The following is a 57,671-nucleotide window of genomic DNA, read 5'->3' on the forward strand; positions in this document are numbered from 1 at the left end:
CTTCGGCCGTGAATTTGCTTCTAGGCATAGTAAAATCCCCTTAGAGTTGATAGACGAAATTATAGTTTTTCATCTGTCAACCTTAAGGGGACTATAGCATAGCGCCGTTTGGCTGACCCTAAAGGGGGATTAAATTTAGTTCGGATGGTGGTCGTGTTCGTGGTCATCCAATGGTGGCTCGTCCGAAGGCGTGGCCGGCTTGATGCCCGCCGGTAGTTCGGACTTCGCAATTTTTTCGACCTTATCGGTTTCTTCTTCGGCCACCGCTAACAGTTCCGGATCACGTAAAATTGGTAACTGGAAGCGGAAAATCGAACCCTGACCAACGACCGATTCCACGCTAATCTTGCCGTGGTAACCTTCAATTAACCGTTGGGCGATCGATAACCCCAACCCGTTACCACCCTTGTCGCGGCTCCGGGCTTTATCAACGCGGTAAAAGCGGTTGAAGACCCGGTCGAGGTTATCGGTGGCGATACCTTCACCAAAGTCTTGAACCGCCACCTCAACGTTACGGCGGTCAGTTGATAACGACAGGTGAATTTCCTTGCGACGCGTCGAGTACTTGACCGCGTTATCCAGCAAGATGATCAGCACCTGTTCTAGGTGGTTACGATAGATCTGCGCGTAAACCGGCTTTTTAACGTCGTCGTCAAAGGTAAAGCGGAAGTCCGGATGAATCATCCGAAAATCGTTGAACGCTTGGCTGACCTGTTTTTGAACGTCGGTCGTCTCACGGCTAAAGTTGATTTCCAACTGTTCCGCACGTGATAGGTCCAACATTTCCTGAACCAGACTTTGCATCCGCTTGGTTTCGGCCAAGCTGGCCGCTAACGACTCGGATAACACTTGTGGGTCATCCTTTCCCCAACGGTTCAAAAGCTCCATGTGGCCCTGAATAATTGCCACTGGCGTCCGTAATTCGTGAGAAACGTCCTCAACGAACTGCTGTTGCTGATTGATGTAGCGCTGCATTTGGTCCAACATGTCGTTGAATAACCGCGCGATATCGGATAACTCGTCATTTTGCTTCAACTCCGGTACCCGTGAATCGGTCTGCGGGTCCGCCTTAGCAGCATTAATGGTTTTCGTAATGTGGCGCATCGGTCGCAACAGGAACGCGGCTAAGAAGTACCCTAACAACGCCGCCCCAAAAATCGCAATCATTGTCATCACGACAAAGATCCAGATCAGATTGTGGGTCGTATTATGATAATCACTTAAATTATTCGTGACCTGCGCGTAACCGATTAGCTTATGATTTTTAGCCGCGCGAATCGGTGCCCGACCAACTAATTCGGTCGCCGACCCCCGGCCGACGCGGGCCACTTTACGGTTGGCATCCTTCTTAAATTCGTGACTATCCTTACGCGATAAATATAAGGTCGTCCCGTGCGGATCGTAGACGGTCACGGCTAAGTTGGTCCGTGACAGGGCAGTCAATTCAGAATCGGAAAAAATCGTGGTTTGTAACGCGCCGGTGCGGCGTTCATACATGCCGGTCGCCGGCTCAACGTTGGCTTCCGGTTGCAGTTTAGCGGCGACCGACTTAATCGTCAGCCCCGTTGATTCACTTTTCAACGACTGTTGGACGGTGGAAATCGCACTAATCACGTCGCGCTGTTCCTGGCGTAACAAGAGGTTCGTGAAGCTCTTATAAACCAGGGCTGAAAAGCAAATAAAAATGAGCGCGGTCCCAATTGCGGTCCCGAGCGCCCACTTCCATTTCAACGACCAGCGGCGACGCTGATTTTGCGCCACGTCGTTTTGAACCCGGTCAGTCATTAGGACCGAATCACGTATCCAGTCCCACGAACAGTTTGAATGTAACTCTTTTCACCCGGTCGGTCGATCTTATTACGGAGGTACCGAATGTAAACATCCACCACGTTGGTTTCAACTTCCGATTCGTAACCCCAGACTTTATTCAGTAACACGTCGCGTGCGAGCACCACGTTGATGTTTTCCATCAGCGTCAGCAGTAATTCGTATTCGCGCTTGGTCAAGTTAATGACTTCGTCCCCGCGTTTGACCACTAAGTTTTCCTTTTCAATCGTCAAGTCTTTATACGTGACGGTCGTTTGTTTCGTACTTTGTTGTTCACTTTCCAAATCAATTCGACGAAGCAGTGCCCGCAAGCGTGCAAGCAATTCTTCAATCGCAAACGGCTTGACGATGTAATCGTCGGCCCCGTGATCCAGACCAGAAACCCGGTCGATCACTGAATCGCGCGCCGTCATCATGATGATCGGCGTATTCTTAACTTCCCGGACCCGCCGGCAAACTTCCAAACCGTTTAGTTCTGGCAACATTAAGTCCAACAGGATGGCATCAAAATCTTCGGCTAAAGCGGCGTCCAGCCCCTTACGACCGTTATATTCAACTTGAATATCGTAGCCTTCGTGCTTTAATTCAAGTTCAACAAAGCGGGCCAGATTTTTTTCATCCTCAATAATTAATATACGACTCATTTACTTTTAGTCACTCCTAATGTTTACTTATCTAAGAACCGTGCCAAACCGGTTTGCTGGTACGGTCTCCGGTATCCTTATTATACAACATGTTATTTTAACATGAATATGGTAAATTTCATACCGCAGAATTTAACGCCACTCTTAACATTAAATTAATTTTATCAGGAAAGCGCCCTTATTTAGTTATTGATTATCATTTTCATTATCAAAAGCTTGATCATCATGGGTGCGGTGCCAGTACTTAATGGCCGCCAACCGCCGGCGCCAAGTTTGTTCCTGACCTTGATCAGTCGGCTGGTAATAAGTGTGGCCCACTAGTTCGTCCGGCATCGTCTGCATATCAGTTAATTTATCAGCCGTGTCGTGCGCATATTGATAATGGTCACCATAACCTAACGTTTTCATTAACTTGGTCGGCGCGTTGCGAATCTGTAACGGCACCGGTAAATTTCCGGTTGCTTTCACGTCGGCCTGAGCCTTGGCCTGGGCAACGTACAGGGCGTTCGACTTAGGCGCCAATGCTAAGTAGGTGACCGCCTCCGTCAAATTAACGTTGCATTCGGGCATCCCAATTAACTGGCAGGCTTGGTAAGCTGCCACCGTCAGCGGTAACGCCTGCCGGTCCGCCAAGCCGACGTCTTCACTGGCGAAGCGAATCAACCGCCGTGCAATGTACAGCGGGTCTTCACCACCGTTCAACATCCGCATCAACCAATAAATGGCCGCGTCGACGTCACTATTGCGCATCGACTTATGCAACGCCGAAATAATGTTATAGTGTTCCTCACCGTTCTTGTCATAACGTAACGACTTAGTATTGATCAACTGTGAGAGACCGGCCTTAGTGACCGTCACCTGCTGGCCATCCCGTTCACCGTTTAAAACCGCCATTTCCAGCGTGTTGAGCGCCATCCGACCATCGCCGTTAGCGAAAGCGGCGATCAGGTCAAGCGCGTCCGGTTGGAGGGTCACTTTTAAATTTGGAAAACCGTTGGGGTTAGCCAACGCCGCCTTTAAAATCGCTACCAGTGCCGTTTCCGACAGTTCCTTTAGTACCAGCACTTTACAGCGGGATAACAGGGCCGCGTTAATTTCAAACGACGGGTTTTCGGTCGTTGCACCGATTAACGTGATACTACCGCGTTCCACGTACGGCAAAAAGGCGTCCTGTTGCGCCTTATTGAACCGGTGGATTTCATCAATAAAGACGATCGTCTTTTCGCCAAAATCACGGTTGGCTTCCGCCTCGTCCATAATTCGCCGAATTTCCTTAATGCCGCTAGTCACCGCGCTAAAGGTGATGAAGTGCGACTTAGTTTGTTGGGCAATGATTTCCGCCAACGTAGTCTTCCCCACCCCCGGCGGTCCCCAAAAAATCAGGGATGGTAGCTGGTCTTCGGCAATTAGTTGCCGCAATAACTTACCACGGCCGAGCAGGTGCTCCTACCCCTTAAACCCATCCAAATTGGTTGGTCGCACCCGGTACGCCAGCGGACTACTGGTCGTGGCGTGCTGATTAAATAACGACTCCTGGCGCATGCAACCCCTTCTTTCTCGTATAATCTACTAAGTCTAGTTTATCACGAACGTACGTTCTGAACAATTTTTACTCCCACTAAAAAACAGCCCGTCCAGGCTGAGTGCCAGACGGGCTGCTACATTGTTCAAATTTAGCTTAAAATTATTGTTCTTCGTACCAAGTGTAATGGAAGTTACCTTCACGGTCGGTCCGTTCGTAGGTGTGCGCACCAAAGTAGTCCCGTTGGGCTTGTAACAAGTTAGCAGGTAAAACTTCGGCCCGGAATGAATCGTAGTACGAAATGGCGGCACTAAAGGCTGGCATCGGTACTCCGGCTTGGATGGCTAAGCTTAAGACGTCACGCGTTGCTTGTTGGTACTTAGCGGCGATATTGGCAAAGTAGTCGTCCATCAATAAGTTGTTTAAGTCCGGTTTCTTATCAAAGGCATCGGTAATGTTTTGTAAGAATTGGGCCCGGATAATGCAACCGGCCCGCCAGATTTGGGCTAATTCACCAAACTTCAAGTCCCAGTCGTAGTGCTTAGAAGCAAAACGTAGTTGTTCAAAGCCCTGGGCGTAACTCATAATCTTACTGAAGTAGAGCGCTTGCCGGATTTTTTCAACCAATTCTTCCTTGGCTGGTAATTGTAAGTCGTTCTTAGGACCCGCTAACTTCTTGGAAGCAGCGACCCGTTCGTTCTTCATCATGGAGATGTAACGGGCGTAAACGGCTTCGGTGATCACGGATTGTGGCACTTGGACGTTCAATGCGTCTTCGGAACTCCACTTACCAGTCCCCTTGTTGTTCCCACGGTCTAAAATCATGTCAACGATTGGTTTCGTCTTATCATCGCCTAAATCGTCCTTGCGTGATAAAATGTCGGCCGTAATTTCAACCAGGTAACTGCTGAGTTCACCCTTATTCCAGTCGGTAAAGATTTCGGACATTTCGTCGACCGACAAGCCGGCAACGTTACGCATCACATTGTAGCTTTCATCAATCAACTCTTCGTCACCATATTCGATCCCGTTGTGGACCATCTTTACGTAGTGGCCGGCACCGTTTGGTCCAATATAAGTGACACAAGGAGCACCGTCTTGGGGCGCCTTAGCCGCAATTTTTTCCAAAATTGGGGCAACTAGGTCGTAAGCTTCCTTTTGACCACCAGGCATCAACGATGGGCCTTGTAAGGCACCCAGTTCACCACCGGAAACCCCCATACCGATAAAGTTGATCCCAGACTTATCAAGCCGGGCGTTACGGGCCATCGTGTCGTTGAAATTCGTGTTCCCACCATCGATCAAGACGTCACCCTTATCTAACAGTGGTAATAATTCATCGATCACCATGTCGGTTGGCTTACCAGCCTTAACCATCATAATGATCCGCCGTGGCGTTTCTAGTGACGCCACGAAGTCTTCGATCTTATAACTTGGGACTAATTGCTTGTCAGCGTGGTCCTGCATCACCTTTTCGGTCTTGGAACCCGTCCGGTTAAAAATGGCGACCTTGTAGCCGCGGCTTTCAATGTTCAACGCCAGGTTTTTACCCATGACGGCCATTCCGATAACACCAATTTGTGGTTTTTCGTTACTCATTAGCTTAGAACCTCCCAATTTTTATTACGAACCTATCGTACCAAAAAAAGAACGCTTATTAAAGTAAACCGCTGTGAATTATAAAATTAATTTCATAAAAATAGTTGCACACCGAAAGTTTTTTTCATAAAAGTATCCCCACAATTGGGCGACTTTCAGTGTCCGATGACAGAAAAAGAAGTCGTGATTGCTCACGACTTCTTCCTAGGATAATCTTTAACGTTGAAAGTCCGGTTCCCAGAAACCGACCGTGTCCGCCTGGGTCGCACTGGCCACCTGGTCAAGCTCGGCCATTTCGGTCGCTGATAACGCGGTAGCCGCAACTTGCGCGGCTTGATCCACTTGGGCGACCTTGGTGACCCCAATAATTGGTAAGGTGCCCTTAGCAACCGCCCAGGCCATCGCCGTCTGGGCCGCACTCAGCTGATGCGCGCGCCCAATTGTCGCTAGCTTGGCGACTAACTTAGTCAGTTGGGGCAGTTGGTGATTGTAAACCTTGGCACGTGAGCTAGTTGCTGGAAACGGGTGGTCAACGGTATACTTGCCGGTTAACGTGCCCTGTTCTAGGACCATGTAAGCGAAAAAGGTCAGCCCATTTTGATGACAATAATCCAACACGCCTTCACGCGCGGACGTCTGGTCCAATAAACTAAAGTGGTTCTGAACCCCCGACAACTTAAAGCCGGCCGCACCTAAAATTTCTTGGACCCGCTTAATTTCTGGCAACGTGTGATTCGACACGCCAACGTGCTTGACTAACCCCTGCTGGAGTAAGGAAATCAGTTGCGGCGTCCAAGTTTCAACGTCATCATCGTGATGGATCCAGTAATAGTCAACGTAGTCCGTGTGCAGCCGCTCCCGGCTACCCGCAAACATCGTCGCGACCGGATCAACCGTCTTTGGTGCCATCCGTGGGGTAAACTTGGTTGAAATCATAATTTGATCCCGCGGCGTTTTGGCACTGACCCGTCCTAAAATCTTCTCCGCGTTCCCGCGACTGTACGCGTAGGCGGTATCAAAAAAGTTCAGCCCATCCTTTAACGCTTCATCGTAGACCGCTTGAAAGTGCGCCGGGTCGTCGTGATTGCCAAAGTAATTATCAGTATCACCCCACGCCCAAGTACCTAACACAACGTTTGGTGTTGTCTTCATGTCAAATTCCTCCATTATTATACCCGATTAACTGGTCATGACCAGCTACACCCTCAGTGTAGGGCACCAGCTACCGCGACACCATTTAGCCGGTTTATTCGGAAAGTTAGCATTAACGGGGGAAGTCGAAAAAAGGGTATTAAAAAAACCCGCCTAAGCGAGTTTTTTAAGATCGTTTTGTTGTAAAGAAAAGTGCCATGCGCCATGGCCGCAATGGCGTTTTTCATCAACTAATCGGAATTAGTTGTTTACTTTAACGACTTGCTTGCCGTTGTAGAAACCACAACTTGGGCAAACACGGTGTGATACACGTAATTCACCACAATTTGGGCATGGTGCCAAATTAGGAGTAGCCAATTTAATATGACCACGACGGTTGCGTTTACGAGTCTTAGATGTTCTTCTTGCTGGTACAGCCATCAACCTACACCTCCTTCAAAGGGATTCACAATAATGTGAGTTTTGATGCGTCGGGCTAAACTAATCCTTATCTTCCTGATCAGGGAACAAGTCTTTTAATTTAGCTAAACGCGGATCAACAGTTTTAAGTTCTGCAGCTTGGTCAGCGAGGTCGTCTTCACTTAAGACTTCCCAACCCTTACCAGTCGGCATGGGTTCGCCATTCAACTCAGCTTCAGAAAGAATCTGCATGGGGATGTGAATTAAAATGTTATCCTCTACAGCGACGTCAAAATCCAAAATATCGTCTTCCGGTAAGATGATCACCGTATCGACTTCTTCGTCGAAACGGCTGAGATCAGTCCCCTGCGGAACGTAGTATTCTGTCATTTGAAAGGCCAGCGGAACGTCCACCGGCGTCAACGACCGACTAGAAGGCAACGTCAAGGTTGCTTCAACGGCCGCTGAAATTAAGACGCTATCCTTATCATAACTAGCGATTCCCTTAACGTGAACCGTCTTAACGTCCATGATTTCAGAATAACGCGTCATCAGGGGATGTTTTAAATCCAACGCTTCATCAAACTGAAGTGGTGTCTCACGGGTGCTTTTCAGCTGTGAAAGTGACCATTTCATTTAAAAACCTCCTAATGCAACGTGATAAATTATACCTGTGTGAAAATCCTTTGTCAATGTTTTTTCCTTGACAGTCTAAAATGCGTTAACTCCACCACTTTAACAAGAAAGTCGGCTGCGGTCAACCATTGCGCTAAAAACGCCACGGCCGTCGGTATAAATCTTGCGATTGACCGTTAACCAATTCGTAGACCCGCCCCGCCCGGTAGTCCAGGTTCATGGCGTGCTGGCGTAGGTCCTTGTTAATCTTCGTGTATAGTGGCCATTCTAACTGCTTTTTGACCTGATGTAAATAAGTCTGTCCGGTCGCGTTAAACCCTAGCACCCGAATGTACGGCTGCGCCTGCGCGGCCTGCACTTCGGCCTGCGTCAGTTGCAACAGCGCCGCGGTCGCGACCCGTTGCAGGCGGGTGTAAGTGTAACGTTTTGACTTGACCTGGTGAATAAAGTCATCAAAATCGGTGGCGGTCTGTGCTTTTTCCCGCATCCGGTACTCCAACCCTTCCGCCATCTGGTCATACTGACCGCTTTGCGCGACGCCGACCGTCAGTAGCTGGTACTGTAAAAACGGCCAGAAGTCCGCCCAGCGCTGCAGCCGTTGCCGTTGTAACTGGTCAAACGTATCTGCCGGAACAACCGGTTGAATCGTCGTCCACTGCCGAGCAAACGCGGCCTCACGAATCGCCGTGCCACTGGCAAAGTGGCGGTCGTCAATCGTCGTGTCGGCGTGATCCGCCCGTTGGCGTTGAATCGGTAATAATGTCATCGGCCGTGGCAACTGCTGATTCGCCACGTAATAACAAAAACTTAGCATGTCATTAGCGTGGGTCAGGGTCACCCCGGTAGCCGCCTGCAAAGCCGCATTGAACTGGGTGGCAAAGGTCGCGTTATACGCCGAAAAGTCGGCCCGTTGTTCAGCCAGCGTTCGGGCTAGGCGCGCAAAGTCCAGTTGCGGGTGTTCGGCCCCGAAGACCAGGTGGCGGACCCCCAGCGCGCTCAACAACGTCACGCCGCCGCGCGCAAATAAGTGCGCCGGCTGGGTGGCAAAGTAGACCGGCAATTCAATTACGAGGTCGGCCCCGTTTTGGAGCGCAAGCTTGGCGCGGGTCCACTTATCTAAAATCGCCGGTTCACCGCGTTGTAACCAGTTGCCACTCATCACCACGACCGTGCAGTCGGCCCCAGTCAGCTGTTTAGCCGTCTGGATATGGTAACGGTGCCCGTTATGCAGTGGGTTATATTCAGTTATCAGTCCAACCGCGCGCATCCGGCTCACTCCCTATTTTAACGGTGGCATTCAAAAAACCAGCGGGTCGTCTGTTCATCGGGTTGTTGCTGGCCAAAATCAGCCGTGACCGTGACGCGGCTGAACCCGGCAGTGGCTAACGCCTGCCGGTATTCCGCCAGTTCGTAAGTCCGTTCCCGGTGCAGTTCGCTGACTTCATCAAACGCTTCTTTTTGATCATTATAGATGAAGAAACTTAAATCGTGTTCGGCACTGTGGCCGTGTTCACCGGCGTAACTGGTCCACATAAACGCTCGCGATTCATCGCGATAATTATACATGTAACCGGGATACACCGTATCGGTCTGGTACGGCGTAATCACGTCAAACAGGAACGTACCGTCCGCCGTTAAGTGTTGCGCTACCTGCGTAAAAGCTTGTTGGACGGTCGCTAGGTCCGGTAAGTAACAAAACGAATCGGCAAAGCAGGTCACCGCGTCAAACGTCCCGATTTCGCTGAGATCCAACATGTCGCCCTCAATTAGCGGTAAGGTCACCCCGGCCGTTTCGGCGTGCTCCTGGGCCAGGGCCAGCATATTCGACGATAGATCCAACCCGGTGACGTGGTAGCCGGCCTCAGCTAATAAAACGCCTAAGCGCCCGGTCCCACATGCGAGTTCCAGTAATTGGCCGTCCTTGGCCGGTAGTTGACGACGCACAAAATCCAGCCACTGTGCGTACAGGGCTGGATTGAAAAGTTCGTCGTAAAGTTCGGCAAACGTTTGGTAGATCATCTAGGCGTTTACCCACTGTTGGACGTCAACTAACGGCGCATCCGACCACAACTTTTCCAAGTTATAATGTGCCCGGGCATCCTTTTGGAAGACGTGGACGATCACGTCACCGGCGTCGATCAGGACCCAGTCGCCAGTGGCGCGGCCTTCAACGCTCTTAACGTCGGAGCCGGCTTTACGAATGAACTCCACCACGTTATCGGCGATGGCTTGGACTTGCCGCTTAGAATCGGCAGATACGATCATGAAGTAATCCGCCATCAGACTAACCTTCGCCACGTCCAACGCGACAATGTCTTCACCGCGTTTGTCATCGGCACCTTCAACGGCTAATTGTAATAGTTCTTTGCTTTCCATGTAATTCTCCCTTTTATTCGTGATAAAGTGCGGGGACCTTGCCAACCCACGCGTTATAAGTTGCTAACGTTTGGGGGTAGACCGGGGCCCCTTTTTGAACCAGGTAAGCCAAGGTATGCTGGATTTGGTAACGCACACCGTCGGCTAAGGACTGCTTGGTCAACTTGCGGGCCACGTCGACCCCCAGAAAATCGCGGGCCGGTTCAATGAAGTCCGCCATAAAAATAATTTGTGCCAACTTCGACATGACCGGGGCCCCGACCGTGTGTTGCCGGACTGCGGTTAAGATGTCTTCGTTGGTAATTTTTAATTCATCTTTAATGAGTTCCGCACCCACAACCCCATGCCAGACCCCGTTGCCATAAGAAACTAGGTTAGGATCCAAACCGCGGCTTTTAATTAATTTGATAAACGTCTTATCCGACCGTTGCTTCGCATAGTCGTGTAATAAACCGGCAATCCCTGCCAGTTCAACGTCCACGTCGTTGGCCGCAGCTAGTTTCCGGGCCGTCGCTTCGACCCGCAGACAATGCTGGTAACGCTTATCCGTTAATTGGGCGGCCACTTTGGCCATTAATTCTTCGTGGGTGTACGGCACAATGTTTTCCTGATAGTTAATCTTGTTGCTCATAAAGATGATGCTCCTCAATATAAGCGGCCACCGCGTCGGGAACTAAGTACCGCACCGTGTGACCGTGACTAATTTTTTTGCGAATCTGGGTGGAACTAATATCAATCAGTGGCGCGTCGACCCAGATGACCGGGTACTGACTGGTCGTCGGGTAACCGGTCCGTTTGATGCCAACAAAGGTCACCAACTTTAACAGGTCGTCAATGCGGTACCAAGTGTGCAAGTAGTCGACCATGTCACCACCGATAATAAAGTAATACTGGGTATCCGGGTGAGCGGCTTTGAGCACCTTCATCGTGTCAAAGGTGTAGCTTTTACCGCCACGCTTGATTTCCGCCGTTTCTAAACGGAACAACGGGTTATCAACGATGGCGGCTTGCACCATGTTCACCCGGTCACTGGCCGCAATTGCGGTCTTCTCATCGACGTGCGGTGGCTGAGCGTCCGGCATAAAACGGACCTCATCTAATCCCAACTGATCACCCACCTGTTGGCCCATAATTAAATGGCCCAAGTGTGGCGGGTTGAACGTCCCACCTAAAATACCGACGCGGCGGTGCGGATAATCCGTCACCGTTTCCGCGACGACTTCCGTCGCTGTCTGACTAACCGTGTGCACCCGTAATTCCTCCCTACATCTTTTCGACTTCTAAAGAATAGTGCCGATCGTCTTCGTGACTGGCCGGCAAGTACAACACTAACACCCGCCCGATCGTTTGCACGACCGTGATCGGGGTGTGACTTTCAACGGCGGCCTTAACGTCCGCCGTTGTCACGTCCGCGTTTTGTAAAATATTAATTTTGATGAGTTCGCGCTTATCGAGCGCCCCCACTAGTTGACTTAACCATTCGTCGGTCAACCCATTTTTACCAACCGCAAATAGCGGCCGCATGTTATGGGCTTCAGCCCGTAGGTAGCGCTTTTGTTTTCTACGTAAATTTTGCATACTTGATTCGGTCTCCTATTTCTTGTTAATCATTGCTGGCCGCGTAACGACGTCCACGCCCCGTGGTGCCCAGCCGGCAACCCGGGTATCAGCACCGACCGTCACCCAACCGAGTCCTTCGAAGACGATGTCGGTCACGGCGGTCGTCTTGAACTCGTGCCGGACTAACGGTGGAAAATCTTTGACCGCGTCGCCAGTTGGTGGCGTGATCAGCTCGCCGACGTGCTTAGCGTAAAAGTTTTCGGCGTTTTCCGTCTTGGTCCGGTGAAGCGGTAAATTATTATCCACGTAGACCGTCCCAGTCGGCTTTAGCGCGTCAATAATGTCTAACCGTGCCACGCCCCCGAGGAACAACGTTTGACCGTTGCCGAGTTGGTAACCCTTGGGCCGGATCTCTCTTTGTGGTGAGACGAGTTTTAAGTCGTCACCACTGAGGACGTGGGCCATTTGTTCCGGATGAATGATCCCCGGCGTGTCAACCATTTTCTGACCGTCATCCAGTGGGATCTCGATCTTATCCAAGGTGGTCCCTGGGAACCGCGACGTCGTAATCAGGTCTTTTAAGCCGGTGTTATTTGCGATAATCCGGTTAATTAACGTTGATTTCCCAACGTTGGTCACCCCAACCACGTAAACGTCGCGACCGCGGCGGTACTTTTCAATCAGCGCTAACAGGTCGTCGATCGAATGACCCTTCTTGGCACTAGTCAACGCGACGTCGACCGGCTTAATGCCCTGAGCCCGAACTTGTTGGTTCATCCATTCACGGACCTTGGTTCGGCGGATTTGCCGTGGTAAGACGTCTTCCTTATTACCGACCAACAGGACCGGATTGTCACCAACGAACCGTTGGAGTCCCGGAATGATACTCCCGTTTAAATCAAAAATATCGACCACGTAAACGACTAACGCGGTTGCATCACGAATCGCCGCCAGTAAGTGGCGGAAATCATCGTCGGTCAGACCGACCGGCACGATTTCGTTGTAGTGGCGTAAACGGAAGCAGCGTTGACAATATAAGTCACGGGTATCCGTCGCCAGCGCCTTTTTTAGCGCACTTGCCGGCGTATAACCAGCCGCTTGCGGTGCGGTCGTTTGAATCGCCGCCCCACAACCAATACAGTATAAAGTTTCCTGAGTTGATTCACTCACTATTTAAGTTCCTCCTGAAAATGCATCTCTGGGTACAAATGTGCCAACCGAACTTTAATGAAGCGTTCAAAGAATCGGTTAATACGGGTATTCCAAGCATCGGTCGTCACCAGTGGCCGGACTAAAATACTGCGCACCCCGGCTAAGTGCGAGGCCCACATGTCCGTAATGTATTGGTCGCCGACCATCACCACTTCTTCGCGTCGCAGTCCTAACTGCTTACGGGCTTTACCGATACCAAGTGGTAATGGCTTCAACGCCCGCGAAACGAACGGTAAATCTAACTTTTCCAAAGCCTTGGCGATCCGAGGTTCCGAATTATTCGAAACGACCACCAACGGAATTCCCGCGTCTTGCAAGCCGTGCATCCATTTCTTTAGCTCCGGGGTCCCGTCCGGATTATTCCAAGCAATCAGCGTGTTGTCCAGGTCGGCAAACACGGCCTTGATCCCCCGTGCGCGTAACTGCGCCGGTGTGACGTTATAAATTGCTGGTATCATCCAGGTTGGTTTAAATTGCTTAATCATTACGATCCCCTTTACTTCTCACTAAATTATTGCCGCGGCAGTAGTACTCTTTCCCATTTTAGCATATCCGGTCCGCAAATACCGTGTGCCGCTCGCACCCGTTAATCAAAATTGTGTCATCATTATATATTAATTTGTTTTCTAAAAATTAGCAACTGTAATCATTAGCCGGATCCAGCCAACGCCGACCGCCACGCGCACCACTTTTATCGTATAATTGGGATAAATTATCAATCACGGAGGTATCCCCATGAAAATTAGCAGCGTTCAAAATCGCCCCGCCGCGTTAATCAGCCAACTATTAGCCGTCTGGGAAAGCTCGGTTCAAGCCAGCCACCATTTCTTATCTGCAGGTAAAATTGCAAGCATCAAAACAATCGTTCCACAAGCGCTTAAAGAAGTGCCGCAATTAATTACTATTGAAAATGATCAGCACGTACCGGTCGGCTTTATGGGCATCGCCGAACACCACCTTGAGATGCTCTTCATTGCCGCTAATGAACGCGGCCACGGCGCCGGAAAAGCGTTACTTCAAGCCGGCATCGAGCAATACGGCGTGACCGACCTAGCCGTCAATGAACAAAATCCGCTGGCACGGGGCTTCTACGAACACATGGGGTTCACCGTTTATCGAAGAAGTGCCCGTGACGAGCAGGGCAACCCCTACCCAATATTATATATGAAGCGAACTTAACGCCGGTTCGCCAATCAAAAAGGGCCGCCACCCGAAGATGACGACCACCAGTTGACCCAACTTACCGTGTCGTGTTGAACGAGCGACGTTAAATCGGAATTATTTCAAGTTAATTAAGCAAGTGCCTTTTTCGCCGTGTCAGCTAATGCCTTGAAAGCATCGGCATCGTTAACGGCTAAGTCAGCTAACATCTTACGGTTCATGTCAACGTTAGCAACCTTTAAACCGTGCATTAATTGGCTGTAGCTAATGTCATTCATCCGGGCTGCGGCGTTGATCCGGGCAATCCAGAGACGACGGAAGTCACTCTTACGCTTCTTCCGGTCGCGGAATGCGTATTCGTATGACTTCATTACTTGGTCCTTAGCAACCTTAAATTGGATGTGCTTAGCACCACGGTAACCCTTAGCTAATTTTAAAATGCGTTTGCGACGCTTACGTGTTACAGTTCCACCTTTTACTCGAGCCATCTTATTTCCTCCTAGATTTAACTAAAACGTTGTGAATTATTTTTGTAATAACTTGTGGTAAGTTTTAACCATTGGCTTTTCAATGATAGCCGTACCACGTAATTGGCGACGTTGTTTCTTAGTCTTACCATGGAAACGGTGACTAGTGAAAGCGTTGGCGCTCTTAATTTTACCCTTAGCGGTTACTTTGAAGCGCTTAGCAGCGGCGCGGTTTGTCTTTTGTTTTGGCATAATCAATAATCCTCCTAAAAATTACTTATCAGTTTTTGGTGCAAGGACAAGGAACATGCTGCGGCCGTCCATCTTAGGATAGGCTTCCACGGATGCGTATTCCTTTGTCGCTGCGATCATTCGGTTCAGCACTTCACGCCCAATTTCTTTATGGGTAATCGCGCGACCCTTAAACCGGATGGAAACGCGAACTTTGTCACCCTTCGACAAGAACTTTTCAGCGTGTTTCAGCTTCGTGTTAAAGTCGTTAGTGTCAATCGCTGGGCTCAAGCGGACTTCCTTGACGCTGACCACTTTTTGCTTCTTACGCGCTTCACGTTGCTTCTTTTGTTGTTCGAAGCGATACTTCCCATAATCCATAATTCTGGCAACGGGTGGTTTCGCTTTCGGAGCAACCAGTACCAGGTCTAAGCTGGCTTGTTCAGCAATCTTCATTGCGTCCTGTCGTGACTTGACACCTAATTGTTCACCATCACTGGCGATCAAACGCACTTCGCGAGCACGGATGCCGTCATTAACCATTGAATCTTTAGCTATGGTAATTCACCTCCGTAAAATTTTAGAGAAATCCACAAAAAGAGCGGGCGCATAAAACGCCCGCTCAACCCCGTTAATGGGAATTAATTCATCGTTCATCTGCCCGATGACACTGGTCACCAAGGCGAGAAGCGGGTGCTTCTGCTTTTTTTCTCAACTTCAATACTATAACAGCATTAACCATCACTGTCAACTAAGTTTTAGAATTACTTGCTGGCACCGCGGCTGTAGTGTTGAATTTCTTGGGTAATGGCGCCGATAAACATGTCGACCCCTTCAGACTCAGTCCGTTCTTCACCGTACTTGCGGACCGAAACGCTACCGTTGGCAACTTCTTGATCCCCAACGACTAATAAGTAAGGCACTTTCTTAGTTTGTGATTCGCGGATCTTGTAGCCCATCTTTTCGTTACGGTCATTGATGCTGACACGTACGCCGGCAGTTGCTAAGCGGCGACGAATCGTTTCAGCATAGGCACCGTGAGCGCCGTTATTAACCGGAATGATTGTCACTTGCTTAGGTGCTAACCAAGTTGGGAAGGCTCCTTTGTACATTTCAGTTAAGTAGGCCACGAACCGTTCCATCGTTGACACTAAGCCACGGTGGATCATCACTGGCCGGTGTTCTTCACCATCGGCACCCACGTACTTCAAGTCGAAACGTTCTGGTAACAAGAAGTCCAACTGGATGGTCGATAAGGTTTCTTCACCACCGAGGGCCGTCTTGGTTTGAACGTCCAACTTAGGACCGTAGAACGCGGCTTCCCCTTCAGCTTCGAAGTAATCTAAGCCCATGTCATCCATGGCGGACTTCAGCATCTTTTGGCTCCGTTCCCACATAGCGTCGTCATCGAAGTACTTTTCCTTGTTTTCAGGATCACGGTAGCTTAACCGGAAGCGGTAGTCGGAAATATCGAAGTCTTCGTATACTTCAACCATCAACTTCAAGATCTTCTTGAATTCGTCTTCGATTTGATCCAAAGCAACGAACGTGTGGCCGTCGTTCAAGGTCATTTCACGAACCCGTGATAACCCGGTCAAGGCACCTGATTTTTCGTAACGGTGCATCATCCCAAGTTCGGCGATCCGCAATGGTAATTCACGGTATGAGCGGATGTGGTGGTTATAAATTTGAATATGGGATGGGCAGTTCATTGGCCGTAATTCAAGTTGTTCGCCATCACCCATGTCCATTGGTGGGAACATGTCTTCACGGTAGTGGTCCCAGTGACCAGACTGCTTGTAAACGTCCAAGTTTGCTAAGACTGGCGTGTAAACGTGTTGGTAACCATTAGCAACTTCCTTATCGATAATGTAACGTTCGATTTGGCGACGAATCGTGGCACCGTTTGGCATCCAGTAAGGTAACCCGTTCCCAACCTTCGGATCAACAAAGAATAAGTCGAGTTCGTTACCGATAACCCGGTGATCACGTTCGCGGGCTTCTTGGCGCCGCTTTAAGTCGGCGTCCAAGTCCTTTTGCTTTAAGAAGGCCGTCCCGTAAATCCGTTGTAACATTGGGTTACTGGACTTGCCTTGCCAGTAAGCGCCGGCAACGGACAATAACTTGAAGACTCTGACTTTACCGGTAGAAGCTAATTGCGCCCCGTCGGATAAGTCAACGAAGTCACCCTGCTTGTAAACGACCACTTCGCCGTTGTTGGCGTCGGCACGTTCGTTAACCAAGTCTTGTTGGTAAGGATCGTCACCAACCAAGGCTAAGGCGTCGGCCTTAGATAAGACTTCGCGGCTGATCGGTAAGTTTTGCTTGATAATTTCGTTCATCTTCAAGCTGATGGCTTCTAGGTCATCCTTGCTAATCTGCTTGCCGTCTTCGGCGGGGTTATCCGTATCGAAGAAGAACCCGTCAGCATTACCTTCACCACTGCCAAAGTGGATGTTTGGGAAAAGTTGCTTAATCGCGTTTGCCAAGACTTGAGCAGCGGTTTGCCGTAAAACGTTCAGACCGTCTTCACTGTCGCCCGCAATAATTTCAATAGAACCATCAGTGGTTAAAGGTTGACGATAATCGACGATCTGGTCATTGAACTTACCCGCAACTGACCGCTTAGCCAATGAAATACTGATTGACTTAGCAATCTCTTCCGTCGTTACGCCGGCATCAAATTGCTTTTCAGCACCATCTGGGAACTTAACATTAATACTTGCCATAAATTTGACACACTCCTTAAAAATTTACCCACTCACCAAAACACCGCGCCGGGACGACAAAAAAGTCCCTAATACCAGCATAAACTAGTATTAGGGACGTCAATGACGTGGTTCCACCCGATTTTTCGGCCCGTTAAACGGACCGACTCATTAGCGCTAATAACGGACGCGTTCCGGCTCATTTGAGCATCTTCACAAAAGTGGTATCTTCGTAAACCTGGTTTTCGGCTTCCAGAACTAGGCCGAAATCTCTGCAATCACAAGTAAACAAAGCGTGTCTTTTGCATCTGTTTTCATTAAACCACTTTTCATTGAAAAGTCAACTAGTAGCCGTAAAACTTTTTCACGCCCACTTAGCCGTCCGGATTGAGCCGCCGGTTACGACCGACCATCTCAATTTCCGTCGCCAGGAAGCGAATCCTTTGCATGATTCGTTGAGCCTTGACCGGTTCTTCGTCACCCTTTTGTGACAGCGTCAAGTAACCGTCCTGCAGTTCCTGCATCGAGAAGTTCGATGAAAAGCAGGTCGGCAACTCTTCTTGCATCCGGTACTCTAACATGACGCCTAAAACGTCGTCACGAATCCAGGCTGACGAGGCATCGGCGCCAATGTCATCGATCATCAATAACGGTGACCGCTTGATCGCATCGACCTTATCCGCCGTCGTATTATTACTGATTGACCGTTTCATCTCGGTCGCAAAGCTTGGAAAGTGAATCAGGGTCGTTTGAAAGCCCTTGGTTGCCAGCTCGTTAGCCATGGCCCCCAGTAAGTAGGTTTTACCGACCCCGAACGAACCGTAGAGGTACAGTCCTTGATGGAACTGCTTTGGTGCCTGGGTATACGCGTCAATAAAGTCCAGTGCCCCCATTAATGCCGTCGCCCGGTCACCGTCCTGATCATAGGTCGACAACTTGGCGTGTTGAATACTCTTCGGCATACTGATCGACCGTACCCGTTGTTGCAGCTCGCGGGCAGCCTGCGCTTCTTGCAGCTGGGGGGTCGGTTGGTACGCGATATCGATCAGGTGGTTACTCATCACCAGTTCCGGTTGGTACCCCGGTGCCTGGGTCGGTTCGTGGCGGGCAATTTTGCGCTTTTCTTCGCAAAACTCATAGAGCTTCGCTGCGGACCGTTCCAACGCGTCTTTTGACAAGTCCTGCTGGTGGGCGGCCAAAAATTGCCGGACGTCCGGATCTTGATAGACCGCATCCATCAAGGCTTCGTAGCGATGATTTAAGTTACGCCGATTCATCAGCGTTTTTAACGTATCGGATACATTCTCCATCCTTAGTCCTCCTGACCTGAATTTGATTCAAGCTTGGCGATTCGGTCCGCCAACTGCTTGCGTTGTGCTTCCGTCAACTGTTTAGCGGCCGCCTTAGATTTCGGCGCCGCCCCCGCTTGTTTTTGAGCCCACTTCGGCAATACTTCCTTACGCACCGGTCGCCCGTTGCGCCGCGGCGTCCGTGGCTTTTTCGGTTGCTGGCGTTTCTTAATGTAAGTCAGCGCGTCCTCGGGGGTCGTCATGCCCTGTTGTTGCCAATCGTTAGCGACCGTTTCCAATAAGTTCCGGTTCAAAGCGGCCAAGCCCCGATTTTGCAACAGGTAATAAATCAAAATGTTGATCACGGCGTTCGATAAAACACCCCGGCCAACTAAGTCGTGTAATAAGCGCTGTTCGCCAGAAGTGACAAAACCGTGCTTTTCCGCCTTTAACGCGTTCAAAAAGTCATTCGGCGCGGTCGCCCTGGCAAGGTTGACTAACTGTTGTTCAGCCGGCGACAACTGCCCATCGCGAGCCGGGGCCGGGGTCTGTGGCGCAGTTGTCGTATCCGGCGTCGTTACCGGCGCACTCGGTCGTTCGTAGCGGCGGGCAATCAACAGCTTTAACTGGTTTTCGTCAAATTGACCGGTCGTTAAACTAGCAACTTCCGAAATTAACTTAGCCATCTCGATCTCACTGATACCGTAGACCCGGCTCTCCGTGATAATCAGTTGCCGCAAACCGGCAATTTGCTTTAAGTCAACGTAATTTTGTTTGAGCACCTGGCCCAGCAGTTGCCAGTCAAACGCGTCCTCACTAATCGTCGTCGGCGCACGCGTTGCCGGGGCGTTAGCTGCTAACTGGGCCCGCGCTGATTGCACGGCGAGCGGTGACTCGGTCACCTTTTGACCATCCAAATGAAAGACGTCTAGTAAGTTAGCCGTCACCCGCTGCGCCTTGGACAAGCCGATTGCCGGCGGGGTGAACTCGTCGACTAACTGCTGGTAGCGGTGTTCACCGACCGTGTCCAATAACAGGACGCTGAGTAAATCATCCGCAAAAAATTGGATTGCGGGCAGCGGCGCCTGTAATTGATAAATATAAACGGCGCCAATCTGGTCTTCTTGAAAGTAACTTTGAAGCAGTCCGGTTGCTTCCAGCTTACGGCGCGCCGTCAACACGGTGGGGAGATCGACCCCCAGCACACTAAGCAACGCCGTATGGCTGCGCCGGTTACTCAACTCATTTTCAGTTGTTTGTAACGACCGCAACGCGGCGTACAGGCTATAAGCCAGCGGCCCGATCAATGGTAAATAAAGCTTGGCTAAGGCCGCTTGTTGCGCAGCGCTTAACGCGGGGGCCGCCGCAACGACCAGCCCGGTTTTCGGCGTTAATTCTGGTTCCTCGTTCATTGCCATCGCCTACACCATTCTTTAATCTTTTTTTGGTTTAGGGGCGTGACCGTCCTTCGCCGACTTTGCCAGCTTGACCTTGTCACGCGCCATCATATCTTGGAGTTCATTTAAGAAGACGTGCATGTCCTTAAATTGCCGGTAAACACTGGCGAAACGAATATAAGAAATTTCATCGATATCCGCTAATTTTTCCATGACGTATTCACCGATAACCTGACTGGAAATTTCGTTTTCGCCAAGCGCACGAACCTTATTTTCCACGTCGTCGACGATTCCCGTCATGGTTTCCATGCTAACCGGACGCTTTTCCGCGGAACGAATAATGCCCCGCAAAACTTTTTCACGGTTAAATTCTTCACGCGCACCATTTTTCTTGATCACTAATAACGGGGTGGCTTCGACCCGTTCGAACGTGGTAAATCGAAAGCCACAGTTTTCACATTCACGGCGCCGCCGAATCACGCGACCGTCGTCGGTCGGCCGACTATCGACGACCCGCGACCCGTTATGATGACAGTGTGGACATTGCATAGACTTCTCACCTCAATTTGCTAGTAACGATAAGTTTTAATTTAACAATTAATAGTTTTTAGCCATTTTAACACGGCACTTCTAGTTTTTTCAATATCCGCGCCGTTGTCAATGACGACGTCCGCTTGGCGGACCTTGTCCGCCAACGGTATCTGGCTAGCCATCCGGGCCAACGCATCGGCTTCGTTCAAGCCGTTACGCGCCATTAACCGCTGCAAAATCACGGCGTGCGGCGCGGTCACGACGACCACCTGATCACAAACGTTTGGCCAGCCGCTTTCAAAGAGCAACGGCACGTCTAAAATAACCGCTGCCGGGTGGGCCTTGCCCGCCGCAACAATTGCTTCAAACATCGCGTACTGGATTGGCAAACTAGTCATTGCCGTTAACGCCGCGAGCGCCTGTTGATCGTCAAACACGTGCTTGCCTAACCAGGCGCGGTTTAGCGAACCATCGGCAAGTAAGGCTTGCGGCCCAAAGTACCGGGCAATTTTCGCCGTCGTTGGCTGCCCCAGGCCTTCGACCTGCCAGGCAATCTTATCCGCATCAACGACGGGCAACCCGGCCGCCGCCATCATTGCCGACACCGTTGACTTTCCACTGGCGATGCCGCCAGTCAACCCAACAATTTTTGTCATTTGATCACCTATAATTGTTGTTCGTGGGGACAAAAATGGGTCCCACGCTGAGCAACCTTAATCTTTTCGATGATGGTGCCGCACCGTTCGCAAGGTTCACCCTCACGACCATAAACGTGCAAATGATTTTGAAACTGACCGGCTTCACCAAAAGCAGTTGAGAATGAGTGAACGGTCGTCCCGTGCCCCTTAATGGCCATCGCCATTTCATCAATAATGTTCTGCCGTAACGTCTCAATTTCATCTTCAGTCAGCGAGTTAGCCGGACGCATCGGGTGAATCTTACTCATCCATAAGGTTTCGTCCGCATAAATATTGCCGATACCGGCAATTTTACTTTGATCTAACAGCAACGGTTTGATCATCTTCTTCGACTTACCGAAGATTTCCGTCATGTAGGCGGTCGTCAGCTGATCAGCAACCGGCTCCGGTCCCATCGTTTTCAACCCGCCGACCGTATTTTCCTCACCAGTTGGTACCAACGTCATCCGCCCAAATTTCCGGGTATCGTTATAGAGCAAGTCGCGGTCGTCAGTAAGGTGAAAGACGACGTGGGTGTGCTTAGTCTGCTCCTGACCACGCGGCACCACGTTATACTTACCTTCCATCCGTAAGTGCGAAACCATCGTCAGGCCGTTACCGAACCGGAACAGCAGGTACTTCCCCCGCCGGTCGATTTTTTCAATCGTTTGGTTTGCCAACCGTTGCTTAAAACTATCGATATCGTTATTAATAATTTTTGGCCAATAAACGTCAATGCTTGCAATCGTCGCACCCTTAACGAGCCGGTTAAGCCCGCGGCGGACCGTTTCAACTTCTGGTAATTCAGGCATTCTGGTTCCCCCTACTTTGCATCGTACCAAGTATCGCCAAAGTGACTTTCGACTTTCAGCGGCACATCCAGCTTAACCGCTGAATCCATCACGCTTGGCACTAACTTTTCTAACACCGGAATTTCTTCCTTCGGTGCTTCAAAGATCAATTCATCGTGGACCTGTAACAACATCGTGGCCTTTAAGCCCTCCGCCTTTAAACGGTCCTGCATTTTGATCATCGCAATCTTGATAATATCGGCCGCACTCCCTTGAATTGGGGTGTTCATCGCGGTCCGTTCCGCAAACGAGCGCTGGTTAAAGCCCTTCGCTTTGATATCTGGTAAGTAGCGCCGCCGGTGGGCAATCGTTTCAACGTAGCCCTGCTCGCGCGCCGTCTTCACAATATTTTCCATGTAAGTCTTCACGCCGGGATATTCACGGAAATAAGCGTCAATAAAGCTCTTAGCCTGTTTCCGGGTAATGCCGATATTTTGCGACAACCCGTAATCACTGATTCCGTAGACGATCCCGAAGTTGACCGCCTTAGCTTGACGCCGAATATTCGGAGTCACGTCCGCGGCTGACGGTAAGTTGAAGATGCGCATGGCCGTGGCCGCGTGAATATCCTCACCGTCCTTGAAGGCCTGCTGCAAATTATGGTCACCGGTAATGTGCGCCAGCACCCGTAATTCAATCTGCGAGTAGTCGGACGAGAAAATCTGCCAACCCGCGTGACTCGGCACGAAAGCCTGACGAATTTTACGCCCTTCTTCCAAGCGGACCGGAATGTTTTGTAAGTTCGGGTCAACGGAAGACAGCCGGCCAGTTTGCGTCAAAGTCTGTAAGTAGCGGGTATGCACTTTCTGGTCGGACGAATGAATGGCCTCCAGTAGGCCTTCCACGTAAGTCGAATTGATTTTGGAAATTTGACGGTACTGCAAAATATTGGCGACGATTGGCGCTTGCGGCGCTAACTTTTCGAGCACGTCGACCGCCGTGGAATAACCGGTCTTGGTCTTCTTAATAACCGGCAACTTCATTTCTTCAAACAAAATGTGACCGAGTTGCTTTGGTGAATTAATATTAAATTCTTCACCGGCTTCCTGGTAAATCGTCTGTTCGATTTCACTCAGTCGTTCCTTAAACTGACTGCCCATTGCTTTCAGCGTCCCGCTGTCAACGGAGACCCCGGCCATTTCCATCTGAGCGAGAACGGTCGCCATCGGCTTTTCAATGTCGTCGTAGAGGCCGGCCATTTCGTTTTCGGTCAATTCTTTCAAGAGTTTCGGCTTCAGGGCGGCAATTGCCGCCAATTTATGGGCTAAATGGCTAAAGAAGACCTGGTCGTCATCCGGAATCGCCCGTTTGACCCCCTTACCGTAAACGGTTTCGTCGCTTTGAAGTTCGGTGTAATCGTGTTGTTCGGCCAAACTACCGAGATCATTACTATTATCGTTGGTATCCAGCAAGTACGACACTAGTAGCAAGTCGAAGTCGACCGCCCCCAGCTTGATTCCGAGTCGGTTCAACCCGACCATCGTCCGCTTCATGTCAAACACATCTTTTTTTACCGTTTGACTACTTAAAAGCGCCTGGACGTTTTCAGCCAGCAACAATTCGACGTCCCTGCTAATGAACCACTGACCGTCCGCACCGATTGCAAAGCCGGCAAACGCCGAGGTGTGGTAATTTGGTGTTGGCATTTCTAAATAAAAGTCTAACTGCTTGCCATCCTTAAACTGATCTAACTGGGTCAAATTATCACGGGTTAAAACGGTGTAATCAATTGGTTTAGCCGGTTCATCAGTCGCCACGTGCAGTTTTTTTAAAAACGACTGAAAGCCCATTTCGGTGTAAAAATCGGTTAATTGGTCAACGTCCGGACCAGAGTAGTTCAAATCTGCTAACCCGACCGTCAACGGCGCATCGCGTTTGATTGTCGCTAAGACCTTTGCGCGCGTCGCCAAGTCGTGATCCTCAATCAGGTGTTCCTTCATCTTGCTCTTTTTCATGCCGTCGACGTTCTCGTAGACACCCTCAATCGAACCGTAGGCCTTTAACAACTTAATGGCGGTCTTTTCACCAACCTTAGTGACCCCCGGATAATTATCCGAAGTATCACCGGTCAGTCCCTTCATGTCGATAATTTGGGTCGGCGTTAGTCCCAACTTTTCCTGGACGTGTTCCGGGGTATAGCGTTCAACCTCGGTCACCCCTTTAACCGTCACCGCAACGGTCGTCTGGTCGGTCGTTAACTGGGTCAAATCCCGATCCCCAGTCACCACGGTGGTCGTGTAACCGGCCGCGTCGGCCTGACCCGCTAACGTCCCGATAATATCATCGGCCTCGTAATCCTTTAATTCGTAATGTTGAATGCCGTAAGCGTCCAATAACTTTTTAATGTAAGGCATTTGTTCAGAAAATTCACCGGGGGTCTTCGCGCGACCACCCTTGTAATCATCAAACATTTTAGTTCGAAACGTCGTTTTACCGGCGTCAAACGCCACCAACATATCGGTCGGCTCAACGGCTTTGATCATCCGGTCCAGCATCGTGTTGAACCCGTAGATGGCGTTAGTGTGCAGGCCGTCCGCATTCGTAAACCGCTCTAGCTGATTATGCAACGCAAAGAACGCCCGAAACGCCACGCTGTTACCATCGATCAATAAAAGTTTTTTTGCCATGTGAATTGCTCCCCGTCTTTCTGTTATCGCGTTAGTTTGATTTACTGGTTCGCTTACTTTTTTTGGGTGGCTGCTACTCGCTTGAAAACCGGGCGCAGTCAGCCATCATACATACTTAATTGTACCAAACTATCCGTGAAAACGGGAGCCCCGCCCCCGACTTCACGAGCAACTTTTACCGGTTAGTACCGGATCCTCCCACTAGCCGTTTTCAGTGGCGCAAGCTCGCCATTGCCCCGCAAAAAAACGACCAGCCCGTGAAAGCTGATCGTCAAAATAACGTCATTCAATTTGCTTAGTCGCGACTTGAACCTGCAAAGATTTGCACGAAATACAAGAACAAGTTCACGAAGTCCAGGTAAAGTTGCAAGGCCCCGGTAACGGCTAACCCGGTCGAAGAAACCTGGTCACCGTACTGCAAGTACATCCGGCGCATGTTATTGCTGTCCCACATGGATAAGCCGGCAAAGATAACCACCCCAATGTAGGAAAAGATGTAGGTAATCATGGCGCTACCTAAGAACATGTTGACGATTTGCGCAACTAATAACCCGATCAAAGCAGCGAACAAGTGGGTACCCAGGCTGGAAATATCGCGCTTAGTCGTATTCCCAATGACCGCCATCGTTCCGAAAACGGCCGCGGCGGCAACGAAGGCCCCACCTAAGGTTGCTTGGGTGTACAGGCTCAGGGTAATTGACATTTCAACCCCGAAAATCACGGCAAACAGCATTAACAAGGTAAAGCTCATCGCCGGGTTGCGCGTGGCGTTGCGTTGGATGCCCCCGATCATCACGAACATGCTAATGATAAAAATCAACAACGCCCAGATTGGGTGTGCACCAAACGCGGCTTGAATTTGCGCCGCAAAAACGGTCATTGATACGTAAGCCGTAGCGGCCGAAACCAGTACGGCTAACGCCATGAACCCGTACATCTTGGATAAGAACGACCGCAGCCCAACTTGGGTATTGATCGTCCGTGGTTGTGGATCATTCTGGAAATTATTCATACGTCTCCCTCTTTCACCTAAAATTTAACTATTAAATAACTGAGTCCGAGTTAAGAACCCGTTGAGCGGTCGCGGACCGCGCGTGGAACGGCGACTAACTAGCAACCATCCCGCTCCCGTTAGGGCAATTTTTCAATTAAGCGCAACCATCCGTGCATCTCAACGTGTCACCTCAACTTTCTTGCTATCTAGTTTAGCAGATTAGTCAGGGAAGGTAAAACAGTTTGTACGTGAGAATAAGATAAGATTTTCTTATGGTTTGCCTGCTAGTTGCGAACTGAAAAGATAAAAACAGCTGGCGGTTGGCCAGCTGTTAACTGTACACACACCGATTAACTCAGTATGGTACTTGATATTTGTGAAGGCTAATCCTTCATTTGTTCTTCATAGCGCTTTTCATACTTCTGAATATCGCCGGCACCCATAAAGACCACCACGGCGTCGTGGTAAGCTTCAAGTGCGGTCATGTCGTCCATCGTAATGATTTCACCACCGTTTGGCAACTTCGCCGCGAGGTCCTTGGACGACACGTCGCCAGACTTTTCGCGGGCCGAACTAAAGATGTTGGTCAAGAAGACGTGGTCGGCCATACTCAAACTCTTGGCAAAACCGTCCATTAAGGCCTTAGTCCGTGAATAAGTGTGTGGTTGGAAGACGGCCAGAATCTGCTTGTCCGGATACTTTTGCCGGGCAGCGTCTAAGGTCGCCTTAATTTCGGACGGATGGTGGGCGTAGTCGTCAATCAACATCATCCCGTGACCAACCTGGTGTTCAGAGAAACGGCGCTTAACGCCACTAAAGTTCAGCAGTTCACGCCGGATTTCATCCAAGTTGACCTTTTCAAAGTAGGCCACGGCGATAACGGCCGTACTGTTTAAGACGTTGTGTTCCCCAAACAGCGGAATTTCGAAAGTCCCGAGTGATTCGTCGTGGTACTTGACCTCGAATGAAGAACCACGGGTCGTCCGTTGCACGTTGACCGCTTGGAAATCGTCACGATCCTTAGTCCCGTAATAGTAAATCGGCGTCTTCACGTCCAAGTGACGTAAGCTCTCGTCGTCACCCCAAGCGAAGATGCCCTTCTTAACTTGGCTGCCGAACTGTTCAAAGGCCGACTGGACGTCCGCCAAATCCTTGTAGTAATCCGGGTGGTCAAAATCAACGTTGGTCATAATGGCGTAATCCGGATGGTAAGCCACAAAGTGCCGCCGGTATTCATCGGCTTCAAAGACGAAGAAGCGCGCGTCCAGCGTCCCCTTCCCAGTCCCATCACCGATTAAGTAACTAGTTGGGGCAATGTGACTGAGGACGTGGGAAAGTAACCCGGTCGTCGACGTCTTACCGTGCGTCCCGGCAACCCCGATACTGGTATAACCTTCCATCAACTTACCCAAAAATTCGTGGTACCGGTAAACCGGCAGGCCCATCGCCCGCGCCTTTTTGATTTCTGGGTGGTCATCCGTAAAGGAGTTCCCGGCAATCACCGTTAACCCCTCGTGAATATTATCCGCGGAGAAAGGCAACATTTTGATGCCAGCAGCCGCCAAGCCCTTCTGGGTAAAGGTGTACTGTTCAATGTCTGAGCCTTCCACTTGAAAGCCCTTATCGTGCAAAATCAACGCGAGGGAGCTCATCCCCGAACCCTTGATCCCAACAAAATAATAAACCGTTGCTTTATCCATTATTATCTTAATCTCCCATGTTCACAATTCATCAATCAAACGGTGAATCGGTCTTATTTGTAGTTATGAATTGGCTTGTAACTGAGTTAAATCATCCGCTGTAAAGTAGACGTCGCGCGGTTTTGAGCCCTTGGCCGCCGAAACGTAGTGCCGGTGTTCCAAGTCGTCAATAATATTAGCCGCCCGGTTATAACCGATCGAGAAACTACGTTGCAACTTCGAGGTTGAAACGGTGTCTTCTTCGGCAATGTAGGCCAACACTTCCGGCATCAAATCGTCCTCATTTTTAGCCGCCTCTTCGTGTTTCAACAGGCTATCCGGTTGGAATTCGTACTTAGGGGCCGCCTGGTCACGCACAAACTGCGTAATGGCGTCGATTTCTGAATCCACAAAGGTCCCCTGTAGACGAATCGGGTTACTCTGACCGTTGCCTAAGTACAGCATATCACCGCGCCCTAATAATTGCTCAGCTCCGCTCGTATCTAGGACGGTTCGTGAGTCAACTTGACTTGACGTCATGAACGCGACCCGCGTCGGGATGTTGTTCTTGATCACCCCGGTCACAACGTCAACGCTTGGCCGTTGGGTCGCAACTAGTAAATGAATCCCAGCGGCCCGTGCCTTGGCGGTAATCCGAGCAATGTAATCTTGGAACTCGCTGGACGCGACCATCATCAAGTCGGCTAACTCGTCGATCACGATGACGATGTACGGCATTTTCAGTCCTGGTTCATTATGTTCATCGGCTAAGCGGTTAAACTGCTCGATGTTGCGGGCACCGCCGGCCGCGAGCCGGTCGTAGCGGTTATCCATTTCATCGACCGCCCACTTCAAGGCAGCCGACGCCGCTTTCGGATCGGAAATAACTGGCGATAGCAAGTGCGGAATATTATTGTACGGCGCAAGTTCAACCGCCTTCGGGTCAATTAGCAACAACTTAACCTGTTGCGGATTTGCCCGGTACAACAGTGAGACTAGAATACTATTGATGAAAACCGACTTCCCGGAACCGGTCGAACCGGCAATCAGGCCGTGCGGCATCTTCCGCAGATCAGTCACTTGGGGTTGTCCGAATAAGTCGACCCCTAACGCAACCGTTAACGGTGACTGGCTTTCCTTAAATTTCTTCGAGTTTAAAACTTCTGATAACATGACCGGGCGCGACTTTTCGTTCGGAATTTCGATCCCGACCGTGTTGCGACCCGGAATTGGTGCTTCAATTCGGAGCTGCTTAGCTTCAAGCGCCATCTTAATGTCGTCTTCGAGGTTGGTGATCTTGCTGACTTTGACCCCAAGATCCAATTTAACTTGGAATTGGGTGATCGTCGGTCCGACCGTCCAATCAACAACACTACCGTTAACTTTAAAGGCGTCGAGCGTTTCTTCCAACGCGTTTTCTTTCTGCTCGATCCAGTCGTCCATTTCCGATTCGTCTAAAACGACCGGCGGCTTCAAAAGCGACATCGGCGGGAAGTGGTAAGCGGCTAGTTCCTTATCGGTCAGGACCGGTGCCGCGGAACCGCCGGTATGCATTGGTGTTTCGGAAGCCGGTGCACTAACTTGACTCGTTGGGGCACTCGACACCGTAGCTGGAGCGGGTTGCGGTGCAACTGGTTGATCAACCACTGCCGTTGAGCCCGCCGCCTGGGTGGTTTCTCGTTCAGCAGAAGCTACTGCCGAAACTGGTTGGCTGGCTGAAGTTTCAGTCGCCGCGTGGCTGTTCGGATGCATACCCACCGGTTGGTAAAGCTCCTCTTCCGCAACTGCGGGAGCGCTGGAGGCCGCTGGACGCTGGTCTGAAGTTGGCGCAGACGTGACCGTACTGTTAGCTGGTACGTCCGTGACGGCCGCACTTTCAGCCGCAGCCGACGCCGGTTGATCCTTAAATAATGCCAAGTCCGACTGGGCGTCGTGTTCGGCGGTCATAATATCGCCAAGTGAAATACCCAGGCCGTGGCTTGGACGGGCGGGTTGACTAGTTGCTTCGGCATTCGTTGCTGAAGCCGCTTCGGCTGATGCAGCCGACTGCGGCGCAGCGCTGGTTGAATCAGCTGATTGGCTGTCTCCCCCACCCACTGCCGACTCAGCTGCACTGGCTTGTGAAGCTGATGCAACGGGTGCCGGACGATCAGTCGCTGAATCAATCGAACTAGTTGGTTGTAGCGCCTGGGTCGGCTCAAAGACAATCGTTGGGCCGGCGTCGGAACTAGCAGGTCGCGCCATGACCGGTTTGGTCGGCTCGAACACTTCGGTTGGCGCGCTAGATTGGGCACTTGCGCCACCACTGCTTGCTGACGACTCATTAGCCACTGCTTCACTGGCCGCCGGTACTTCGCTGTTTGCCGACGTCTCACTAACCGTTGGTGCTTCACTAGTTGCTGACGTTTCATTAACTGCCGGTACTTCACTCGTTACTGACGCAGCGGGAGTAACTTCATCCGCCGCCCCCGTACTCGTCGCGTTAATGTCCGCACGAACGACCGGTGCCTGTAAATCAACCACCGGTTCGTTGCTATCCAGGTCACTTGCAAATAGCAAGTAACTGTCAGGCTGCTTATGCAAACTCGCTTCGATTTCGAGATAATTAGTTGTATCACGAACAATGGCGGGACCAATCGCTTGACGGTGCGCCAACTGTGACGGGACGTGCGACGGGTGAAAACTCCCGTGGGTGCCACCGCTAAACAGTTCGCGCGCCGATTCAGGTTTGGCCGGCGCGGGTTGGCGCCGTTTCTTGGGCTGCGGGCTGGGCGTCACGTGCGGCTGAACCGCTGGCTTGGCCGCCGTGGCCGACCGTTCCGCAGCAGAAGGTGCAGGAGTTGATTGACTGGCCGCTGCGGAATGATTCACTTTTGGTGTTTTAATATGGTACTTCCGGAAAAAAGCCGGGCCATCATAATGGTTCATTTTCAATCATCCTAAATTTATTGAGATCGTACGGTTAAGCCGTAAATAACGTCTGGGCACGGTCAAAATCGAAGGCCGCCCCCACGGGTTGATAATTTTCAGGTAAAATCAGGGCACCCGGCCGTTGCGGTGCGTTCGGTAAGTGGAGTTCACGGCCAGAAACGATCATGCCGTCGCTTTCGACGCCCCGTAATTCGCCCGGCCAAATAATTAGACCATCGGGCATCATTGCACCGACCTTGGCTACAACAACTAAAATGTCGGCTTGCATGTTGGGCGAGCCGCTGACAATTTGTAACGGTTTATCGAGGCCGACCTGTGTCTTGGTCACTTGCAAGTGATCGGACTTCGGGTGGGCTTCCGCCGACTCAACGTACCCGACGACGAATTTCGGGTCCGTATCAAGGACTAGTTCCGGTTCAAAATCGTTGGCTTTTAATAAATCATTTAATTGGTCGACTTGGGCCTGCGTCAAGTGAACCTGGCCGTTAGCGTCCAATTGGCCGAGCGTCTTCGAAACATCAAAGAAATTATAGCCGAGGGTCTGGTCGTTAGCCGCATCACTGATGCGCGTCACAGTGGCGTGCGTTTCGATCTTCTGATCCGCGCTATCCGGACGTAAAATTGCGATCAACGTATCGCCCAATTCGGTTGGATTATAACTTGTAATTAACATAGGAAACCCCTTTACTCTCGTTTTAAGCGTTCAATATATAATTATAACGTATTTCTCCTAAATCTTACTGATTAATTATGACTTTTCTTTGTATTGTCGTCAATCATTGGTATACTAAATTTGAATAAAAGCTAATTTTTAAAAAAAGTTGGTCGAAAGGAGTACGCAACATGACTAAACAATTACAATATGGCGGCTTATTGGCAGTTGGCATGGCTGGCATCGCCGGGGGCTTTTCCGTTGGCGGCCTGCTCAAGCGGTTGCGCCGACCAACCCCCAACCAAATTTTGAACCAGGTCAAACGGGCCTTTCTCAAGGAAGCCCCCATTGAAGGTTCTTGGATTGAAATGACCAAGGCACCCTTACAAAAATTCGCGGTGCGCACCGACGTCTACCATGGCGGGATTACCCGTTACGAAGACGGCACCTTGGTTCAATACGAGTTCTTAGCGGACGCCAATACGGGCAGTATCTTAGATATTTACCGCCTTTAATCGTAAAGCGCGTTCCAACTATTATCGTTCGAAAACGACAAAACGGCTGTGACCAACGTCACGGCCGTTTTTTTATGCAGTTTGATATTCTGGTGCGTCTTGCGGTAAGTACCAGTCCCGGATTTGACGGGCGGTTTTACTGTCAATAAAGCGGGCTTCCACCGACTTATTGTCATTACCGGCACGTACTTCCAGCGTCAGGTGAACCAGATCACGCCGTGCCATCCAGACACTCTGATTGATTTCTAGTGATTGAACGCAGCGTCGTGGAATCAGGTACTGTTCGCGGCTAAACCACGCCCCATGCTGAACGCACACCACCGCGGGCGTTGCTAACGCCACCCCCGTCTGGCGGGCCGCGTAGTTCCCCTGCGCTACGGCTAGCGGCAACCATAGGAGCCAACTGGCGAGGTAAATCGGTAACCCCTTAGGTAACTGCCACCAAATAAAGCCGCCGGCCACCAGGAGCGCACCCAGCCAAACTAGGACGCAGTTCCGAATAAACAACCAGCGGGCGGCCGATCGCACCCGCTTAATCGTTGGTAACCGGTCTGGCAGCCAATCGATAAAACCACTCACGGTCGGCACCATCGCCGAACGCCGTAAAACCGGTAGCAAGACCAGGTTATGGTCACTCTCGGATTTTCCCGCTTGATCCGCGGTTAAAACCTGGGCCGTTACTAGCCGGGCCCACTGCCGAATCAACGTCTGCTTAAAGTGCACCGCCTGAATCCGCTGCTGATCGACACTAACGCGGCTGCGTTGGAAATAGCCGCGCGCCATCGTCAGGGTGCTGCGCTTCTTCGTCAGCGTAAAGCGGTAATAGCGCTGGATAATCGTCAAATAAGACGTTAGCAGGCTTAGGACTAACACTGCCACCATTAACGCAATTTGCCACCCAATTTGAATCACGTTCAGGTGTTTAAGCGCATCGTCAACGACTTCATCAGAAAAGATCGTGGTTAGCTTGTCGTACAGCCAGAAAAAGGCCAGTAAAATCGGCACGATGCCCATCGAGGTCAGCGCGTATAAACGCAAGTCGTGGCGGTTGATTTGAAACTGCCGCTCGCCGGGTCGCGCCGTCGTCGTAGTGGGCTGGTCAGTCGCAACCGTGGGATTCGTTGGCGCCCGCCGATATCGGTCAATTTGCTGGCCAACCGTGACTGGTACGACCGGTAACTCCCCTTCCGGCTCATCATCGGTCTTCCCGGCCGTCTCAATGGTCAGCCGTTCTAAACCGAACGGCCGTAGGAAAAACCACTGTTGGCGTTGAACCGTCTGAATCTTGGCGTAGGGAATGTGCACGACTTTACGTTCGAACAGTCCCCGGTTAATGGTGATACCCGCCGGTGTAACGGCGTAGGTAAAGCGCACGTAGCGAATGACGGCCGCCACAATGGTTGCAACCACCACGACCCCCGCTGCCAAGAATCCCCAGAAAGCGGCTTCACCGGTTAGGCTGCGCCAGCTAAAAAAGACTAGGATCACTAACACCAGACTAACCAACTGGCGTACGGCCCGCGCCACAAAAACGAACAACGCCGGCCACGCTAAGTGTTTATGCGTCATCGCGGGCCTCCCTTGCAAGCTGTAGGATTTGATCACGCAACCGTTCCGCGACCGGGACGGTTACCCCGTTGATCGAATAACGGGTCGCCGCGGTATCGACGGCGACCTCCCGCAATTGCTTGAATTGCAGCAACGGACCGGCCGCCAAGGTCACGTTTTGAATCCGGTTAATCGGCACCGCAATCTCGTGCTTGAAAAAGACGCCGGTGCGGACATAGACCGCTGTTTCCGTGATCCGGTAACGCGAAAACGCGTAGCGGTAAGGAATCACGGCTAATTCCACGATGACGTCTAACAAGCTTAGACCGACCGCCGCTAACGGCAACCAGAACCACCAGTTCAAATAAACGTGGGTCAACCATAGCGCGACGCTGATCAACAACCCAACGCCACCGGAAATCAGCGCTGAGTAGGTCCACACCGCCTTAATTTGCGACGGTAACTGTTCAGTTTGCATTCATTTCACTCCAAAATTAATTTACTCTTAGTCTACCATAGGTAAAATAACGCTCAAAGATTGCTTTCCCCTTAACTACAAAAACGGCCCGGCTTACGCCGAACCGCCCGCGCCACTATAATTTACGCATTATTTTAGCCACCAAAAATCAAAATTTCAATATTGGCAACTCAAAAAGCGACCCAGCTCCTGCCAGGTCGCTCATTACGCTACTTTTCAGCTGCTGGAAAAGTCGCAATAATTTTATAAATCGGGCCCTTCGCACTGAATTTTTGTTCGTACTCGGTTTCCACGTTCTCTTCGGGGGTGACGACCGCGTGTAAGTCCAACCAGACCTGTTCAAAGTGAAGCCCGTAGTTATTCATGCTGGTTAAGGAGAATTCAAACAGGCCGCGATTATCGGTCTTAAATTCAATCTGCCCGTTCGGCTTCAAAACTTCTTGGTACGCTTGCAGGAAGGTCTTGTACGTCAAGCGCCGTTTTTCGTGCCGAGACTTTGGCCACGGGTCCGAGAAGTTTAAGTATAACCGGTCGACTTCGTGCGGTTCGAAAAACGCGGTGACGGCCTGCCCGTCCGCGTGCGCTAATTGTAAGTTCGGTAACGGCTCAGCGACCAACTTCTTCAAGATGACCGCAATCACCGACGTTTGAATCTCAATTGCCACGTAGTTGATTTCGGGGTGGCGCTTCGCCATTTCAATAATGAACTGGCCCTTACCACTGCCGACTTCAATTTGTAACGGCTGCGTCTTTTCGAAGCGGCTTTGCCACTGCCCCTTCAACTGGGTCGGGTCTTCCGTAATTAATTCGGGATGGGCCGCAATCAGTTTTGGCGCCCACGGTTTGTTTCTAACACGCATATTGGTATAAACTCCTTATGATTTCAATAAAAGGGCCGCGAATTCCGACGGGGACTCGCGGCGCTCGGTAACTGTTTTCGATTAAACTTCGTACTGTGACAATTCTTCTAAGAAGATGATCTCATGGTTCATTTGGTGGTACTGATTACGATAATAATTGTCTTTAATATTAAGTAGTAAATTAACCTTGGCGTACCAGACCACGCGGGTGCGCATGGCGGCCGTCATCGTTTCGCCATAAGCTTGGAACCAGCCCTGCCAGTCCTTAAGCGGTACGTATTCGCACAATAACAGACTAATATCGGAAGCGGGGTCCGCAAAGCGCGCGGAATCCCAGTCGACCAAGTAAAGTTGCCGGTGATCAGATAGTAGCCAGTTCTTATGGTTCAAATCACCGTGGCAAACTCGGTAATCAGCCACTGGTAACTTGGGTAGGTGCCCTTTTAGGGCCGTTAACGTCTTCGCCATCAGCGGGTGGCGCCGTAAATCATCGGGCAGATCTTGTAAATACTGACCGATAAATTCTTGCGGGCGGACGACCTGGCCGCCAACCTTGGTTAACATACGATGAAGCAACTTGGAATTGTGCACACGTGCCAATAAATGCGCCACTTCAGGCAGCCGCATTTGTTGCTTGGTTAAAGTTTGACCATTCAGCCATTCTTGGGCCGTCAACGTATCCCCACTGGAGATGCGTTTCGTCCAAATCAATCGCGGGGTAATTTCTTCCATCGACAGCGCCGCTAAAAACGGCGAAGCGTTTCGTTTTAAGAACAACCGTTGGTGATTTTTTTTGCCCATGAACGCCTTGTTCGTATTACCATAAATCGGATATATGTCCCAGCCGTCATCAAGTTCGAAATCCATCAACCCCACTCCTTCCAAATAAATTTACCGTTCATAATTGACTTAACAATCACATTTTAAAGACCAAAACGGCTCGCGTCAAGTCCTTTTTAAACGTTGTGGTATCGGCGTTTTAAGCCAATCTGACCTTCGCATATAAAGCAACTAAGAGATAGATTTCAAACGCGTTGATCAACGTCAAAATGCCGACCTCAACTAACGATGCGTTGCTTGCCCAGAAGGCAATTAAAAAGATAATTGCCGTGACGCTCAACACGACCGTTAGTAACCGTTGAAAGTTCGCTAACCGCCGTTTTAACGCCACCGGATAAATGTGCGTAAAAACTATATTATCGTAACGCTTGTAAAACGGCAACAATTGGAACCCAATTAAGTAAATAAATAGCACGTCTAAGGCCATTGCTAACCAGCCGTGACCGCTAAAATAGAGCAGTACGGCGCCGATGACGGTCAAGCGGGCAACTAAGTTACTGAATTCGGTGCCACGGGCCATCCCGCGGCTAAATAGGTACCCGAACGCGTGCCGTTGGTCAGCGGGCAACCAGCGGTAAACCCAGTCTAAGTACCGGCGGCGTTTAACGGTTCCCTGCACCATCGGCACGTCGGTGAAGAGGTTAAAGAAACGGTAAATCCCGAGCATCCGGTTAGCCTCTAGCTTAACGTCCGCCCGCCAAGCAACCGTAATGCGCGGTTGCAACCAGCGGAACCAGAAGCGGAACCCAATTGCCAAAACTAGGCTACCTGAGAGCCCCTCCCACGGTCCGGCAAATAGGGTCAACCCAACGCCTAGTAGACTGACGACCCAGGTCATCCAACTACTCCAAGGCGCCGACCATGAGGACTTAAATAACTGCCGGGTCGCCGCGGTGGTATCGTACAGTCTGATCATGCTAACCGTCAGTTGGAAATCTTTTAGTAACACCTGGGTTAGAACCACCATCACGAGGTCAAGCCCCGAAAAGTGGTCAACCAGCACTAGCAGTGGCATTGTTAGAACAACCAACGCCACCTGCACGAGCTGTGCCAGCCACCAGCTGTAACGCCACGCGTGGCCAAGGTACTCTTGAAAATCCCGTTCCCGCGGTAACAAGAAGACCGGGTCGGCCGGTTCGATCAGGGTCGCGATCCGTCCGATCCGTAACCCCAGCCACAAAAAGGCACCGATAACGAATAAAATCCAAGTATCGCGCGGACCAACCGTCTTCAACCAGTTTGAGTAAGCCAGCCCCAAGCCACCGACAAAGAACATCAGGGCAATGACGAAGTGGTCGTTAAAGACTAGCCGTAAGTATTTCAGCATTTGCCGTAAGTGGCGTTGCAAGCGCCGTTGATAAAGCTCATTCATCGCGGGTCACCCCAGTCAAGCTCAGATAAATGTCGTTTAGTGAGTCCCCCGCATCCGGATAGTTCGCTTTAATTTCAGTGAAGGTTCCCTGGGTCTTGACTTCACCGGAATGCAACAGCACGAAGCGGTCACAAGCCTTTTCGGCGGTATCGAGCACGTGAGTCGACATTAGGACGGCGGCACCGCGTTTTTTGACCGTGGCAATCAGGTGCAACAAGTCGTGCACGGCAAGCGGATCAAGCCCTAAAAACGGCTCGTCAATGATGAACAACTTTGCGTTGGTCATGAAGGCGCAGACGATCATGACTTTCTGTTTCATCCCCTTGGAAAAGTTCGCTGGGAACCAGTCCAATTTATTGGCTAAGCGGAACGTTTTTAATAATTCAGTCGCACGTTCCCAGGCCGCTGCGTGGTCTAACCCGTAGGCTAAAATCGTCATTTCTAAATGTTCTTTTAACGTTAATTCTTCATATAATACGGGCGTTTCTGGAATGTAGGCAATCTGAGCCTTATACGCCTGTGGATCTTGGGCCAGCGTCACGTCGTTGAGCGTGATGGTCCCCTTCATCGGCGTTAATAACCCAATAATGTGGTTAATGGTCGTTGATTTCCCCGCGCCGTTTAAGCCAATCAAGCCAACCAGTTCACCGGGTTGGACGTCAAAACTAATATCTTTTAGTACCGGAATTTGTGAATAGCCACCAACTAAGTGGCTGATTGTTAATACCATCGGACTAACCTCTTTCTGTTTCATTTCAGTGCGTCTATTATAGCATAGGGCTAGCGGAGAGGTCCGCAACCGCTACCAGTTGCTTTTGATTGCGCTACCGTGATTAGTGTATAATGGTCACAACGTAATTAATGACCTAAATCTAAACTAGAAGGTGTTCTGCAATGACAGCTTTTGAACCGAATTTTGATGACGATTGTATTTTTTGCAAAATAATCAAGGGGGATATCCCGAGCTACACGGTCTACGAAGACGACATCGTTAAGGCCTTCCTGGACATTTCACAAGGCACGCCCGGGCACACCTTAGTGATCCCGAAGACCCACGTCGCGGACATTTTCGGTTACGACCGTGACCTCGCCAGCCTAGTCTTCGCCCGGATTCCTGAAATCGCGCGGGCTATTAAGGCGGCCGACGACCGCATTATCGGCATGAACATCGTGAATAACAACGGTGCCGTGGCCTACCAGTCGGTCTTCCATTCCCATTTCCACTTAGTGCCACGTTACAGTGACAAGGACGACTTCCGGATGATCTTCAAGGATAACGCTAAGAAGTACGATGAAACCGACTACGCCCGCCTTCAAAACGCCATTAAGGCGGCGCTGTAACTAAGGAGGAAGCGGTATGGCTAAATTCATTCGTAACGGTCTGATTGGGATCGGCCTGAGCGCCGGCGCTTACATGCTGATCAACCATAAAACTCCGGCCGCATTGTACCGGGATATTAAGAGCTACGTTCAAGACGTGCTAGACGCCGCTGACGAGGTGCAGTCGGCCCGCGAGTCACTCAGTGATAATTCGAACAACGTTTCGCTAGAGTTTGCGCACGCCGCCGAGGTATTCGACGATATTCAAACTGAAATCGATAAATTTCAATTTCAAATCGAACCACACCTCAAATTGTTAAAGCAGCACAGCGATCATTTACAGGCGACCCTCGATCACCTCGGTCAACCCAAGCAATAAATAATCACGCCCCCAATCAGCTTTCGGTGGTTGGGGGTTCGTTATTGCCCCCATTCTCTTTACAATGTAAATATCTAGCAAGCGAATTCAGCGGTCAAAGCCGCGCACGGACTTGTAAATAATACTAAAATGATGTCAAACCAGCTATACTTTATGAAGGCGTTGTGAATTCTCTGAAAATTTTGTAAAGATTTCCAACGACCTGCAGAACTTCAGATAGTTATGGTATAGTAGTCTGGTAAGTCTGCAGAGGCAGAAGATTTCAAGAATAGGATGTGTTTTTGGTATGAAAAAATGGCTTATTGCCCTTGCCGGCGTCTTAATGACGTTTACGTTAGCCGGCTGTGGTAGCAAGACAGTTGCATCAACTTCTGGTGGTAAAATCACTGAAAGCCAGTATTACAGTAGTATGAAAGGAACTTCTTCAGGTAAAGCCGTATTACAACAAATGATCCTGAACAAGGTTCTTGAAAAGGACTACGGTTCCAAAGTTTCTTCAAAGGCCGTTAACAAGCAGTACGACTCTTACAAGTCCAGTTACGGTAGCCAATTCTCAACCGTTTTATCACAAAATGGTTTAACGGCGAAAGCCTTCAAGGAACAACTTCGTTCGAACTTGTTACTTAAAGAAGCCGTTAAAGACAAGGTTAAGATTACTGACAAGGCTTTAAAGAAGCAATGGAAGTCTTACCAACCTAAGGTCACGGTTCAACACATTTTAGTGACGAAGAAGTCTAAAGCCGACGACGTTTTAGCCGAATTGAAGAAGGACTCCAGCCAAGCTAACTTCACCAAGTTAGCCAAGAAGTACTCCGCTGATACGACCACTAAGAACAAGGGTGGCAAGATGGCCGCGTTCGATAACACCGATACGACCCAATCCTCGAAGTTCTTGAAGGCCGCCTTCAACTTGAAGAACGGTGAGTACACGACCGAAGCCGTTAAGACGACTAATGGTTACGAAATCATCCGGATGATCAAGAACCCTGGTAAGGGTAAGATGTCTGATCATACCAAGGACTTGAAGCAACAAATTTGGGACAACGACATGAGCGACTCAACCGTCCTACAAAACGTGGTTTCCAAAGTGCTTAAGGGTGGGAACGTGTCAATCAAGGATAACGACTTGAAAGACATCTTGTCACAATACCTTTCAACTTCATCAACCACTAGCTCAAACTAGTCATTAAACGATAAGGCTGCGAAAAATCTGATTGATTTTTCGCAGCCTTTTTTATTTTCTGGATTGCCAACAGGTCCAAATTATCTGGCCGTTAATAACCAGCAATGCCAGTAACACAAGTTCACCGACGATTCCGATCGGCCAGTGCAGCTGGGTTAAGAAAAAAATCAACGCCCCCATCGACACCAGCCAACCGTACCGCCGTGCAAATGGAATCACCGGCGCATCCGGATGGCGCTTGCTCAAGCCATAAAGCACGCCAATTAGAATCAAACAGCTAAAGAATGCTCCGTTTTGTGGCATGATTGCCCTCCCCGTTGCGGGATTTGCTGCCCCGCTTTGCTTAGTATCAGCCCTAACGGTTACCAGCTTAACGCCGCTGATCACGGCCGACGACCACGGTTGCGTAAATATTCGGTAAAGGCATCAAAAAGACCTAAGCACCGTTAAGTTGGATGCTTAGGTCTTGATTTATTTACGCGGTTACTTTATTGCTTTGCCATTCACATGACGGGCTACCATCATGATCCTTCCTCTAACAACTCAAACATCAAATTCACAACCTCAGTGGAAATATCATCTGCCGAACCAAAGTTTGAACTGTGAAGTCCATACTTATTACGGACCCACAATCCCAAACTATAATGTTCTAAAAAGGCGTTCCCCCGCATTGCCAAGACTTCACCGCGTTCTTTTTCGGATAACCCATCAATGATATCATAGGCTAAATCGCTTACATATTCTTCAAATTTTTCATCTTTCGGTTGACTGAAGCCACAAGCAAAATCCACGGATAAATCATCCAAACTTTCAAACTTTCGAAACGCAAAACTAAACCGACACTCACTGGTATCGTCGACTTCCAAGTATGATGGTAACTGGTGCGCTTTAAAGTCACCACCATCTTCCCAAAATTTTCCGGTGTCGCTTGCACTTTTACTATCCCAATTAGACGTATAAACGGCGGTACCAAATGTAATTTTAAAGTCCTCATCCACGACATCGTAACCATAGACAAATTCATCAGAGATAATATCATTCTGCATAAATCTCGAGAGGTTGATATTTGTTTTCAATTCTAATTTATCAATTCTATTATTGGGAACACAATCGGTTTAAACACTTTTCTATCGAGAACCTGATACCCCTTATAGCGTATATCTTTTGGCTTAGCAATTAACTTGAAGGGGATTCTTATGCCGTCTGCCTCTAGCCAAAAGTCACCAATTTTTGAATGATAACTATCCATAAGTATCAACGCTCCTTTGTTAACATTATAGCGTAATCGGGTCTGATTCAAGTTGGATTATTCAATTATGTTTGCCATACGATATAAAAGCAGCCTCACCGCAACAGAATATGGCAATGAGACCGCTTAAGCCACGTCCAAAAGTTATACCATTTCATCTGTCAACTTGACAAGAACTAGTACAGAACCTCAAGAGTTAGTGATAGTTATGTTAACTTGTTTTTTTCGTTAGAAAATCTACTCGATCCTGACGTTTCTTAGCCATCGCTATTGGGTAACAATGGTCACAATAAGCTTTTCGGGTACGAAGAGAAGCAAACTGCTGACCACATCGAGCGCACATATTTTGGTAAGTTGGCTCACGCTCGAGCACATATTGTGCTGAGCGCATATCAGCAACTTTCAAGTCAAAAATTCGTTGTTGTCTTTTTTCTTCAGCATTCAGAGCTTTACATTCATCACAATATTTTGTACGGTTTGAGCGAGCTTCAAAAATCCGGTGGCAACGCTGACATCTATTATGATACACACGAGTCTTACAACCAGCAATCATTTTTACATCAGTACCTCGTTTATGAAACCCCACAATTCTGCGACAATCCGCGCAATATTTGGTACTATTTGACTCATCAGTAAAAATCAGACCACAATAAACGCAGGTGTATGAATACCTACGTTCTCGCATTTTTTTATACCAACTTTCAGGCATTTGGCGGGGACGTCACATCCGTTGCTTAGCCCGATCAGACATTACCCTTCCTGTAAAAACTTTTGATAAATGTCTTTTGGCATTATTTGACATGTGTTTGCCATAATTTGCATTATTTTTACCACTATTAGCCCTGCAATCCTTTTCACGGGCCGCCACCGACATGTGTTTCCCATAATTAGCCCCAGTTTTTCCATACATTCCATTGCCAACACCTGAATTACAATTACGTAATTTCGCCTGATTTTCAGGACGTTTCATCGGATTTTTGGCGCCGGCGATGGCCGTATGGTTACCATAATTCGGATTGCCCATTCCTGCATTATTAATTCGCATTTTAGCTCGTACTCGAGCTTTACCAACAGGATCATTACGGAGTAAATCACCGCCATCACCCCCACTGGCAATATTGTAACCGTGTCCGTACTGAAAATTAGATTGATACTTTGCAATCGCATCAATTTCAGCTTGATTCAATGCCTCCAAGGTCTGATAATAGCCTAACACATCGATTGTAAAGTTTTCCAAACCATATTTTTTTATTGCGCGCTGGATTAGTTTACCACTGCCAAAATAGGTCTTGACAAATACAGGGCTTTCTTTTTTACCAATATATATTTTTCCGTTTATCTGATTAGTTATTCTATAAGTATAGCCATAAACATTCTTCATAACTTTATCTTATCACCAAATTAATCAAAAAACATTTGCTAAGAAAAAGGGATGGGTGTGTCAAAGTTTTGTGTAGAACTCGTCTTTGTATGATTTGCCTCAAACATTGAGTCGATATACCTTGGCGAATACGTACATCGTTTAAACGGACTAGCATTACTTTTATTAGCTATTTTAAAAAAAGCCAAAGGAGAATACCATTTAGTGCTTTTCATCCGCCCCAATATTCGCTGATAAACGCCTCAAACCATACCTCTTAGTTTCCAATTAAAACTTATCAATCTGTAGCAAATTATTTTCCGTTCCTAACAGATATAGTGTTTCATACCACGATTAATATTACCTTTCTGATATCACCACCACATTTTGCTGATGCGGCTTAGTTATGGCTAAATCGTCACCATAATCAACGACATTATCCGTTAATCTTTTTAAATTTTTGCATACCTCTGCGAGATTGACTACGATTGTTGCCATATTGTGTCCTCTATCTTGCCAACGCAAAAAACACCAGTCATCAGCATCCCCGCCAATAACCAGTGTCCCTTCATCATTTTAATCCAGCACCGGCCGCACAAACGGCAAACTGTCGCCGGTATACTTACGGTCATCAAAAATCAAGGTGGGCACCGTCGCCACGCCGTTGGTCACCACATCGTTGGCCACCGCCGCCGCGACTTTTTTCGCCGCTGCTTGGGAGTGCGCGTCAAAGTTCGTAGTTAAGAACCCCGGCACCGCTTCTGCTGGTAATTCACGTAATTCGTCCTGGTGATCAAAAACCGCTTGGACGTAACTAAGTGCGGCTTGTGGTTGCGTGTAGTCGATGGCGTCTTGGGCTAAGTTGCCGTTTTCGAGCGCCGGCTTGGGCTTGTTCCAAAACTTGAGGTGGGCTTGTAGCCGGCCCAATTCAACCATTTCATCAATGACCGGCCAGTTGGTTTCCCACCACCGGCGCGTGTCGGGACAAACTAAATTTAAAACCGCAATCAAGGTATGCGGTGCGGTTGTCGAACCGAGGTTAAGCGTCGTTGCGTCACGCAAATCAAAATTATATGCCGCCATGTGAGTGCCTGCTTTCTATTTGTTTACGCCTAGTATAGCCAGCCCCATTTTATCCTGTCAAAAGAAGACCCATCCCAAGACTAAAAAACCAGCCTTCCGTAACAGAAGTCTGGTTTACTCGCTTTTCAAACTGGTTGGGCGGTCACTGGAATCGTCAAAGTCCGCCGCGGTTTCTTAATTTTTAAGTTACCCGCCTGATCGTACGTTAACTGGGCCGCATAGTGTTCGTTAACCCCGTGCTCGTACAGCAGCGTTTTGAACTGGGCAATCCACGCGCGGTAAACGTCGGGGTGGTGGGTCGCCAACTCGAAAACGTCGCTACAATCATACTTGTCCATCAAAGCTGCAAGGTGCCCATCAACAAACGCCTGCCAGAACCGGTTGAACGCTAACCGCTCCCGCGCGGGTAAATTCTGAATAACCTGATCAAACTGTTGGCAAACCGTTACTTGAGTCATAAGAAGTCCCTCCGTTTGATTCATTTCTAACGATTATACACCCATTTGTGGTCAGTTGAACAAACTTTTTAAAGCGTTTTCATGGACCCCCGTTCAGTTTTACCTTCAAACGCAAAAAAGTACCGGCATTCCGTCAGAATCCCGATACTTTTTAACTATTGGCGTAATATTTTAGCCAGTGGCCGTCCCTGCGCTAACTCGTCGACCAGCTTATCCAAATACCGAATTTGGCGCATCAATGGATCAGCAACCGTTTCGACCTGCACGCCACAAACTTTGCCGGTAATTAAGTGCGCGTTAGCGTTCAACTGCGGCATTTGTTCAAAGAACGTCGCCACCGAAACGTCATCGTCAATTTGAGCTTGTAGCGTTGCCGGTTGGTACCCGGTCAGCCAGCTGATCACCTGAATCAGCTCAGCTTCACTGCGGTGTTTGCGGGTCACTTTATTAACGTAGGCCGCGTAAATCGTCGCAAACGGCATGCTAAAAATTTTTGGTGTTGCCATTGAACCACCCCCATTATTTTTCTTAAGGATAGCATGGTCACCACCATTTGCCGATTAAAACGCGCTGATTAGAGTGCTGCCGGCACCGGAACCCCGTAGGCTTGGCCAATCGCCTGCATTTCAGCGATGGTCTTGTCATCGATCGACACACCCTGAACCAGATTTTCATCGTAGTGCTTATATTCGCGGTCACCCGGAATCATAATTTTAGTGCCTGGTAAGTGCTTCAAGTGGCGAATCCGGTCGAACATGTCCGAAACGTTGGCCGTCAAGACGTCCAAGTCGCCGAAGACGGACGGATCGATAACCATGAAGAACTGACTGAAGTCGTGCTTTCCGACGTTCGTGTCCGCGGATAAGGAACCCTGCGCTAAAATCCCGGTTAGGATTTCGATGATCAGCGAGTTACCAAAACCTTTATAGTTCGAATTGACTTCGTCCTGACCACCGAGCGTCAAAACGCCACCGCCTGGTCGGTGGGCGGAAAAGGCAATCGTGCCTAAATTATCTTCCACCTTCTGAGCATCATGGAGCACGTGGCGGTTTTCGTCGACCGCCCAGTCACCGGGGATTTTTTCACCCTTCTTCGCCAAAACTTGAATTTTCCCACTGGAAACGACCGAGGTCGCCCCGTCAAAAACGAACGGGTGTGGCTTTGCCGGAAACGTAAACGCAAAGGCGTTTGAACCCAAGAACGCTTCTAACGCGTTAGTTGGTACAACCAGCGGACGGGTGTTGGTCGTTGAAATCCCAATCAAACCGTGCTTGCAGGCCATCCGTGAGTAATAGCCAGCCGTCCCGAAGTGGTTCGAATTGCGGATAACCGCCATCGCAAGCCCCATCTTCTTAGCCTTTTCAATCAACTTATTCATCGTAAAACCGGACGCAATTTGCCCCATACTCTTATTAGCATCGACCAATAAGCTCGTGGCGGTTTCCTTAACCACTTCCGGCTGATGAGTTGGTTCCAACACGTGGTCCTTCATCATCCGGGTATACCAGTCTAACCGTTGAATCCCGTGTGAGGAAATCCCCCGCAGGTCGGCATCGACTAAGGTATCGGCTAGTAAGGCGCCGTCCTGAGCATTAAATTGTTGGGCCTTAAAAACGGCCTCTAAAAATTGACGTTCCGCTTCCGCACTAATTCGCATTGACGTTCCCCTTCTCAATCCTATCGGCCCACTCAGTCTAACCATTCCTTAATATTCAGCGGTCAACTTAGCCGATAGCTTTTTAATCTTAATTTCATCATCACTTAAACTTAGCTGACGTTAACAGAAGTAATTATGTCGCTTTTAATGAGAAAATTCAAGGGAAAATTAATGATATTCACATTTTTATCAGTGTTCAATTAGATTAACGTTTAATTAAAAAAGTTACGGCTTTTACCGTAACTTTTCAAGCAGTCAATGAACGTTTAAACTAAGCCTCGAACCGCTGCCAATAGTCCGCCAAGTAACGACTCGTCAGCCCACGTGGTGCTTGAATCAACGCATGCGGCGTCCCTTGCGCCACGATTTGGCCGCCACTCGCACCGCCGCGCGGTCCTAAGTCGAGGATTTCATCCGCGTTGACGATCAAGTTGAGGTCGTGGGTAATCGTGATAATCGTCGCCCCACGGTTTAATAATTGCTGCATAACGTTGACCAGCGTTTTAACGTCGAGTGGGTGCAAACCAATCGTTGGTTCGTCAAAGACGAAGAGCGTCGTCGCCTGATTATGGTTGAGATGCTTAACCAGCTTTAACCGCTGGGCCTCGCCACCGGACAGGCTTGGCGTACTTTCACCTAAATGAAGGTAACTCAAACCAACCTCTTTTAGCAGTTGCAACTCCCGCTGAATTTTCGGAACCGTTGGGAAAACGGCCAGCGCTTGGTTGATGTCTAGCTTCAAAAGGTCAACGATCGAATAGCCGTGCCACTTAACGACCTGTACGGCCTGGTTATACCGCTCGCCGTGGCAAACTGGGCAGACCTGTTGCATGTCGGGTAAAAATTGAATGTCTAAGGTCACAACCCCGGCACCGCCACAGTTCGGACAGGCGCCCTGTTTATTATTATAAGAAAAATAACTCGAAGTAAAGTGTTTCTCTTTCGCCAGCGGTTGACTGGCATACAGGCGCCGCAGGTTATCCATAATACTGGTGTAGGTCGACACCGTTGACCGCTGGGTTTTACCGACCGGCGAAGCGTCCACGCTAACGACTTCCTTGATTGGCGACGTCAGCGCCTTAACTTGCGCGGGGAGCGGTTCGCCCTTGATTTGCCGCCGAATCGCCGGTACTAGACTATCCAAAATCAAGCTAGTCTTACCGGCACCGGAAAAACCGGTCACGGCGCTCATCCGGTTGACTGGTAAACTGGTCTTTAAATCCTTCAAGTTAAAATAGTCTGCCACTTCAAAGCTTAACTGGTCGGCGGTCTTTAAACTAGCCGGGCGACGGGCCATCAACTGGGCACTGCCGTTCAAGTACGGGCCGATTTTAGATGCCGGGTTCGCCGCAACGTCGGCCGGCGTCCCCTGAGCAATCAGCTGGCCGCCTTCCGCACCGGAACCGGGACCGACTTCCAAGATCCAGTCAGCGGCCTGAATAATGTCAACGTTATGGTCGACGACAACTAACGAATTTCCCTGATCGACCAAGGCCCGCATAATTTTAAGCAGGCCGCTCACGTTATCCGGGTGCAAACCGATCGACGGCTCGTCCAGTACGTACAGCACACCGGTCGTCTGGGTCCGCAACGTCCGCGCGAGCTGAATCCGTTGCAACTCACCAGTCGACAAACTGTTCCCGTTGCGCGAAATCGTTAAGTAGTCCAGCCCTAATTCCAGCAGTGGCCGTAAGTCGTCTTCAAATTCTTTGAAGAGGCTCCCCGCAACTTTACTCATATTGGCTGGTAAACTCGCGAGTACCCGTTGCTGCCAGTCGGACAACTCACCCAAGGTTAATTCACTAACCTCGGCAATGTTTAGTCCCCCGGCTCGTTGTACCAGTAATTCTGGCTTTAAGCGCGTACCGTGGCAGACCGGGCAAGTCGAAAAGTGGAAGAATTCGGCGATCCGCTTCTGGGCGCGCTCGCTCTTGCTGCTTTTCGCCGATTCCAATACCGCGGCGTGCGCGTTTTCATACAACGCGTTAAAATCGTGGAAAACGCGACCGGTGCCAGAAACGAAATCCATCTTATATTTCTTTTGTGGCCCGTTCAGCACAAAGTCCTTTTCCTTAGCGGTTAAGTCGCGGTACGGCACGTCGATGCGGACACCGGCTTGAGCCGCCACCGACGGCATAAAGTTCCGTCCCGGTAGGTGCCAAGACGCCACCGCCCCTTCTTCAAGCGTCAGGTGGTCGTCACCGATCAGTTTACTTTCATCCAACTCACGGACTTTCCCGGTTCCTTGACATTCCGGGCAGGCCCCGTCGGCGTTAAAGGCGAAGTCTTCGGCACTGAAAGCGCCAAATTGTACCCCACAGGTCGGACAGGTCAACTGTCCCATTTGAAAGCCATCGCGAGCCATCGCCTGGGCAATTTCCAGACTGGGCTGCAACCGGTGCCCGTTCGGACAAACTGGTGCCCCGAGCCGTGAGAAAATCAATCGAATCACGTTAAACAATTCACTCATGGTCCCAACGGTCGCCCGTTCAGACGGCACCGCCGGTCGTTGTTTCAACGCCAAGGATGACGGGATGTGCTTCACGCTCGTCACGTCAGCCTGGGCGCCCAACTTAATCCGTCGGCGGGTGTAAGTCGATAAGGCCTCCAAGTAACGACGCGAGCCCTCTTCGTACAAGATCCCCATCGCGAGTGAACTCTTTCCCGAACCGGACAGTCCCGAAATCGCCACGAACTGGTGTAACGGAATGTCAACGTCGATATTTTTCAAGTTATGGACCCGTGCTCCCCGGATCTCAATTTGTGTCGGTAATTTTGATACCATTCAAACAACCCCCAGTAACTCATTTTTTTACCGTAGCCGCATCCGCCCACACCACTTCTAAGAATGTCCAACCAATCAAAACTAGCCGTTAGCTATCAGCTAACCAAGCGGTCGTTTGTCAACTTGCTAAACCAAGTGGGCAACAACCTTAATCCTTTAAAGATTACAGCTGGTACGTCCGCACTACGCATACTTCACACAGCGCCAGTATACCACACGACAACTCAACCACCGGCTGAATTAATCACCACTTTTTTTCGCCAAAAACGCCGGCTGTCAGAAATTTCCGACAACCGGCGTACTAATTTTCATGCACTTGATTCACTAATTGGTCAGACTACCGCCCACATTACGAGTGCCGGTGCCGGCTAGCCTTGACAACCGCCTTCATCGCACTTTTACCGCCAAACATCCGTTGTAGCTTGGCCTGTTCACGCTGACGGGCGTCTAAGCCCTGATAACTCAGTTCGCGTTGCAATTTCTGATAACTTTGCAAACGCTCAGTACTCAGTTGACCAGCCGCCACGGCAGCCAAAACCGCACAGCCGGGTTCGTTAACGTGCCGGCAATCGTTGAACTTGCAACCGCGGGCTAAACTGGCGATGTCTTCAAAGGTCTTCGCCAAATCACCGGTATACAGTTGTAAGGCCCGCATCCCCGGCGTATCGATGACGACCCCGCCGCTGGGCACAACGAGCAGTTGCCGACTGGTGGTCGTGTGACGGCCCTTATCATCATCCGCCCGAATCTCCCGGGTACTGAGTAGCGGTTGCCCAACTAGCGCATTAATCAGCGTAGATTTACCGACCCCCGACGACCCGACAAAGGCCACCGTTTGTCCCGGCTGAACGTGGTCCGCAATCAGCGCCATCCCGTCCGCGGTTTTAGCCGAACACACGATGGTTTCGACGCCGACGCTGACTTCCGCTAACGCGGCTAATTTTTGGGACACGTCCTGACAAACGTCGGCCTTGGTTAGAACCAGTACCGGCGTCGCCCCGCTTTCCCAGGCCATCGTCAGGTAGCGCTCCGCCCGCCGCAAGTTAAAGTCGGCGTTTAGCGACATGCAAATGAAGACGGTGGTTAAATTTGCCGCAATCAGTTGGGCCTGATTGCCAGCACCGCGCGCAAGGACGCTGACCCGCGGGAGCACCCGTTCAATTTGGGCCTGGTCACTGGCCACGTTGGTCAGCCAGACCCAGTCACCGACCGTTGGAAAATCAACGCTGGTACTCAGCTGATGGCGCAACTTACCACTGACCGCCGCGGTAACGGTACCGGCTTCGTAGACGGCTTGGTATAAGTCGCGGTGCTGCGCCGTAATTCGTGCCAACACCACCCCCGTTAACGTGGGCATTTGGGTGGCAAAGGTGGTCGTTAATCCGTATTGTTGTAACGTTAAATTCAATTTAATAATCCTTTCGCAAGTGCGGCTTTTCCGCTAACTCACGACAAAAAAGGCGTCGTTAAACGACGCCCCACCGAATCGGTGGGTGTCGGAGGTGGTCTATTAACCAGGATGGAAATTGCGCGCACTTAAACAAGCAGCCCTAAGTCTGCTAAGTGGCATACAACCAAACTAGTTATTGACCGACATCCGACAACCCTCCTTCAATATAGTGGCATAAGCATAGCACACCCACCGATACTTAGCAACACTACGTCTGTTTCAACGGTTGCCTCAACCGGGCCAGCCCGTATGTCAAAATCGCACCAATCAAAATTCCAGTCGCGTTAGCCAGCACGTCGTTAATATCACTACTGCGATTGATCAGACAATTTTGCGGCAGACCGTATTGAACGGCTTCAACCCCGCCACCGATCAACCCGCCGACCACCGTCATTAACGGGAGTGACCGGGGTAGCCAACGACCGATCAGCCACCCCAACGGTACCGTTAAGCCAATGTTTTCAACGAATCCTAAGCTGGTGACGTTTAAGTGGGTCAAGTTGACCTGACCAACGCCGGCCGGCATCACGTAAAGGGCAGAACCATCAAAAGAAATTGGGGTAAACACAATCATGCTCAAACCGACGAAGTAGCCTAACCATAATAAACGGCCCCACCGATGCGATCGTTGCACCACACCGTAACTAAGCGCCACCAAAATAATGATGAGAACTGGTAACCAGCGCATCCAACCACCCCTTTCCGAGCGAATTGGGACCTAGCTTAACTGAAATCGGCGCCGCCGTGTTGGTTTCAAAGCGACCTTTACCCTTTCTTCGGTAATTTAAGCTTTCTTAGGAAAATTCATATAAAAATTTTTATACATTTTGGCAACTCACAAGCTGTTAAAGCCTTGCAGCTTATCGGTTAATCGGCACTAGCTAATATTCAAATTATGCATAAAAATTTATTTTTATCAATTTTTATTGTATTAATAATCATTCAAGACTATACTAACCGTAATTTGAAACGGGGGCAGTCAGGATGAAACGACTAATCACACGAATACTTTTAATCATGGGGCTATTACTAATCGGCATTATTAGTAATAATCCATCCGCCCGGGCGAGCGACCAGTCACTTGCCACGGTCAAGGAGAAGGGCACCTTAGTCATGGGGACGTCGCCGAACTACCCACCCTACGAATTTCAGATCAACCAAAACGGGCAGTCAAAAATCGTTGGTATGGACGTTGAAATCGGTAAGCAAATTGCCAAGGACCTTGGCGTCAAGCTGGTGGTTAAAAAGCTGTCGTTTGATTCGCTATTACCAGCGCTCTCAACCGGTAAAGTCGACATGATTTTATCTGGGATGAGTCCGACCCCAGCGCGGCGGAAAAGCGTCGATTTCACCGACATTTACTATACCGAGGGTGAATCGATCCTACTGAATAAGCGCGACTTAGCCAAGTATCCCAATAAAGCCGCCTTCAACGGCAATAAGGTTGCCGCCGAAACCGGGACCTTGCAATACGACCTAATCAAAAAGCAACTACCAAACGCCAAGCTGGTCGGCATGAGTAGCGCCGCTAACCTAATTCTGGCGTTAAAGACCCATAAAGTTGACGCGGTCGTTAAGGGCACGGCTTCCGCTACCGCCTACGCCAAAAATGATCCTAGCCTGGTTGCCATCAACGGTCACTTTAAGACCAGTAGTGCTCAGGCCGGCAATGCGATTGCCCTTAAGAAAGGTTCCGGCCAGTTAAAGAACGCCATCAACCAGTCGCTCACCAAAATTAAACGCCACGGCTGGATTCAATCACGGTACTTAAAAACTGCCGGTAAATACTTAAAGGTCAACACCGCCGACACGTCAATGTGGCACTACCGCGGCTACTTCTTAAAGGGCTTGAAATACACCCTCCTGATTGCAATCGTCGGAATCATCGGCGGTAGCCTCCTGGGCTTACTGCTCGCAATTATCCGCTTTGGTGCCGTCCGGCCGTTACGCTGGCTAGCGACCGCCTACGTAGAATTTGTCCGCGGGACGCCGCTAATGGTCCAAATCATGTTCGTCTACTTTGGCATCGGGATTATCATCGACGTCGACGCCCTCAGCGCTGGGATGATTGCCATCGTCCTTAACAGTGGCGCCTACCTCAGTGAAATTATTCGCGGTGGGATTCAAGCCGTCGATCCCGGTCAACGTGAAGCCGCCGCTAGCTTGGGCCTATCCCGCGGTGCGACCTTGCGCTACGTGATCTTACCGCAAACCGTCCGCATTATTTGGCCGTCACTGGGTAACCAGTTTATCAACCTAATCAAGGATACCTCGATGGTTTCAATCATTGGGGTCACCGAGTTGATTTACCAACTAGGAATCGTTCAAGCCGACACTTACCGCGGCGTTGCGCCGATTGCCATTGCCATGGTGATCTACTTCGTTATCTGCTGGCTACTAACGCGGTTGCTCGCCTACTACGAACACCGCTTCAACCACGGCCAACAGCGTCAATTAGGCTAAAAAAAGTCGCCCGCAAATTGCGGACGACTTTTTGGTCGTTACTGTTTCAAATAGACCCACTAATACTCTTCTAAAAAGAGCGTCGGGGTGGTTAACTTCTCGGTAGATTGTAAAAAGGCGGCTCGAAATTCTAAGTTATCCTGCTTAATAGCAATCCGCCGCAATTCATCTTCGGAAAACCGATCAAGAAAACGCTTAAGATCAAGCGCCGTTAAGTGCCGTTTATCAGCATTTTTAACCTGGATTAACATACAATTCCCCCAATATCTAATAGTCTCAGTTCACGTTGTAAGAAGCGACACGGACCGCTTCTAATGACGTGAACTCTTCCCGTCTCAAACGGACAACCCATATTATGGCACTAAAATTCGAATTTTGTTTGAATTTTAAGTGACTAACTTAAATAGACGCCCCCCTTAACTGCTTCCAACCCCATTAACCAACCCAATCCCGTCATTATGGATATTAATTATCTAATAACTAGCTTGTACGAAGCGGTATTTGCTTGTTCCGCTTCCATAAAAAAACGACGACCCGTAGCGGATCGTCGTTTTTGATTAAACATCTATTTTGCGCTAACCACTAAGTGTTCATTGACAAAGGCGTCAAAGCCAAGCTTGTAAAGTTCGCGGCCGTAGCCGGAGTTCTTGACCCCACCGAATGGTAATTCCGGAACGGAAGCCCAGGCGCGGTTGATGAACGTCATCCCAGTTTCAATCTGGCTGGCAACCGCCTTGGCGTGGGCGTCGTCTTCTGAGAAAATCGCACTCCCCAACCCGTAGCTGGAATCGTTAGCTAACGCGATGGCTTCTTCTTCGGTGTCGACCTTATAAACCGTGGCGACCGGCCCGAACAGTTCTTGATTATAGGACGGGTTATCCTTGGTCACATCAGTTAAGATGGTTGGCTGGAAGAAGGCGCCTGGTAAGTCGACCGGTTGGTTGCCATAGTACACCTTGGCACCAGCGGCGACCGCCGCGTCGACCCGCTTTTGTAACGTGTCGCGGGCCTTCATTGATGATAACGGCGCTAAGGTCGTGGTTGGGTCAAGTGGATCACCCATCTTAACGGCGGCAAAACTGTCCTTTAAAATGTCGAGGACTTGTTGGTACTTGTCCGCCATAACGATGAAACGCTTAGAAGCAGCACAAATCTGACCAGCGTTTGATAGCCGCGATTGTGGGGCCCACGCCTTAACCTTATCCATGTCAGCGTCATCCAAGACGATGAACGGGTCGTTACCGCCCAGTTCAAGCGTGGACTTCTTCAAGTTAGCACCGGCTTCCTGAGCAACCGAAGCCCCACCGCGTTCGGAACCGGTCAGGGCAACCCCGGCCACCCGTGGATCGGCGATGGCTTTAGAAACCTGGTCGTAACTGATGAACAGGTTGGTCAAGCTACCCTTTGGTGCGCCGGCTTCTTCAACTAACTTGACGAAGGCTTCGGCACTGCTTGGCGTGTTGGACGCGTGCTTCAAGAGCAACGGGTTCCCAATCATGAAGTTCGGTGCGAAGACCCGCATGATTTGGTAATACGGGAAGTTCCACGGTTCCACCATCACGAGGATTCCCAACGCCTGTTTTTCGTAGTGGGCGTCACCGAGCGCCGTCGTTAACGGCGTTGGCTGTAAGAATTCCGTGGCATGATCGGCAAAGTAATCGGCAATGTCGGCACACAGGTCAACTTCCGCTTCGGATTCCGCAATCAGCTTCCCCATTTCCTTAGTCACGATAACGGCTAAGTCGTGTTTTTGCGCCCGTAAAAGCGCTGCCACTTTATGGAGCGTTGCTTTCCGCGTTTCGGCTGGTTCGCCACGCCATTGCTTGTAAAGTGCGTGTCCAGTCGTTAAAGTTGCTTCTAATTGTTCGTCGGAAGCGTTTTCAAATTGTTTTAAAACTTGGTTGTTGTACGGATTAATTGTTTGATAGGCCATATAAATGCAGACTCCTTTTCTATACCACTAATTATTTTTGGTTGTTTGATAACAACTACCCGAATTATACTTTACCGCAACTACTGGGGGGGTACGCAAGCTTTTTGTTCCAATTTTTTCATATTTTTCTAATAAAACCAATTAAAATCCAATCCTAACGGTGTTTATCAGTCCTTTAAAAAATAAAAAATCCTTCTATCGGTGTGTTGCCACCCCGAGAAGGATTTTTGAGTCATTTATTGTGCGCCAATTGTTTGGCAGCGCGCGTTGTACGGCGTCCCACGTGTCAGTTGATCGAACTGGGCTTCCGTTAAGCGTGGCAACCCACGCGCCCGCAACGCTAATGCCAGCGGGTCGTTAACCGTGATTCGGTAAGCCCTGGCCCAGGCAAGTAAGGCCGGTAACAGGGTCAAGTCGGTATTCAAACAACGAAAACTGCCGCTGCTAGTAACCAGGGTAATTTCCAACGTATACCGCCAGGCCGCGTGGTGGCCGCGGGGACCGAACTCGCGCCGTTGCGAGTGCCACAAGCCGAGGTCCAAGCTGACGATAGCCCCACTAAACAGTGCAAAACTTTGAAAAACGCGGCCCGCCTCGTCTGCCAACTGGAGCTGGTTGGTCGAAATCGTCACCCGTCCGTGGGCCGCCGCCCCGGCACTGAGCGCTTTCAAAATAAACGGCGTGTGCTTACGCGCAGTTGAGAACTTCTGGCCGTTAACGACGAACGTCATGTAAGCAGCGGTTTGCGGCATCCGTTCACCGATGGCCGTCACCGCTACGGGAAGTAATTTGGTCATCATTACGCCGCCCCGTTAATCGTGGGACGGCGCCGCCCCCTTGGTCTGATCGTTACTTGGGCGGTAAAAGTTACGGCCGTCCATCGCAAAGATGCGTTCGGTATAGGTTCCCGGTTCCGTGTGACTAAGCGACGTCTGCATCATTTGAATCGACGCATCCAATTCATCCAAATCGTGGAGAATTTCCGCTTCCATGACGTGTGGTCGCACCGGCGAGCCGTATTCCAGTAAACCGTGGTGGGCTAAAATCATGTGCCGTAAAACGAGGACCGATTCGGATTGCTCGTCAATTTTTAACTGCTGGCAGGTTTCGACGATTTTTTCGTCAATTAAAACGATGTGCCCCACCAAGTTACCCGCCAGTGTATAGGTTGTCGAGACCGGCCCCGACATTTCAATCGTTTTACCCATGTCGTGTAAAATTGCACCGGCGTATAACAACGGCCGGTTCACGTGCGGATACTGGTCCGCGACCGCTTTAGCCAACTTCAAAATCGATAATGTGTGGTAGGCGAGCCCGCCCGCGAACGCGTGGTGGTTTTTCTTAGCTGCCGGAAAACTAAAGAAGTCGGCGTGCAAGTCATTCAACAAGTGACGGACGATCCGATTCCAATTTGGTTCGGTAATCGCAAAGACGTAGGTGTTCAGTTGTTCCTCCATCGTACTAGTCTTGAGCGGTGCGTGCTCCACGAACTGTTGAACCGACTGTGGTTCGCCGGGACGGGTCAGACGCATTTGCTGAATCTTGATCTGCGGGTTCCCCTGATAGTTCTCGCGCTTACCCTTCAAATGGATCACGCACCCCGCTTGGAAATGTTCGATATCCTGGTCACTGGCGTCCCAGAACTTACCGGAAATTTCACCGGATGTATCCTGAAAATTAATCGCCAAAAACTTTTTACCGTTCTTAGCGACCCGTACCTCGGCGTCTTTCAATAAGAAAAAGCCGTCGACCGTTTCATCTAGTTGGTAATCAAATAATTTTTTTGCCATCGTTTTTCCCCCGTTCAAGCTAAGTCCAGGACGGTCGCATCCGCAAACTGGGTCCGAGCCGCCGGTTCATTGGTGAAATAAATCAGTTGGTGCTCTTGGGCAATTTCAGTCAACAGTGCCCAGGCCGCTTGCCGGCGGTCGGCATCAAAGTTGACTAGGCCGTCATCGATCATCAACGGTAACGTGGCCCCGGCACCCAAGTGACTAATTAACGCCAACCGAATCGCTAAGTACAACTGTTCCTTGGTTGCCGTCGATAGCGCCGCCGCGTCGAAGCGACTCCCATCGATCGTTGTCACCACCAACTGGTTACCGTCCAAATTAATTTTATTATACCGCGCCAAGGTCAAGCGCGCGAAATTTGTCGTAGCGCGTTGTAATACCGCAGGCAACTGCTGATCAGTTAACCGTTGTAGCGCCGTTTCAATCCACCGGGCACCCAGTTGCCGCGTTAGCCACCGCCGCGCTAACACGGTGATGGTCGTCTGTAAGTTAGCCTGTTGCTGCCGTAACTCGGCGTAGCGGCCATCTTCGGTCAAATGCCTTAATTCTGTCTGGGCACTGACCAAGTCCGCGGTTTGGCTGGTCAAGGCCTGCTGGGTTGCGGTCAAACGTTGACGCACATCCCCGATTTCAGCCTGCAAGGCGGCCAAGTTGGGATACCGCTGCAAGTCGGCGTAGTCGTTCGCTAACTGCCGCTGTAACTGTTCGGCCGCCGTTACGTTAGTTTGGCGCATGTCCTGGGCGTCAATTGCGGCGGTCAACTCATCGACATCCGCCAAACCGTTGTCCTCAGCTAGTTGTTGTAACTGGTTGGCGACCGAACGCAGCTGTTCGGTCAACTGCTGCACCTGACGTTGCGTGTAGGCAAAGTCCGGACCGGCCATCCCCTGCTTTTGTAACAACTGGTGGACGTCGGTATAAAACCGTTGCACGCGTTGCACACTTTGCGCCAGTTGCGCCTGCGCCACCGGAATCCAGGCGGTCGCAAACCGGTATGCCTGTAACGACTGCCAGACCCGTCCCGCTTGAGTGGTGGCGTGTTGTTCCGCCGAAGTCACCGCCGCCTGCGCGCGCTGAAGTGCGGTCAGCTGTTCTAGGGCGCTGCGGGCGTCGTTAACGTCCAATTCGGCCGCTAAACCGGCTGCGCGCAGTTGGGCTTCCAGGTCGGGTTGTGGGGTTGCAGTCGCTACGGCCGGTTGGTTGAACTCGTCGTAACCAAACCAACCCACTAAGCCGAAGCCCGCTAACGCTAACACCCATTTAAACGCCCCTAGTGGTAGGAACAGGCCGGCGACAACCGCAATCCCACCGGCAATCAGGCGCCAATCGATTTGGCGCTGTTGCTGATGTTGTTGCCGTGATTGCGGCTGCCAGTTGGCGACGGTCGTTCGTAACGTCCGAACGGCGTCCTGGCGTTCCGGTGCGAGGCACGCAACGAGCTCGGGATGCGCCGCTTGCTGCTGACTTAGGTCCCGCTGCGCCTGGGTGACTTGATCGGTGAGCGCCTGGTACTGACCGTACGCTTGTTGCAACGTTGGTAACTGGGCTTCGAGCGCTTCGAACTCGGTTTGGTGCTGCACGTAAAAGCCCAACAGCCCACGGGACTGGTCATCAACCGGCTGCTGACTTAACTGCTGCCGGGCACTCGTCAAGCTCGGCTGTAACTCGGTTTGACGGCGCAATAAATCCTGCGTGCGCTTAACGGTCGCCGGCGTCAGCGTTTGGGCTGTGCGGGGCGTCTGCGCTTGCAACTGTTGCAACTGCTGATAAACCGGCCACTGGTTACGCAAATTTGCGAGCCGTTGCTGCTGGTCGGTCAGCGT

Annotated in this window: 57 protein-coding genes, 1 pseudogene and 1 other annotated feature (1 of these 59 running past the window's edge); of the genes and pseudogenes, 6 read left to right on the forward strand and 52 right to left on the reverse strand. The window is 50.2% G+C overall.

Translation table 11 applies throughout. The annotated features are described in order from the left end of the window. Positions 1-135: 135 nt before the first annotated feature. The 15 genes and pseudogenes from FFM82_RS00005 to FFM82_RS00075 all read right to left on the reverse strand — a co-directional run bounded on the left by FFM82_RS00005 (position 136) and on the right by FFM82_RS00075 (position 13,412). Positions 136-1,785 carry a HAMP domain-containing sensor histidine kinase gene (locus FFM82_RS00005; protein WP_137643819.1) on the reverse strand — a complete coding sequence of 550 codons (1,650 nt, stop codon included), beginning with the start codon at positions 1,783-1,785 and terminating at the stop codon, positions 136-138. After that, positions 1,785-2,471, reverse strand: a complete 687-nt coding sequence (locus tag FFM82_RS00010) for a response regulator transcription factor (RefSeq protein WP_003638551.1) — start codon at positions 2,469-2,471, stop codon at positions 1,785-1,787. Before FFM82_RS00010 ends, FFM82_RS00005 begins: the two co-directional genes overlap by 1 nt. 186 nt (positions 2,472-2,657) lie before the next feature. Further along, positions 2,658-4,013, reverse strand: a pseudogene (locus FFM82_RS00015) (replication-associated recombination protein A). Positions 4,014-4,155: 142 nt separating this feature from the next. Then, positions 4,156-5,592, reverse strand: coding sequence for an NADP-dependent phosphogluconate dehydrogenase (gnd, locus tag FFM82_RS00020; RefSeq protein ID WP_137643820.1), 1,437 nt, complete (start codon positions 5,590-5,592; stop codon positions 4,156-4,158). 216 nt (positions 5,593-5,808) lie between these two features. Then, complete coding sequence (locus tag FFM82_RS00025) at positions 5,809-6,744, reverse strand: aldo/keto reductase (protein ID WP_137643821.1); 936 nt, start codon at positions 6,742-6,744, stop codon at positions 5,809-5,811. Positions 6,745-6,984: 240 nt separating this feature from the next. Further along, positions 6,985-7,164 (reverse strand): 50S ribosomal protein L32, encoded by a 180-nt coding sequence (rpmF, locus tag FFM82_RS00030; protein ID WP_137641762.1) that lies wholly within the window; start codon positions 7,162-7,164, stop codon positions 6,985-6,987. A 60-nt stretch (positions 7,165-7,224) separates the two neighbouring features. Next, positions 7,225-7,779: a YceD family protein gene (locus FFM82_RS00035; RefSeq protein WP_137643822.1), complete on the reverse strand. Its 555-nt coding sequence runs from the start codon at positions 7,777-7,779 to the stop codon at positions 7,225-7,227. A 133-nt stretch (positions 7,780-7,912) separates the two neighbouring features. Further along, entirely contained in the window at positions 7,913-9,046 is a 1,134-nt protein-coding gene (locus FFM82_RS00040) for a nucleotidyltransferase (protein WP_137643823.1), read from the reverse strand. A 17-nt stretch (positions 9,047-9,063) separates the two neighbouring features. Further along, a complete protein-coding gene (locus FFM82_RS00045; protein WP_137643824.1) occupies positions 9,064-9,798 on the reverse strand; it encodes a class I SAM-dependent DNA methyltransferase in 735 nt (244 codons plus the stop codon). After that, positions 9,799-10,155 carry a ribosome silencing factor gene (rsfS, locus tag FFM82_RS00050; protein ID WP_137643825.1) on the reverse strand — a complete coding sequence of 119 codons (357 nt, stop codon included), beginning with the start codon at positions 10,153-10,155 and terminating at the stop codon, positions 9,799-9,801. It lies immediately after the preceding gene. Between the two features lie 13 nt (positions 10,156-10,168). Next, complete coding sequence (gene yqeK, locus FFM82_RS00055; protein ID WP_137643826.1) at positions 10,169-10,786, reverse strand: bis(5'-nucleosyl)-tetraphosphatase (symmetrical) YqeK; 618 nt, start codon at positions 10,784-10,786, stop codon at positions 10,169-10,171. Further along, entirely contained in the window at positions 10,770-11,405 is a 636-nt protein-coding gene (locus FFM82_RS00060) for a nicotinate-nucleotide adenylyltransferase (protein WP_137643827.1), read from the reverse strand. Before FFM82_RS00060 ends, yqeK begins: the two co-directional genes overlap by 17 nt. A 13-nt stretch (positions 11,406-11,418) precedes the next feature. Next, the gene (locus FFM82_RS00065; RefSeq protein ID WP_137643828.1) at positions 11,419-11,733 is read right to left on the reverse strand and encodes a YhbY family RNA-binding protein; all 315 of its coding nucleotides are present in this window, start codon (positions 11,731-11,733) and stop codon (positions 11,419-11,421) included. Between the two features lie 15 nt (positions 11,734-11,748). Next, a complete protein-coding gene (gene yqeH, locus FFM82_RS00070) occupies positions 11,749-12,885 on the reverse strand; it encodes a ribosome biogenesis GTPase YqeH (protein ID WP_137643829.1) in 1,137 nt (378 codons plus the stop codon). Continuing rightward, positions 12,885-13,412: a YqeG family HAD IIIA-type phosphatase gene (locus FFM82_RS00075; protein WP_137643830.1), complete on the reverse strand. Its 528-nt coding sequence runs from the start codon at positions 13,410-13,412 to the stop codon at positions 12,885-12,887. The genes yqeH and FFM82_RS00075 overlap by 1 nt, the downstream gene beginning before the upstream one ends. Positions 13,413-13,662: 250 nt before the next feature. Between FFM82_RS00075 and FFM82_RS00080 the strand changes: the two genes are divergently transcribed. Beyond that, the gene (locus tag FFM82_RS00080; RefSeq protein WP_137643831.1) at positions 13,663-14,106 is read left to right on the forward strand and encodes a GNAT family N-acetyltransferase; all 444 of its coding nucleotides are present in this window, start codon (positions 13,663-13,665) and stop codon (positions 14,104-14,106) included. Between the two features lie 113 nt (positions 14,107-14,219). On the opposite strand, the gene rplT is transcribed toward FFM82_RS00080, so the two are convergent. The 14 genes from rplT to ytpR form a co-directional block, all read right to left on the reverse strand. Beyond that, positions 14,220-14,576, reverse strand: coding sequence for a 50S ribosomal protein L20 (gene rplT, locus FFM82_RS00085; RefSeq protein ID WP_137643832.1), 357 nt, complete (start codon positions 14,574-14,576; stop codon positions 14,220-14,222). Positions 14,577-14,612: 36 nt separating this feature from the next. Beyond that, the gene (gene rpmI / locus FFM82_RS00090; RefSeq protein WP_003638526.1) at positions 14,613-14,807 is read right to left on the reverse strand and encodes a 50S ribosomal protein L35; all 195 of its coding nucleotides are present in this window, start codon (positions 14,805-14,807) and stop codon (positions 14,613-14,615) included. A gap of 21 nt (positions 14,808-14,828) precedes the next feature. Next, a complete protein-coding gene (gene infC / locus FFM82_RS00095; protein ID WP_170178160.1) occupies positions 14,829-15,329 on the reverse strand; it encodes a translation initiation factor IF-3 in 501 nt (166 codons plus the stop codon). 44 nt (positions 15,330-15,373) lie between these two features. Beyond that, positions 15,374-15,497 (reverse strand) — a sequence feature (ribosomal protein L20 leader region). Between the two features lie 53 nt (positions 15,498-15,550). Further along, positions 15,551-17,515 carry a threonine--tRNA ligase gene (gene thrS / locus FFM82_RS00100; RefSeq protein WP_137643834.1) on the reverse strand — a complete coding sequence of 655 codons (1,965 nt, stop codon included), beginning with the start codon at positions 17,513-17,515 and terminating at the stop codon, positions 15,551-15,553. A 353-nt stretch (positions 17,516-17,868) separates the two neighbouring features. Continuing rightward, on the reverse strand, positions 17,869-18,804 hold the full coding sequence (dnaI, locus tag FFM82_RS00105; protein ID WP_137643835.1) for a primosomal protein DnaI: 936 nt from the start codon (positions 18,802-18,804) through the stop codon (positions 17,869-17,871). A gap of 2 nt (positions 18,805-18,806) precedes the next feature. Continuing rightward, entirely contained in the window at positions 18,807-20,201 is a 1,395-nt protein-coding gene (locus FFM82_RS00110; RefSeq protein WP_225425554.1) for a replication initiation and membrane attachment family protein, read from the reverse strand. Between the two features lie 15 nt (positions 20,202-20,216). Then, complete coding sequence (gene nrdR, locus FFM82_RS00115) at positions 20,217-20,729, reverse strand: transcriptional regulator NrdR (protein ID WP_137643836.1); 513 nt, start codon at positions 20,727-20,729, stop codon at positions 20,217-20,219. Between the two features lie 41 nt (positions 20,730-20,770). Then, complete coding sequence (gene coaE / locus FFM82_RS00120; protein WP_137643837.1) at positions 20,771-21,367, reverse strand: dephospho-CoA kinase; 597 nt, start codon at positions 21,365-21,367, stop codon at positions 20,771-20,773. Between the two features lie 8 nt (positions 21,368-21,375). Next, the gene (gene mutM, locus FFM82_RS00125) at positions 21,376-22,200 is read right to left on the reverse strand and encodes a bifunctional DNA-formamidopyrimidine glycosylase/DNA-(apurinic or apyrimidinic site) lyase (RefSeq protein ID WP_137643838.1); all 825 of its coding nucleotides are present in this window, start codon (positions 22,198-22,200) and stop codon (positions 21,376-21,378) included. A gap of 11 nt (positions 22,201-22,211) precedes the next feature. Beyond that, complete coding sequence (gene polA / locus FFM82_RS00130; protein ID WP_137643839.1) at positions 22,212-24,866, reverse strand: DNA polymerase I; 2,655 nt, start codon at positions 24,864-24,866, stop codon at positions 22,212-22,214. A gap of 295 nt (positions 24,867-25,161) precedes the next feature. Next, positions 25,162-25,878, reverse strand: a complete 717-nt coding sequence (locus tag FFM82_RS00135; RefSeq protein ID WP_137643840.1) for a Bax inhibitor-1/YccA family protein — start codon at positions 25,876-25,878, stop codon at positions 25,162-25,164. A gap of 365 nt (positions 25,879-26,243) precedes the next feature. Next, a complete protein-coding gene (murC, locus tag FFM82_RS00140) occupies positions 26,244-27,560 on the reverse strand; it encodes a UDP-N-acetylmuramate--L-alanine ligase (RefSeq protein WP_137643841.1) in 1,317 nt (438 codons plus the stop codon). 63 nt (positions 27,561-27,623) lie between these two features. Further along, a complete protein-coding gene (locus FFM82_RS00145) occupies positions 27,624-30,467 on the reverse strand; it encodes a DNA translocase FtsK (protein WP_137643842.1) in 2,844 nt (947 codons plus the stop codon). A 34-nt stretch (positions 30,468-30,501) separates the two neighbouring features. Further along, on the reverse strand, positions 30,502-31,143 hold the full coding sequence (gene ytpR, locus FFM82_RS00150; RefSeq protein WP_137643843.1) for a YtpR family tRNA-binding protein: 642 nt from the start codon (positions 31,141-31,143) through the stop codon (positions 30,502-30,504). A gap of 170 nt (positions 31,144-31,313) precedes the next feature. On the opposite strand from ytpR, the gene FFM82_RS00155 reads away from it, so the two are divergent. After that, positions 31,314-31,637 (forward strand): PepSY domain-containing protein, encoded by a 324-nt coding sequence (locus FFM82_RS00155; protein ID WP_137643844.1) that lies wholly within the window; start codon positions 31,314-31,316, stop codon positions 31,635-31,637. Between the two features lie 72 nt (positions 31,638-31,709). On the opposite strand, the gene FFM82_RS00160 is transcribed toward FFM82_RS00155, so the two are convergent. The 6 genes from FFM82_RS00160 to FFM82_RS00185 form a co-directional block, all read right to left on the reverse strand. Continuing rightward, entirely contained in the window at positions 31,710-33,206 is a 1,497-nt protein-coding gene (locus FFM82_RS00160; protein ID WP_137643845.1) for a PH domain-containing protein, read from the reverse strand. Next, a complete protein-coding gene (locus tag FFM82_RS00165) occupies positions 33,196-33,663 on the reverse strand; it encodes a PH domain-containing protein (protein WP_137643846.1) in 468 nt (155 codons plus the stop codon). Before FFM82_RS00165 ends, FFM82_RS00160 begins: the two co-directional genes overlap by 11 nt. Positions 33,664-33,872: 209 nt before the next feature. After that, positions 33,873-34,523: a tRNA (guanosine(46)-N7)-methyltransferase TrmB gene (gene trmB, locus FFM82_RS00170; protein WP_137643847.1), complete on the reverse strand. Its 651-nt coding sequence runs from the start codon at positions 34,521-34,523 to the stop codon at positions 33,873-33,875. A gap of 81 nt (positions 34,524-34,604) precedes the next feature. Beyond that, a complete protein-coding gene (locus FFM82_RS00175; protein WP_137643848.1) occupies positions 34,605-35,390 on the reverse strand; it encodes a phosphotransferase family protein in 786 nt (261 codons plus the stop codon). Between the two features lie 112 nt (positions 35,391-35,502). After that, positions 35,503-36,735 (reverse strand): ABC transporter permease, encoded by a 1,233-nt coding sequence (locus FFM82_RS00180; protein ID WP_137643849.1) that lies wholly within the window; start codon positions 36,733-36,735, stop codon positions 35,503-35,505. Continuing rightward, the gene (locus FFM82_RS00185; protein ID WP_137643850.1) at positions 36,728-37,465 is read right to left on the reverse strand and encodes an ABC transporter ATP-binding protein; all 738 of its coding nucleotides are present in this window, start codon (positions 37,463-37,465) and stop codon (positions 36,728-36,730) included. Before FFM82_RS00185 ends, FFM82_RS00180 begins: the two co-directional genes overlap by 8 nt. Positions 37,466-37,629: 164 nt before the next feature. Between FFM82_RS00185 and FFM82_RS00190 the strand changes: the two genes are divergently transcribed. From FFM82_RS00190 to FFM82_RS00200, 3 genes are all read left to right on the forward strand, one after another. Then, complete coding sequence (locus FFM82_RS00190; RefSeq protein WP_137643851.1) at positions 37,630-38,076, forward strand: HIT family protein; 447 nt, start codon at positions 37,630-37,632, stop codon at positions 38,074-38,076. Positions 38,077-38,092: 16 nt separating this feature from the next. Further along, a complete protein-coding gene (locus FFM82_RS00195; RefSeq protein WP_137643852.1) occupies positions 38,093-38,434 on the forward strand; it encodes a hypothetical protein in 342 nt (113 codons plus the stop codon). A gap of 286 nt (positions 38,435-38,720) precedes the next feature. Further along, positions 38,721-39,617, forward strand: a complete 897-nt coding sequence (locus tag FFM82_RS00200; RefSeq protein ID WP_137643853.1) for a peptidylprolyl isomerase PrsA — start codon at positions 38,721-38,723, stop codon at positions 39,615-39,617. A 51-nt stretch (positions 39,618-39,668) separates the two neighbouring features. Here the strand turns inward: FFM82_RS00200 and FFM82_RS00205 are convergent, their stop codons facing one another. The 12 genes from FFM82_RS00205 to FFM82_RS00255 all read right to left on the reverse strand — a co-directional run bounded on the left by FFM82_RS00205 (position 39,669) and on the right by FFM82_RS00255 (position 50,347). Continuing rightward, positions 39,669-39,920, reverse strand: coding sequence for a hypothetical protein (locus FFM82_RS00205; protein WP_137643854.1), 252 nt, complete (start codon positions 39,918-39,920; stop codon positions 39,669-39,671). 218 nt (positions 39,921-40,138) lie between these two features. Then, on the reverse strand, positions 40,139-40,693 hold the full coding sequence (locus FFM82_RS00210; protein WP_225425555.1) for a hypothetical protein: 555 nt from the start codon (positions 40,691-40,693) through the stop codon (positions 40,139-40,141). A gap of 384 nt (positions 40,694-41,077) precedes the next feature. After that, positions 41,078-41,575: a hypothetical protein gene (locus FFM82_RS00215; RefSeq protein WP_137643856.1), complete on the reverse strand. Its 498-nt coding sequence runs from the start codon at positions 41,573-41,575 to the stop codon at positions 41,078-41,080. Between the two features lie 12 nt (positions 41,576-41,587). Continuing rightward, a complete protein-coding gene (locus FFM82_RS00220; protein WP_137643944.1) occupies positions 41,588-42,247 on the reverse strand; it encodes a GIY-YIG nuclease family protein in 660 nt (219 codons plus the stop codon). 339 nt (positions 42,248-42,586) lie between these two features. Beyond that, on the reverse strand, positions 42,587-42,724 hold the full coding sequence (locus FFM82_RS13480; protein ID WP_170178161.1) for a type II toxin-antitoxin system Phd/YefM family antitoxin: 138 nt from the start codon (positions 42,722-42,724) through the stop codon (positions 42,587-42,589). Between the two features lie 78 nt (positions 42,725-42,802). Further along, positions 42,803-43,309, reverse strand: a complete 507-nt coding sequence (locus tag FFM82_RS00225) for a thioredoxin domain-containing protein (protein ID WP_137643857.1) — start codon at positions 43,307-43,309, stop codon at positions 42,803-42,805. A 125-nt stretch (positions 43,310-43,434) separates the two neighbouring features. Next, positions 43,435-43,767: a hypothetical protein gene (locus tag FFM82_RS00230; RefSeq protein WP_137643858.1), complete on the reverse strand. Its 333-nt coding sequence runs from the start codon at positions 43,765-43,767 to the stop codon at positions 43,435-43,437. Between the two features lie 155 nt (positions 43,768-43,922). Beyond that, positions 43,923-44,273 carry a DUF2200 domain-containing protein gene (locus FFM82_RS00235; protein ID WP_137643859.1) on the reverse strand — a complete coding sequence of 117 codons (351 nt, stop codon included), beginning with the start codon at positions 44,271-44,273 and terminating at the stop codon, positions 43,923-43,925. Between the two features lie 68 nt (positions 44,274-44,341). Further along, complete coding sequence (locus FFM82_RS00240; RefSeq protein WP_137643860.1) at positions 44,342-45,424, reverse strand: Ldh family oxidoreductase; 1,083 nt, start codon at positions 45,422-45,424, stop codon at positions 44,342-44,344. Between the two features lie 271 nt (positions 45,425-45,695). Further along, positions 45,696-48,209: an excinuclease ABC subunit UvrA gene (locus FFM82_RS00245; RefSeq protein ID WP_137643861.1), complete on the reverse strand. Its 2,514-nt coding sequence runs from the start codon at positions 48,207-48,209 to the stop codon at positions 45,696-45,698. A 349-nt stretch (positions 48,210-48,558) separates the two neighbouring features. Continuing rightward, positions 48,559-49,617 (reverse strand): ribosome small subunit-dependent GTPase A, encoded by a 1,059-nt coding sequence (gene rsgA, locus FFM82_RS00250; protein WP_225425557.1) that lies wholly within the window; start codon positions 49,615-49,617, stop codon positions 48,559-48,561. 250 nt (positions 49,618-49,867) lie between these two features. After that, positions 49,868-50,347 (reverse strand): VanZ family protein, encoded by a 480-nt coding sequence (locus tag FFM82_RS00255; RefSeq protein WP_137643862.1) that lies wholly within the window; start codon positions 50,345-50,347, stop codon positions 49,868-49,870. Positions 50,348-50,643: 296 nt separating this feature from the next. On the opposite strand from FFM82_RS00255, the gene FFM82_RS00260 reads away from it, so the two are divergent. Then, a complete protein-coding gene (locus FFM82_RS00260) occupies positions 50,644-52,122 on the forward strand; it encodes an ABC transporter substrate-binding protein/permease (RefSeq protein ID WP_137643863.1) in 1,479 nt (492 codons plus the stop codon). A gap of 59 nt (positions 52,123-52,181) precedes the next feature. Here the strand turns inward: FFM82_RS00260 and FFM82_RS00265 are convergent, their stop codons facing one another. The 5 genes from FFM82_RS00265 to FFM82_RS00285 form a co-directional block, all read right to left on the reverse strand. Further along, positions 52,182-52,373, reverse strand: a complete 192-nt coding sequence (locus tag FFM82_RS00265; RefSeq protein ID WP_137643864.1) for a hypothetical protein — start codon at positions 52,371-52,373, stop codon at positions 52,182-52,184. Between the two features lie 314 nt (positions 52,374-52,687). After that, a complete protein-coding gene (locus FFM82_RS00270; RefSeq protein WP_137643865.1) occupies positions 52,688-54,055 on the reverse strand; it encodes an NAD-dependent succinate-semialdehyde dehydrogenase in 1,368 nt (455 codons plus the stop codon). 236 nt (positions 54,056-54,291) lie between these two features. After that, on the reverse strand, positions 54,292-54,855 hold the full coding sequence (locus FFM82_RS00275; RefSeq protein WP_225425559.1) for a hypothetical protein: 564 nt from the start codon (positions 54,853-54,855) through the stop codon (positions 54,292-54,294). A gap of 12 nt (positions 54,856-54,867) precedes the next feature. Continuing rightward, entirely contained in the window at positions 54,868-55,845 is a 978-nt protein-coding gene (locus tag FFM82_RS00280; RefSeq protein ID WP_137643866.1) for a 3'-5' exoribonuclease YhaM family protein, read from the reverse strand. 14 nt (positions 55,846-55,859) lie between these two features. Continuing rightward, on the reverse strand, positions 55,860-57,671 hold the 3' portion of the coding sequence (locus FFM82_RS00285) for an ATP-binding protein (protein ID WP_137643867.1). It continues 678 nt past the right edge of the window; only the last 1,812 of its 2,490 coding nucleotides appear in the window; its start codon lies off the right edge, out of view; the stop codon is at positions 55,860-55,862.

It is taken from the genome of Lactiplantibacillus plajomi, from assembly GCF_005405405.1.
In the GTDB taxonomy this organism is placed as follows: Bacteria; Bacillota; Bacilli; order Lactobacillales; family Lactobacillaceae; genus Lactiplantibacillus; species Lactiplantibacillus plajomi.

Excerpts from the sequence above, each read along its gene's own strand:
- FFM82_RS00005 (WP_137643819.1), bottom strand. The coding sequence starts at position 1,785 with ATGACTGACCGGGTTCAAAACGACGTGGCGCAAAATCAGCGTCGCCGC.
- FFM82_RS00010 (WP_003638551.1), bottom strand. The coding sequence starts at position 2,471 with ATGAGTCGTATATTAATTATTGAGGATGAAAAAAATCTGGCCCGCTTT.
- gnd (WP_137643820.1), bottom strand. The coding sequence starts at position 5,592 with ATGAGTAACGAAAAACCACAAATTGGTGTTATCGGAATGGCCGTCATG.
- FFM82_RS00025 (WP_137643821.1), bottom strand. The coding sequence starts at position 6,744 with ATGAAGACAACACCAAACGTTGTGTTAGGTACTTGGGCGTGGGGTGAT.
- rpmF (WP_137641762.1), bottom strand. The coding sequence starts at position 7,164 with ATGGCTGTACCAGCAAGAAGAACATCTAAGACTCGTAAACGCAACCGT.
- FFM82_RS00035 (WP_137643822.1), bottom strand. The coding sequence starts at position 7,779 with ATGAAATGGTCACTTTCACAGCTGAAAAGCACCCGTGAGACACCACTT.
- FFM82_RS00040 (WP_137643823.1), bottom strand. The coding sequence starts at position 9,046 with ATGCGCGCGGTTGGACTGATAACTGAATATAACCCACTGCATAACGGG.
- FFM82_RS00045 (WP_137643824.1), bottom strand. The coding sequence starts at position 9,798 with ATGATCTACCAAACGTTTGCCGAACTTTACGACGAACTTTTCAATCCA.
- rsfS (WP_137643825.1), bottom strand. The coding sequence starts at position 10,155 with ATGGAAAGCAAAGAACTATTACAATTAGCCGTTGAAGGTGCCGATGAC.
- yqeK (WP_137643826.1), bottom strand. The coding sequence starts at position 10,786 with ATGAGCAACAAGATTAACTATCAGGAAAACATTGTGCCGTACACCCAC.
- FFM82_RS00065 (WP_137643828.1), bottom strand. The coding sequence starts at position 11,733 with ATGCAAAATTTACGTAGAAAACAAAAGCGCTACCTACGGGCTGAAGCC.
- FFM82_RS00075 (WP_137643830.1), bottom strand. The coding sequence starts at position 13,412 with ATGATTAAGCAATTTAAACCAACCTGGATGATACCAGCAATTTATAAC.
- FFM82_RS00080 (WP_137643831.1), top strand. The coding sequence starts at position 13,663 with ATGAAAATTAGCAGCGTTCAAAATCGCCCCGCCGCGTTAATCAGCCAA.
- rplT (WP_137643832.1), bottom strand. The coding sequence starts at position 14,576 with ATGGCTCGAGTAAAAGGTGGAACTGTAACACGTAAGCGTCGCAAACGC.
- rpmI (WP_003638526.1), bottom strand. The coding sequence starts at position 14,807 with ATGCCAAAACAAAAGACAAACCGCGCCGCTGCTAAGCGCTTCAAAGTA.
- infC (WP_170178160.1), bottom strand. The coding sequence starts at position 15,329 with ATGGTTAATGACGGCATCCGTGCTCGCGAAGTGCGTTTGATCGCCAGT.
- thrS (WP_137643834.1), bottom strand. The coding sequence starts at position 17,515 with ATGGCAAGTATTAATGTTAAGTTCCCAGATGGTGCTGAAAAGCAATTT.
- dnaI (WP_137643835.1), bottom strand. The coding sequence starts at position 18,804 with ATGGAGAATGTATCCGATACGTTAAAAACGCTGATGAATCGGCGTAAC.
- FFM82_RS00110 (WP_225425554.1), bottom strand. The coding sequence starts at position 20,201 with ATGGCAATGAACGAGGAACCAGAATTAACGCCGAAAACCGGGCTGGTC.
- nrdR (WP_137643836.1), bottom strand. The coding sequence starts at position 20,729 with ATGCAATGTCCACACTGTCATCATAACGGGTCGCGGGTCGTCGATAGT.
- coaE (WP_137643837.1), bottom strand. The coding sequence starts at position 21,367 with ATGACAAAAATTGTTGGGTTGACTGGCGGCATCGCCAGTGGAAAGTCA.
- mutM (WP_137643838.1), bottom strand. The coding sequence starts at position 22,200 with ATGCCTGAATTACCAGAAGTTGAAACGGTCCGCCGCGGGCTTAACCGG.
- polA (WP_137643839.1), bottom strand. The coding sequence starts at position 24,866 with ATGGCAAAAAAACTTTTATTGATCGATGGTAACAGCGTGGCGTTTCGG.
- FFM82_RS00135 (WP_137643840.1), bottom strand. The coding sequence starts at position 25,878 with ATGAATAATTTCCAGAATGATCCACAACCACGGACGATCAATACCCAA.
- murC (WP_137643841.1), bottom strand. The coding sequence starts at position 27,560 with ATGGATAAAGCAACGGTTTATTATTTTGTTGGGATCAAGGGTTCGGGG.
- FFM82_RS00145 (WP_137643842.1), bottom strand. The coding sequence starts at position 30,467 with ATGAACCATTATGATGGCCCGGCTTTTTTCCGGAAGTACCATATTAAA.
- ytpR (WP_137643843.1), bottom strand. The coding sequence starts at position 31,143 with ATGTTAATTACAAGTTATAATCCAACCGAATTGGGCGATACGTTGATC.
- FFM82_RS00155 (WP_137643844.1), top strand. The coding sequence starts at position 31,314 with ATGACTAAACAATTACAATATGGCGGCTTATTGGCAGTTGGCATGGCT.
- FFM82_RS00160 (WP_137643845.1), bottom strand. The coding sequence starts at position 33,206 with ATGACGCATAAACACTTAGCGTGGCCGGCGTTGTTCGTTTTTGTGGCG.
- FFM82_RS00165 (WP_137643846.1), bottom strand. The coding sequence starts at position 33,663 with ATGCAAACTGAACAGTTACCGTCGCAAATTAAGGCGGTGTGGACCTAC.
- trmB (WP_137643847.1), bottom strand. The coding sequence starts at position 34,523 with ATGCGTGTTAGAAACAAACCGTGGGCGCCAAAACTGATTGCGGCCCAT.
- FFM82_RS00175 (WP_137643848.1), bottom strand. The coding sequence starts at position 35,390 with ATGGATTTCGAACTTGATGACGGCTGGGACATATATCCGATTTATGGT.
- FFM82_RS00180 (WP_137643849.1), bottom strand. The coding sequence starts at position 36,735 with ATGAATGAGCTTTATCAACGGCGCTTGCAACGCCACTTACGGCAAATG.
- FFM82_RS00185 (WP_137643850.1), bottom strand. The coding sequence starts at position 37,465 with ATGGTATTAACAATCAGCCACTTAGTTGGTGGCTATTCACAAATTCCG.
- FFM82_RS00190 (WP_137643851.1), top strand. The coding sequence starts at position 37,630 with ATGACAGCTTTTGAACCGAATTTTGATGACGATTGTATTTTTTGCAAA.
- FFM82_RS00195 (WP_137643852.1), top strand. The coding sequence starts at position 38,093 with ATGGCTAAATTCATTCGTAACGGTCTGATTGGGATCGGCCTGAGCGCC.
- FFM82_RS00200 (WP_137643853.1), top strand. The coding sequence starts at position 38,721 with ATGAAAAAATGGCTTATTGCCCTTGCCGGCGTCTTAATGACGTTTACG.
- FFM82_RS00205 (WP_137643854.1), bottom strand. The coding sequence starts at position 39,920 with ATGCCACAAAACGGAGCATTCTTTAGCTGTTTGATTCTAATTGGCGTG.
- FFM82_RS00215 (WP_137643856.1), bottom strand. The coding sequence starts at position 41,575 with ATGCCTGAAAGTTGGTATAAAAAAATGCGAGAACGTAGGTATTCATAC.
- FFM82_RS00220 (WP_137643944.1), bottom strand. The coding sequence starts at position 42,247 with ATGAAGAATGTTTATGGCTATACTTATAGAATAACTAATCAGATAAAC.
- FFM82_RS13480 (WP_170178161.1), bottom strand. The coding sequence starts at position 42,724 with ATGGCAACAATCGTAGTCAATCTCGCAGAGGTATGCAAAAATTTAAAA.
- FFM82_RS00225 (WP_137643857.1), bottom strand. The coding sequence starts at position 43,309 with ATGGCGGCATATAATTTTGATTTGCGTGACGCAACGACGCTTAACCTC.
- FFM82_RS00230 (WP_137643858.1), bottom strand. The coding sequence starts at position 43,767 with ATGACTCAAGTAACGGTTTGCCAACAGTTTGATCAGGTTATTCAGAAT.
- FFM82_RS00235 (WP_137643859.1), bottom strand. The coding sequence starts at position 44,273 with ATGGCAACACCAAAAATTTTTAGCATGCCGTTTGCGACGATTTACGCG.
- FFM82_RS00240 (WP_137643860.1), bottom strand. The coding sequence starts at position 45,424 with ATGCGAATTAGTGCGGAAGCGGAACGTCAATTTTTAGAGGCCGTTTTT.
- FFM82_RS00245 (WP_137643861.1), bottom strand. The coding sequence starts at position 48,209 with ATGGTATCAAAATTACCGACACAAATTGAGATCCGGGGAGCACGGGTC.
- FFM82_RS00255 (WP_137643862.1), bottom strand. The coding sequence starts at position 50,347 with ATGCGCTGGTTACCAGTTCTCATCATTATTTTGGTGGCGCTTAGTTAC.
- FFM82_RS00260 (WP_137643863.1), top strand. The coding sequence starts at position 50,644 with ATGAAACGACTAATCACACGAATACTTTTAATCATGGGGCTATTACTA.
- FFM82_RS00265 (WP_137643864.1), bottom strand. The coding sequence starts at position 52,373 with ATGTTAATCCAGGTTAAAAATGCTGATAAACGGCACTTAACGGCGCTT.
- FFM82_RS00270 (WP_137643865.1), bottom strand. The coding sequence starts at position 54,055 with ATGGCCTATCAAACAATTAATCCGTACAACAACCAAGTTTTAAAACAA.
- FFM82_RS00275 (WP_225425559.1), bottom strand. The coding sequence starts at position 54,855 with ATGATGACCAAATTACTTCCCGTAGCGGTGACGGCCATCGGTGAACGG.
- FFM82_RS00280 (WP_137643866.1), bottom strand. The coding sequence starts at position 55,845 with ATGGCAAAAAAATTATTTGATTACCAACTAGATGAAACGGTCGACGGC.